Source organism: Shewanella sp. M16, from assembly GCF_018224605.1.
Taxonomy (GTDB): Bacteria; Pseudomonadota; Gammaproteobacteria; order Enterobacterales; family Shewanellaceae; genus Shewanella; species Shewanella oncorhynchi.
Genome location: NZ_JAGTUL010000036.1, coordinates 1 through 41475 on the forward strand (window position 1 = coordinate 1; position 41475 = coordinate 41475).

The 41475-nt window shown below is 44.9% G+C and carries 29 protein-coding genes, 1 rRNA gene and 1 pseudogene; 22 read left to right on the forward strand and 9 right to left on the reverse strand.

Annotated features, from left to right (window positions below):
• Both KFE26_RS18900 and KFE26_RS18905 read right to left on the reverse strand, forming a co-directional pair.
• Window positions 1-120: ribosomal RNA gene (locus KFE26_RS18900) — 16S ribosomal RNA — on the reverse strand; the annotation flags it as partial.
• A gap of 910 nt (window positions 121-1030) precedes the next feature.
• Window positions 1031-5584 (reverse strand): biotin carboxylase N-terminal domain-containing protein, encoded by a 4554-nt coding sequence (locus KFE26_RS18905; protein WP_113941555.1) that lies wholly within the window; start codon window positions 5582-5584, stop codon window positions 1031-1033.
• Window positions 5585-5705: 121 nt separating this feature from the next.
• On the opposite strand from KFE26_RS18905, the gene KFE26_RS18910 reads away from it, so the two are divergent.
• Window positions 5706-6617, forward strand: coding sequence for a LysR family transcriptional regulator (locus tag KFE26_RS18910; protein WP_105251501.1), 912 nt, complete (start codon window positions 5706-5708; stop codon window positions 6615-6617).
• Window positions 6618-6781: 164 nt separating this feature from the next.
• Here KFE26_RS18910 and blaOXA read toward each other — a convergent pair whose 3' ends face one another.
• On the reverse strand, window positions 6782-7606 hold the full coding sequence (gene blaOXA / locus KFE26_RS18915) for a class D beta-lactamase (RefSeq protein ID WP_168826813.1): 825 nt from the start codon (window positions 7604-7606) through the stop codon (window positions 6782-6784).
• Window positions 7607-7935: 329 nt separating this feature from the next.
• On the opposite strand from blaOXA, the gene KFE26_RS18920 reads away from it, so the two are divergent.
• From KFE26_RS18920 to KFE26_RS18965, 10 genes are all read left to right on the forward strand, one after another.
• Window positions 7936-9090, forward strand: coding sequence for a hypothetical protein (locus tag KFE26_RS18920; RefSeq protein ID WP_212601346.1), 1155 nt, complete (start codon window positions 7936-7938; stop codon window positions 9088-9090).
• A 158-nt stretch (window positions 9091-9248) separates the two neighbouring features.
• A complete protein-coding gene (locus KFE26_RS18925) occupies window positions 9249-9908 on the forward strand; it encodes a SprT family zinc-dependent metalloprotease (protein ID WP_212601347.1) in 660 nt (219 codons plus the stop codon).
• A 129-nt stretch (window positions 9909-10037) separates the two neighbouring features.
• Complete coding sequence (gene endA, locus KFE26_RS18930) at window positions 10038-10814, forward strand: endonuclease (protein WP_212601348.1); 777 nt, start codon at window positions 10038-10040, stop codon at window positions 10812-10814.
• 8 nt (window positions 10815-10822) lie between these two features.
• Window positions 10823-11554 (forward strand): 16S rRNA (uracil(1498)-N(3))-methyltransferase, encoded by a 732-nt coding sequence (rsmE, locus tag KFE26_RS18935; RefSeq protein WP_212601349.1) that lies wholly within the window; start codon window positions 10823-10825, stop codon window positions 11552-11554.
• 93 nt (window positions 11555-11647) lie between these two features.
• A complete protein-coding gene (gene gshB / locus KFE26_RS18940) occupies window positions 11648-12601 on the forward strand; it encodes a glutathione synthase (protein WP_168826802.1) in 954 nt (317 codons plus the stop codon).
• Between the two features lie 74 nt (window positions 12602-12675).
• Entirely contained in the window at window positions 12676-13998 is a 1323-nt protein-coding gene (locus tag KFE26_RS18945; RefSeq protein WP_212601350.1) for an alkaline phosphatase, read from the forward strand.
• A gap of 183 nt (window positions 13999-14181) precedes the next feature.
• Window positions 14182-15225 (forward strand): methyltransferase, encoded by a 1044-nt coding sequence (locus KFE26_RS18950; protein WP_212601351.1) that lies wholly within the window; start codon window positions 14182-14184, stop codon window positions 15223-15225.
• A gap of 480 nt (window positions 15226-15705) precedes the next feature.
• The gene (locus KFE26_RS18955; protein WP_198573564.1) at window positions 15706-17394 is read left to right on the forward strand and encodes a DUF342 domain-containing protein; all 1689 of its coding nucleotides are present in this window, start codon (window positions 15706-15708) and stop codon (window positions 17392-17394) included.
• A 247-nt stretch (window positions 17395-17641) separates the two neighbouring features.
• A complete protein-coding gene (locus KFE26_RS18960) occupies window positions 17642-18019 on the forward strand; it encodes a DUF4144 family protein (protein WP_028759298.1) in 378 nt (125 codons plus the stop codon).
• Between the two features lie 230 nt (window positions 18020-18249).
• Window positions 18250-19392, forward strand: a complete 1143-nt coding sequence (locus KFE26_RS18965; RefSeq protein ID WP_168826794.1) for a site-2 protease family protein — start codon at window positions 18250-18252, stop codon at window positions 19390-19392.
• 145 nt (window positions 19393-19537) lie between these two features.
• On the opposite strand, the gene KFE26_RS18970 is transcribed toward KFE26_RS18965, so the two are convergent.
• The 4 genes from KFE26_RS18970 to KFE26_RS18985 form a co-directional block, all read right to left on the reverse strand.
• Window positions 19538-21001, reverse strand: a complete 1464-nt coding sequence (locus KFE26_RS18970; protein ID WP_212601352.1) for an efflux transporter outer membrane subunit — start codon at window positions 20999-21001, stop codon at window positions 19538-19540.
• A 7-nt stretch (window positions 21002-21008) separates the two neighbouring features.
• Window positions 21009-23027, reverse strand: coding sequence for a MacB family efflux pump subunit (locus KFE26_RS18975; RefSeq protein WP_212601353.1), 2019 nt, complete (start codon window positions 23025-23027; stop codon window positions 21009-21011).
• 2 nt (window positions 23028-23029) lie between these two features.
• Window positions 23030-24262, reverse strand: a complete 1233-nt coding sequence (locus KFE26_RS18980; protein ID WP_212601354.1) for an efflux RND transporter periplasmic adaptor subunit — start codon at window positions 24260-24262, stop codon at window positions 23030-23032.
• 470 nt (window positions 24263-24732) lie between these two features.
• A complete protein-coding gene (locus tag KFE26_RS18985) occupies window positions 24733-25512 on the reverse strand; it encodes a TOBE domain-containing protein (RefSeq protein ID WP_212601355.1) in 780 nt (259 codons plus the stop codon).
• 471 nt (window positions 25513-25983) lie between these two features.
• Here KFE26_RS18985 and modA point away from each other — a divergent pair, with 471 nt between their 5' ends.
• From modA to KFE26_RS19040, 11 genes and pseudogenes are all read left to right on the forward strand, one after another.
• Window positions 25984-26775, forward strand: a complete 792-nt coding sequence (gene modA / locus KFE26_RS18990) for a molybdate ABC transporter substrate-binding protein (RefSeq protein WP_212601356.1) — start codon at window positions 25984-25986, stop codon at window positions 26773-26775.
• Between the two features lies 1 nt (window position 26776).
• Complete coding sequence (gene modB, locus KFE26_RS18995) at window positions 26777-27499, forward strand: molybdate ABC transporter permease subunit (RefSeq protein ID WP_212601357.1); 723 nt, start codon at window positions 26777-26779, stop codon at window positions 27497-27499.
• Complete coding sequence (gene modC / locus KFE26_RS19000; protein ID WP_212601358.1) at window positions 27493-28578, forward strand: molybdenum ABC transporter ATP-binding protein ModC; 1086 nt, start codon at window positions 27493-27495, stop codon at window positions 28576-28578. Before modB ends, modC begins: the two co-directional genes overlap by 7 nt.
• A gap of 378 nt (window positions 28579-28956) precedes the next feature.
• Window positions 28957-29855, forward strand: a pseudogene (locus KFE26_RS19005) (IS110 family transposase).
• 93 nt (window positions 29856-29948) lie between these two features.
• A complete protein-coding gene (locus tag KFE26_RS19010; RefSeq protein WP_249195831.1) occupies window positions 29949-30695 on the forward strand; it encodes a hypothetical protein in 747 nt (248 codons plus the stop codon).
• 665 nt (window positions 30696-31360) lie between these two features.
• A complete protein-coding gene (locus tag KFE26_RS19015; RefSeq protein WP_409437992.1) occupies window positions 31361-32287 on the forward strand; it encodes a DmsE family decaheme c-type cytochrome in 927 nt (308 codons plus the stop codon).
• A gap of 14 nt (window positions 32288-32301) precedes the next feature.
• Window positions 32302-34290 carry an MtrB/PioB family decaheme-associated outer membrane protein gene (locus tag KFE26_RS19020; protein WP_212601359.1) on the forward strand — a complete coding sequence of 663 codons (1989 nt, stop codon included), beginning with the start codon at window positions 32302-32304 and terminating at the stop codon, window positions 34288-34290.
• A gap of 19 nt (window positions 34291-34309) precedes the next feature.
• On the forward strand, window positions 34310-36820 hold the full coding sequence (locus KFE26_RS19025; protein ID WP_212601360.1) for a DMSO/selenate family reductase complex A subunit: 2511 nt from the start codon (window positions 34310-34312) through the stop codon (window positions 36818-36820).
• A 13-nt stretch (window positions 36821-36833) separates the two neighbouring features.
• Complete coding sequence (locus KFE26_RS19030) at window positions 36834-37508, forward strand: DMSO/selenate family reductase complex B subunit (RefSeq protein ID WP_212601361.1); 675 nt, start codon at window positions 36834-36836, stop codon at window positions 37506-37508.
• Between the two features lie 61 nt (window positions 37509-37569).
• Window positions 37570-38235, forward strand: a complete 666-nt coding sequence (locus KFE26_RS19035; RefSeq protein WP_212601362.1) for a molecular chaperone — start codon at window positions 37570-37572, stop codon at window positions 38233-38235.
• 10 nt (window positions 38236-38245) lie between these two features.
• Window positions 38246-38716: a hypothetical protein gene (locus KFE26_RS19040; protein WP_212601363.1), complete on the forward strand. Its 471-nt coding sequence runs from the start codon at window positions 38246-38248 to the stop codon at window positions 38714-38716.
• A gap of 595 nt (window positions 38717-39311) precedes the next feature.
• Here the strand turns inward: KFE26_RS19040 and KFE26_RS19045 are convergent.
• Window positions 39312-40193, reverse strand: coding sequence for a LysR substrate-binding domain-containing protein (locus KFE26_RS19045; protein WP_212601364.1), 882 nt, complete (start codon window positions 40191-40193; stop codon window positions 39312-39314).
• Window positions 40194-40447: 254 nt separating this feature from the next.
• Window positions 40448-41395 carry an alpha/beta hydrolase gene (locus KFE26_RS19050; protein ID WP_212601365.1) on the reverse strand — a complete coding sequence of 316 codons (948 nt, stop codon included), beginning with the start codon at window positions 41393-41395 and terminating at the stop codon, window positions 40448-40450.
• Window positions 41396-41475: the final 80 nt, after the last annotated feature.

Genomic DNA, 41475 nt, shown 5'->3' on the forward strand with positions numbered 1-41475 from the left:
TTACTCACCCGTCCGCCGCTCGCCACCTCAGGAGTAAACTCCCTTGTGCTGCCGCTCGACTTGCATGTGTTAGGCCTGCCGCCAGCGTTCAATCTGAGCCATGATCAAACTCTTCAATTAAAGTTTTTTTGCTTCCGTCTTACGACTTCAGCGGCTCAATGAATTCTGATTTTTTGTTTCTAACTAAAGAAACAAACTGTACATATTACTATGAACACTCATTGTTACATTGATTTAAATTTTTGACTGCCAACCCTAAGGTTAAGCAGTTTCGATTAACTCAACACCTGTGAGTGTCCACACAGATTTCTTGTTTTATCTTGTTAAAGAGCAACTCAATATTCGTAAGAGAATTTGAGTACCACACTGAGCGTCTAACGCTTCCAGTTGGCTAGGGCTGCGTATTCTACGCATTTCCCGTTTCGCGTCAAGGAGTTTTGCAAACTTTCTCAACACTCATCAATCAGTAAATTCATCGATGAACTGTCACATCAGGCTGCTTAACACTGTCTGCCGTGTCAGTGGATGCGCATTATAGGCAGCAGGAGATTTTGCGCAACCCCTATTTTCAGGAAATTTGCAGTTAATTCTAATTATCTAATCTAGCCACACCATACCCACCACTTACCCCCAAAGTTATCCACACCCTGCTCGTTTTAGACTCAGTTTCAACTTAAAATGAGATTTGATGAGCCTCTATTACTACGAATAAAGCACGGAGATTCCGTTGATTCTCGAGGCCAGAGGTGGGTTCTTGATGCAGCTTGTTCTAATAAATGGGCGAACGATAGATTAAAGAAACTCTTTGCCGACTTAATCAGAGATACAGGCCGTATTGCACAAAGCTGATATTGGCCACTTGTTAGCGATGAGCTTATCTATTAAAGCTAAGTTGATTTATCAAAGACGTCATGCACATTAAGAGTGGCATGTTCGCTTACCTATATTTAGTGACAGGAAATTTAGAAGCAAAAAAATACCCGCCAATGGCGGGTATTTTCTCATTCAGCTATGGCGTTAAACGCTGAGCTTATTCTTCAACAGGCGAGACCACGAACAGTAAGTCGCCTTGAGACACTTGCTGACCATTGCTGTTCAGGATGCGCTCGATACGATACTTCTTATCTTCAGGGTACAGAATCGCACTCTGACGGTTAAAGCCGGCTAAGGTCACTTGCGAGAACATCTTCATCGCTTCTGTTAGTGCTAGCGTTTGATCGACTGTGACTATGTCACCTTCTTTCACAAAATCCGCTTCACCCGGTGCAGAAGAGGTATAGAAGATACCTGCGCCTTGGGCTAACACTTTCAGTTCGTTACTTTCGCCAACACGCAGTGACTCAGTGTCCACTTCCACAGTTTCAGCGGCAGCTTCCATTTCAGCGATCAACGCAGGAATGTCCAGCTCAGCCATTAAACGTGGCAGATAGTTAGTATCGTAAACACCTTCGTTGAAGGTACCATCTTTCAAGATCAGCTTGAGTAACGGAATGTTAGTCGCGATGCCTTTCAGCACTACACTGTCTAAGTATTCGTACAGTTTGGCAATTACATCCTCACGGTTTTCACCACGCATGATGATTTGCGCAATCAAGCTATCGTAGTATGGCGATACTTCTTTACCTGGCGCAGCAATCGAAATGATTTCCACATCTGGATGATCTGGGAACACACACTCAGTGATCTTGCCAGGATTTGGGATCAGCTGCAGTATGCCATGGCTATCGAGCGCCGCTTTCTCAGCTGTCACACGTACTTCCATCGCATAACCAATTTCTTTAGGTTCTAACGCTGCAATTGAACGACCCGCTGCAATATCAAACTGCGCACTAACGATATCAATACCTGAAGTCGCTTCCGTAACAGGATGTTCAACCTGCAGACGTGTGTTCATCTCCATAAAGTAGACTTCGTTCGCATCTAAGTTATAGATAAACTCTACGGTACCTGCGCCCATGTAATCGGTCGCGTCGCCTAAGGCACGGGTATAGGCCAGCACTTGTCGCTTCAGCTCATCCGGCAGCATAGTTGAGCCAGATTCTTCGACCACTTTTTGGTTGTTACGTTGAACCGAACAGTCACGCAAACCTAATACTTTCGCGTTGCCGAACTTATCTCGCAGTAACTGCACTTCGATGTGACGTAGTGATGTCACATACTTCTCTAAGTACAAATCACCGTTACCAAAGGCAGCGGCCGCTTCAGTTGCGGTTTTTTGGAATAAACCAATCATGTCTTCAGGACGTTTTACAACCTGAATACCTTTACCGCCACCACCTTGTACCGCTTTAAGCAGTACTGGATAGCCGATTTCGCTCGCCACGTTTACGGCTTGCTCAGCATTGGTCAGAATACCGTGCGAACCAGGCACAACAGGTACGTTTTGCGCTTGCGATGTCTTAATTGCGTTCGACTTGTTACCCATAGTCGTCATTGAATGCACGCTAGGACCGACGAAGTTAACACCGTTATTCACACACAATGCAGCAAACTGCGGGCTTTCTGATAGGAAACCGATACCTGGATGCAATGCATCAACCTGTTCATATTCGGCCACTTTCAGCACTGAGTATGCGTTCAAGTAACTTTCGTCCGAGGTGTTACCACCAAGACAAACTAACTTGTCAGTTTCTTTAAGCATATCCGCGGGGACTGACGTCATATCTGGATCAGACGCCACTAATACCACATTGATATTATTGTCATGCGCCTTACGAATAAGTTTTACAGCTGTACAACCACGGGCGTGAACCAATACTTTGTTAATTGGCTTCATTAACTTACGTGGATCGTTCTGCACGATCACTTCTTCTTCAACAGTAGCTTCAACCACTAAGGTCGACAGTGCATTGATGATCACATCGTTAATTTTTGCCGAAGGCATTGGCATCAGAGGATCGATACCTGCTAACTGAGAGTCTAAATTGTCGCTGAATGGGTTATGGACTAAGCCCGCCATTGCGCCAGGTACTTTTGACAAGTAGTTAGAAAGCGTTGCCGTTGATGGTAAGTAAGCTGGCACCACCATTTGACCTGCGAATGGCATGTTAGTACCAGACAGATAGTAAGTTTGCACCAATGGGTGAGTCACAAAACTCGCCTGCGCACCACCGGTACAGTCACCAAAACCAAACATCAGTACTGGCAATTCGTTATCACGAATAAAGCGCGTGATACGATCGTTCACCACAGCCATAGAGAATAGCGCCGCGGCGCCTTCTTTAGTCTGCATACCACCTGAACTGATAAAGCACACAACGGGTAATTTACGCTTAGCACACTCGATCAATAGTGCAGAGAATTTCTCAGCACTAGCCATATCGAATGCACCCGCTTGGAATGCCGTGTTAGACACAGCCACACCCACACGCACTTTTTGACCTTTTTCTTTAAAGTCAGCAATACCTGTGATCAAACCACATGGGCGAATGCCTTTATCTAATGCGTCTTCAATCGATAAACGGAAGCCAGGGAAGTTGAGCAAGTTAGCCGACATCTTGTCGCCGTTGATCTCTTCGAAATGGGTAAAGAACTGCTTCACCACATTTTCCCAAGTCATGTTGCCTTTACGTTTTTCGTCACGCAGCACTTTTTGGATCAATAGATCCTGATAACCCATGGTCAAGCGGTTCCAGAAGTCCTTACGACGACCGATACGCACAGGGTTGATCGCGCCAGTGTACTTGCTGGTATCGCTTTCACTATCAAAATACTCAGGCAGTAAACGCTCGAAGAAGTAAGTCAGTACCACGAATAGACTGTCGTTAAGTTGTGGGAAACCCACACTCTTCCACTGCTCTACTCGCACCAGCAAATCGGCGCGGTTCGATTGACCCATAAAATACTTGAGCCACTTATAGAACTTAGCTTTGTCGTTCGAGGTATCTTGCGTCGACAATGCATGGTCAATTGACTTGTGCAACAGGTTGTTCACTGAGTTACGTGACAAACTCTTCGACATCATGGCTTCTTTCGCGATTGACGCTAAGCTGCCCACAACGTTGTCATACAAGGCATTGAAGATCAGAATGTTATGGCATTGCCAAATAAAGTCTTCACGCAGTTCTTCATTTACCACCACATCCAACACAGTCAGCTGATTCAGCTCAGGCCATTTAGCTTGAGTCACAGACTTTGGCAAATTTTCTAAGTGCTGAATCAGCCCTTTGAAGTTATTAGCCGCATTACTTTTCCAGCGGTGATATAAAGACCAACTGATGTTGAATAACAGCGCCTTACGTGCTTTTTTATAGTTCTCTTTTGGCTCACCCAAAATCAAACGTGTCAGCATGTTACGCTCGGTAGAGACTTCGTCACGTTTAGCGACAAAGTTAGTCCACAATTTATTCAAATCTTCGTCATAAACTAGCTTGTCAGGGTTAGACAACCAAGCTTGGAACACACGGTCTTGTTCCTGTTGAATACGTGCCAACAGATCACCTTCTGGCACGCTAGCACGTGACAGACGGCCATATTGCTCTTGAGAAATAGAATGGATACGGCTACGTAGCGTTAAATAACGCAAATAGCGATAGGCGCTACCGAACAAGTTATGGTGACTGGTAGGGCTCGTTGCCACAGCCAATTCTGCGTTCAGTTCCAAAGCCATCAAGTTTTTAGATGGATTAAGGAAACGAGTTAAACTGCGATCATAATGCTCACGTAAATCTTTAGATTCACGCACAAAATTCATCGCTGCACGCTCAACCGCTTCTACGCTGCTAATAATAGCGCGGCGCAGATTGTGCTGACGCTCGTCGCGATCGCCTGGTGAAAAGTCGATGATACCGTCGATACAACCTGAGGTATAAAGCTCTTCTGGTGATACACCCACAGATTTCGCACATTCTTGCCAAGATAAGTTGTACTTACGGGCAATACTTTGCAGACCTTGTGGCTGGATCGTGTTGAAAATACCGTCACGCAACGACAACAGAATATTCGCCGCCGCTAATGGAATTGCGCCACCAGAATAACCAGCACCAATTACGATGCCGACTGTCGGTACGTCAACGTTGGCACTTTCTGCGATGGCTTTAGAAATTGAATGCGCTTGGTTTTGGCTGTTAGCGATTTCGCCAGCATCCGCCCCAGGGGTATCAATTAAATAGATAATAGGCATAGACAATTCGGCGAAATGACGAATTGCTTTACAAGCGGCGTAATGATGCTCAGGCATCCAAGCACCGTTAGCGGTAGTGCGTTCTTGGGCAATAAAGCCAATACGACGAGTGCGTGAACCAAAGTTCAGCTCGACCTCAGCACTGTAAAAAGAGCCCAAGTGAGTTTCCGTAATCAAACGACCTTTAAGATCGGCAATAATACGTTTTGCACCAGGACGACCTTTATCTTGGGTCGGCTGGATCACTTTAGCAACGTAACCGTCGACATCTAAAGATGCCAAGTCTTTTAAGTTTGCTTGAATAGCATCCTCATTTAAAAGACCTTTAATTTCTTCCGATAAACTCTGTTTACTGTGCTTAGGAAACAGAGAAAAATCTTTTGCCAAATGCTCGGCCTGTAAAAAAAGCGGATCGGGCGTTTGGGCTTGAGTCATGTGTTTGGGCTGATTATTGCTGGTCATCAAAAGATCCTCTGCTTAGCCTCTGAAAATTTTTAGCCAATAAATATAACTTTGTTATCCCGTCAAATGCCATTAAACTGCATAGGACGCTTTGTTCCAAATATGAGACAGTGGGAATAACATGCCAGATTTAAACGGTATGATGCTATTTGCAGCCGTAGTTAGAGCGAAGGGATTCTCCCAAGCTGCACGTGAAACCGGCCACCCAAAATCCACCATAAGTCGCAAAATCGCGCAGCTAGAAGAACAACTTGGCGTGCGATTACTACAGCGCGACACCCGTAATTTGAGTTTGACCCAAATCGGGGCACTCTTTTATCAACACTGTGATTCGATTCGCAATGAGGTAGAAGCGGCCAAGGCAGTTATCGAGAATACTCACGATGATGTGTCAGGATCATTACGCATTGCAATCCCAGTGTCATTTAGCCAAGAACTTATCGCTAACCTCTGTAGCGGATTTATGCGTTTATATCCCAATGTTGAATTGGATGTCCAGTTTACCGACAACGATATTGGTTTAGTCGGTGAAGGATATGACATAGCCATCAAATATGGTCCACTTCAATCGTCGGACTTAGTCGCAAGATTACTGTTTGAACGCCAGCCAATTTTGGTGGCAAGCCCTGCATACTTAAAACTCAAAGGCACACCCGCGACCCCAAAGGAACTCAGCCTGCACAGTGGGATTTTATTGGGGACTTCTCGCTCAGCACCAATTTGGCCATTGGGTAAAGGTTCGCGTAAAACCATGGCGAACTTTCAGCGTAAAGTGAGGGTCAACAGCCCGATAATGGTGAAGCAATTAGCCATAGATGATTTTGGCATCGCCATGTTATCCAATTCAGCCTGTAAAACCGAACTTGCTAATGGACAGCTAGTACCGATTTTACAGGAATGGCCGATTGAACCTTTTAAGGTTTATGGGGTTTATTCGAGCAGACGCCAACTGGCCACCAACATCAGTGTCTTCTTAGATTTCTTTGTAAAACGCTTCAGCAGCCAAGAAAGCCTGCAATCCCTAATGGGTTAACGTTTCCCGTCGCATCAAGGAAACCTGTTTCAAGAAAACCCAATAAAAAAGCCTAGATCTGAGTCTAGGCTTTCAGTATCACGATTGATGTCAGCTAAGTAGGCAGCTTCATACGCAATTCTCGCAAGGTTTAGATACGCTATGCTTACGCGCCCTAGCATAGGCTAAGGAATAACGCGTTCCCGTTTTAAGATTTCCTTAGTAATGGCTTGACGCAATGGTAAACCTGCGGCGTCGGGAATATCCATATTCATCGCAAAAAACCATACATTATCATCGAGTTCAACCCAACCTACCCACCAGCCAATGCTTGGTTCTGCTCTGACTGCATAACCGGTTTTCGCACGAATAATATAGTCAGAATTCGCTTCAGTCAGCATGGCTTGCTTAACAATACGTAAACTGCGCTCAGAAGCGTGTATCTTGTTGTGATAAAGCTTACGTAGGAAATCGATTTGCTCCGTAGCCGAAATTCGTATGCCACCATCTAACCAAAAGCTATCCAAATTTCCCGAAATATCCTCATTACCATAATCAAACGAGGCGATCATCTTCGACATACGCGCCTCACCAATTTGGCGAGCAAACTCTTGGTAGACAGGCACAACCGAATACTTCATTGCAGTAATAAGGTTATGATCACGATTCCAAGTTGCGATATCTCGACTTTTACCATCCCAATTAAAGACTTGATGCTCATCCTTCACCACGCCAAGCTCTAGCGCGATCAAACTGTTAGGAATCTTAAACGTCGATGCAGGTAAAAAACCTTGATTGGCACGTTTAAGATTATTAGTGAATCCCTGTTGCTTGTTTTCATTCCATAACACCACTACGCCTTTAGTTTGGTGCTGAGTAAAACTAGCATCCCAACTGCGGGTTTCTTGCCACTCCTTAGCTGTAGTAGATGCAAAAGTCGGCGCCACTAAGCTTGACGACACTAAAATAGACGACATCACCAGCACAGCCGATATGGTGAACAAACGCATAAAGTCTCCTTGTAGAAAAACAAACAATCCAATGAACTAAAAAAGTGATTAAGGCTATCACTTAGGGTTTTGGCAAGCCCTAGCAAACTGCTGACCAATTGTGGCAAAAAAGAGGCAAACTAGACCCTATTGCACTGTTGCAGATGGGTTAATGCCAGCGCCACATGATTTGTGATAGAAGATATTGGCATAAGATGACAAAGATCACTGAGCTTAACTTTATTACCCTCAGCTTGTAATGCATACTTTTTGGCATAAGAGCCTATCCGCACGAAAAAATAATCATTATTTCCAATGAATAACGTCTAATCACTACAGGGAAGCCAAACATGTTGAAGCCAGTGTTAACACTCATCCTCACCACCAGCTTAATTACTACTGCCAGTGCCGTGCAGTTATTTGGTGACGTTGAAGTTTCCCGCCTACCAGCAGCCGAAAAAACCATAGGCGACGTAGTCACTCGCTATCAAGCACTTGACGATGGTCTGGCTCAACTGAGCTCAAAGAAAAACGAAGTTGACGCCACCCAATTAGCGGCGCGCCAAGGACACAGATTATGGCAACAAGCTGTCCGCGATGTACAGTCAGGGCATTTTGACGACCGACCTTTATACTGGGCTCGCCTTGCCATGCTTAATAGTCTAAAAACCACCAGCGCCAACTTTAAAATGGCCGATTGGCAACAAGACATATTAATGAGTGCGGTTGAAAAAGCCTCACGGGGTTTTAGCGATATTCAATATGGTGATGATGTCCAAATCAAAATATTCCTCACGGGTTTCGATCCTTTCTTCCTCGACAAAGATATCACCCAGAGTAATCCTTCAGGTTTAGTCGCCCTCGCCTTGGATGGTTTTCGCTTTGAAATTAATGGTAAAACGGCGCAAATAGAAACCGCTATGGTGCCAGTACGTTTTGCAGATTTTGATCAAGGACTTATCGAGTCGCTATTGAGCCCGATTTATCGCGATCTTAAAACACAATTTGTGTTCACCGTTAGCATGGGCCGAACTGATTTTGATATTGAACGTTTCCCTGGGCGAAATCGCAGCGCAGCGGCGCCCGATAACCAAAACGTACTCACTGGCGGCACTAAAACCGCACCCGTTGCCCCAAAACTTAATGGTAAAGATTTTATCGGCCCCGAATTTGTGGAATTTTCACTGCCTGTTTCGGCTATGCAAGTCAAAGATGGTCAATGGAAAGTCAATAACAACCATACTGTCACTACCCTTGCCCGCGGCGAATTTAGCGCGACGTCATTAAACGAACTGCAAAACGAAACCTCAGTCGAAGGCTCTGGCGGCGGTTATCTTTCTAATGAAATCTCCTATCGTGCCATAGTCTTGCAGCAAAAGTTTAATAGCCATGCCAAGGTCGGCCACATTCACACACCAAGAGTCAAAGGCTATGACGCAGATACTGAGCAAGCTATAGTCGAACAAGTACGCACTATGGTGATGCAGGCGGCAGCGAGTTTATAGCCAAGTCACATTTCCTGAAACTGGCTGAAACTGGCATTGTCAGATAGCGTTCGCTATGATGCGAACGCTTCTGATGTGAACGCTTAGGCAGGCTTAATCACCGATAAGTTTTAAGCACTCAATTTTATCTTTAACCGACGAGATCCAATGCTAACGCTATGCTGAAACCCGCTGACTTACTCAATGCCTTACGCCGTCGCAGCAGTGAAGCACTTGCCCCGCTGACAAAATCGACGTACGCAGCCTTAGGCCAAAGCCAAGATGAGTCGCAGGTGATAATGAGTCCACCAGCACCCAATCCGACTCAGGCACATATTTTCACTGGTTCATCACGCCCACTCTCGTCACTACAAATTCAAGTACTAGAGCGAATTGAAGCCTGTTATCAAGAGGCCGAGATATCGCTTAAGCGCACTTTTCCACGCCCAGTCACTCAATTTAGTCTAAGGGGTAAGAGTGCGGGTACGGCTCATCTGCAACAGAATCGCTTGCGATTCAATCCTGTATTGCTACGCGAAAACAGCGAGGCATTTCTGACTGAGGTCGTCCCCCACGAAATTTGTCATTTGCTGTGTTTTCAGCTTTTTGGCAAAACCAAGCCCCACGGTAAAGAATGGCAATCTTTGATGTTAACGGTATTTAAGGTCAATCCGAGTACCACACATAGCTTTAATACCACTTCAGTTACAAGTCGCGATGTTGAGTATCGCTGCGCCTGTGGACCTATTCGACTGAGTATTCGCCGCCATAACAAGGTGCTGCGTGGTGAAAGTCGTTATATCTGTAAACGCTGTAAGACCCATTTAACTGCGATCTAGCGACTTTCAGCAAACAAAACCCCCACCTAAGTACGACTCAATTTGCATAAACAGCGATATTTCCCTTACCATCACGCCATAAAAGATGAGCCAAAGGCTCGCGTAGTGTTTGTTATTTTGGGATAAATTTTGAACATAGCTTCTTTAACCGTTAATTCACGGCGACTTTTGTTGTGCCTAATCACTTGGGCGGCGACCTTATCTGTGCCCGCAAGTGCCTCAGTGTCACATCCCAGCAGTTTCAGCCAAGCGAAAACCAAGTCACAGGCGCTCTACGTAGGCAGTCGCCAAGGCACGTTACCCGCCACCAGTTTCTACTGTGGTTGCGATATTCAAATCAAAGGCAAATCCTGGAAACCCGATCTCGCCAGCTGTGGTTATCAAGTCCGTAAACAGGAAACCCGCGCCAACCGTATCGAGTGGGAACACATAGTCCCCGCCTGGGAATTTGGCCATCAACTCCAATGCTGGCAAAAGGGCGGCCGTAAAAACTGTACCGATAACAGTAATGAATTTAATAAGATGGAATCAGACATGCATAATTTGGTGCCCGCAATTGGTGAGGTCAATGGCGATCGCAGCAACTTCCGATTTAGCCAATGGAACGGTAAGGCTGACCAATATGGCCAATGTGCTATGGTAGTCGACTTTAAGAATCGTCAAGCACAACCTCCCGCGAATACCCGCGGTAAGATAGCCAGAACCTACCTCTATATGCAGCAGACCTATGGTCTTAAAATCGCCTCAAGCCAATTAAAATTGTTTAAGGCATGGGATAAAACCTATCCAGTTGATACTATTGAGTGCAAACGTGATAACGCCATAGCGCAAACCCAAGGTAACCATAACCCCTTTGTGCAGAATGCCTGTAATGCGCCACCACAGCGTCAACAATTAGCCGAATAAGGTCGACAATGAGAGTCCCAAGAATTTATCAACCTCAGCCATTAGCCATCAATCAACAGTTGAACTTAGACGAAGATGGCGCGGCCCATATCGGCAAGGTGCTACGCATGGGCAACGGCGAACATATCAGTCTATTTAATGGCGATGGCAATGATTATCTTGCTGAAATTGTCGATGCAGGTAAGAAGCATGTCACAGTAAAACTGCTCTCCTGTGAGGCCAATTTATCTGAGTCGCCACTCAACTTGCACTTAGGCCAAGTGATTTCCCGTGGCGATAGAATGGAGTTCACCATTCAAAAATCAGTCGAGCTTGGCGTCAATACGATTACGCCGCTGTTTTCAGATCGCTGCGGTGTGAAACTCAACGGCGAACGCCTAGAGAAAAAAATTCAGCAATGGCAGAAGATCGTCGTGAGCGCCTGTGAGCAATCGGGACGCAGTCAAGTGCCCGTGGTTCGCCCAGCGATGGACTTACACGATTGGTGCAGTGAGCCGACCTCAGCGCTTAAACTCAATTTGCATCCACGTGCCGCACACGGTATCAATGGCTTAGATTTGGCGCATACCCGCGTGCGACTATTAATTGGCCCAGAAGGCGGTTTGTCGACGGAAGAAATCGCCATGACAGAAACCTATCAGTTTACCGATGTGTTGCTTGGCCCCAGAGTGCTACGCACCGAAACCGCCTCGCTCACCGCCATTACAGCACTGCAACTCAGATTTGGTGATTTAGGCTAGACCGTTCACAACCGCACACAGCGGTGGTATGGCACCCCATTATCCAATAAATGCTTTTTTGCCTGCAAACGGCGACAAATAAGGAACAGATTAATGATAAAACTCGGCATAGTGATGGACCCCATCAGTGAGATCAACATTAAGAAAGACTCCAGTTTTGCCATGTTAATGGCCGCGCAGGAAAGAGGTTATCAGCTGTTTTATATGGAAATGGCCGATCTTGCCATGGTCAACGGTGTGGCTATGGCCAATATGCGTCCGTTAACTGTTTTCAATGATGCGAGTAAATGGTTTGAACTCGGCGAAGCTACAGACACGCCGATGAGCGAACTCGACGTGATCTTAATGCGTAAGGACCCGCCATTCGATACTGAGTTTATCTACGCAACTTACATGCTTGAACGCGCCGAAGAACAAGGCGTGTTGATCGTTAATAAGCCACAAAGCTTACGTGATGCTAACGAGAAACTGTTTACCGCATGGTTTAGCGAATTCACGCCAGAAACGATCGTGACCCGTGATGCCAAACGTATCCGCGCTTTCCACCAAGCGAAGGGCGATATTATTCTTAAGCCACTTGATGGTATGGGCGGCACCTCGATTTTCCGCGTGAAGCAGGACGACCCAAACCTTGGGGTCATCATAGAAACCTTGACCAGCTATGGCCAACAATATGCCATGGCGCAAGCCTTTATCCCTGAGATAACCAAAGGTGATAAACGCATTTTAGTGGTCGATGGTGAGCCTGTGCCCTACGCCTTGGCGCGTATCCCAATGAAAGGCGAAACCCGTGGTAACTTAGCGGCAGGCGGAAGCGGTGTGGCTCAACCTTTATCCGACAGCGATTGGGCAATTGCCCGCGCCATTGGTCCAGAACTTAAAAAGCGTGGACTGATTTTTGTCGGCCTCGATGTCATTGGTGACAAGCTGACTGAGATCAACGTAACCAGTCCAACTTGTATCCGTGAGATCCAAGCAGCATTTGATGTCGACATCACAGGCATGTTAATGGATGCTATTGAAGCACGCATTAACACCAAAGCATAAAAATTTACCAACGAGTTTGTTGATTTAAGGCGCTTTGACATCACAAGCGCCTAGCCACTTTCTAGGGATGTGATATGAGTTTCACCAAAGCGCCATTCTTGTTACTCGGCATAGGTTTATTACTATCGACTCCGACTTGGGCCAACATAGAAACAGGTCCAACGAAAGCACCGTCGCGTCCCAAAAACATTGTCATCATGATAGGTGATGGTATGGGACCGTCTTACACTAGCGCTTACCGTTACTACAAAGATAATCCTGACACAGAGGAAGTCGAACAAACCGTATTCGACCGTTTACTTGTAGGTATGGCGAGCACTTATCCCGCCAGTGTCAGTGGTTATGTTACCGACTCAGCCGCGGCAGCAACTGCGCTCGCCACTGGCGTTAAATCTTACAATGGGGCGATTTCGGTCGATACCCAAAAGCAACCGCTGCCGACCATACTCGAAAAAGCCAAATCCCTTGGCCTCAGCACAGGTGTGGCTGTCACATCCCAGATAAACCACGCCACGCCTGCAGCCTTTTTAGCCCACAACGAGAGCCGTAAAAACTACGACGCTTTAGCACTCAGCTATCTAGAAACCAACGCCGATGTATTCTTAGGCGGTGGTCAAAAATACTTTACCCCTGAACTATTAGCACAATTTAAAGCCAAGGGTTATCAACATATTACTCGTTTTGAAGATCTCGCCAGCATCACCCAACCTAAAGTGCTGGGACTGTTTGCCGAAGTCCAATTACCTTGGGCAATTGATGAAAAAGATGCGAAAAAACTCAGCACTTTAACCCAAAAAGCGCTCAGTTTACTGTCGCAGAATGACCAAGGTTTTGTACTGTTAGTCGAAGGAAGCCTCATCGACTGGGCGGGTCACAATAACGACATAGCTACAGCCATGGGTGAAATGGATGAATTCTCCAATGCCATTGAAGTGGTTGAGCAATTCGTGCGTGAACATCCTGATACCCTGATGGTGATCACCGCCGACCATAATACCGGCGGCCTATCGATTGGTGTCGATGGAAAGTACAACTGGAACCCTGAAATCCTACGCAACGTTTCAGCCAGTACCGACACATTAGCCTTAGCCGCCATCAGCGGTGAACAATGGCAGGCCGATCTCACCCGCGGTTTAGGTTTTGAGCTCAACGAAGAAGAAATCGCAACATTAACGGTCGCCAGAATGCAGGGATTAGAAACCATCGCGGTTGCGATTCGCCATGTTATTGATAAGCGAACTGATACGGGTTGGACAACCGACGGTCACACAGGCACAGACGTACAAGTGTTTGCCGCAGGTCCCGCATCTGAGCTGTTTAACGGCCATCAAGACAATACTGATATCGCCAATAAGATTTTCAGCTTATTGCCAAAACCGAAGAAACCTAAGAGCTAAGCGTTAATCGATTCCTTTCATTAAAGGCAATCACATAAGGCAACCGCATAATGCAGTTGCCTTTTTTATTGTTTTTTTTATTAGGGATTTTATTAGGTCTTAGTGCAGTGATTCCATGCAAACTGGCTCGGGCGTGAATAACGGGTATAATGCCCACACTTAAGTTTATAGGTGCCTGTAACTGTGTTAACTAATCCATCGCAAGTCATTATTCGTAATCAAGACAGCCTAAGCCAACATAAGGTGTTAGTGCTCAATCATGAAGCCGATCTACTGCCAAAAGCCCTGCTCGATGTCGCGGCCTCGGTCGATGCCCTCGCCTTGGATTATCACCATTATTTACACTTAGCGCCGCACGCGAATTCAAAACTGCGTTGCTACTTCGGCCACGAACTGCCACATCAAGACCCAATTAAACCAGAAAAGTACGATACGGTTATCATTTATTTCCCCAAGGCTAAACCCCTCGCACCTTATCTGTTTAACCTCGCCGCCAGCCATCTTGTGCCTAACGGCCAGCTATTAGTCGTTGGGGAAAACAAAGGCGGGATTAAGTCTTTAGTTAAACTCTTGCCTGAGTATTTTGCGACGGGTATGAAACTCGATAACGCCCGCCACTGCCTGCTGTTTGGTAGCAATTTAGAGGGCAGCGCCCCGGCAATGAAACTTAGCGACTGGGTCAGTCAGTATCAACTCATAACGCCGCAAGGCGAGATCAGTATCTGTAATTTAGTCGGGGTATTTAGCGAAAAACGGTTAGATCTCGGCACTGAATTATTATTGTCACACCTACCAACACTCTCGGGTCGAGTGCTCGATTTTGGTTGCGGCGCAGGCGTGATCACCGCAGCCCTACTAAAAGCACAACCAAGCCTATCCCTTGAATGCGTTGATATTAATGCCATGGCGTTAGCTTCTTGTGAACTCACCCTGGCGGCCAATGGCATGACAGCCAAAGTGTATCCGTCCGATGGGCTCACGCAAACCACAGGAAAATTTAACGGCATTATCTCTAATCCGCCGTTTCATGATGGCCTCGCCAGCACCACCAGCATAGCGCAGAACTTTGTCACCGATAGTGCTAAGCAATTACAACATAATGGTATTTGGCAAATAGTCGCCAATCGCCACCTGCCCTATTCCGATATTATCGCCGCCGAATTTGGCCAATTGAAAGTGGTTGCCGACAACAACAAGTACAAGTTGTATTACTTCCAGCACAAATAGATGTTTGATTAATAACGCGCAGATGCTTTCGCTGAAGCGCGTTATTGGCAACACCAGCCACTCACTCTTATCCCAATCCCTGTTTGTTTGCAGATAAAACCTCACTTTCATCGTGTTACAAAATTCAATATTGTGATCTGCCGCATGCCAGCGATTCTGACAATCCCCCACTTATAGTCACTCAACAGCCGTTCCTAACATAGGGATTCGATTTAAAACATCAAAATAATGGTTAAACCCAAAATCAATATAAGTTGTGGTTTATTCAGTGATTTTTGCTATAAAACCAGAGATAACACTGATTATAAGACTCAATTTTTTATAAAAAACTATTTTAAAATTCACTCATAGACCATTAACAACAAAATGACAACATTTGCTGATTTTGCAGCCAAAAAGGCTTCTTTACCCTAAGTTTCTACTGTTATACTCAAAACAGCTTCTTAACAAGAATAAAACGCAATTACTAGGAATGCCCCTATGCTGGACCCTGAACTCATAGAGCTAAACAGCGATAAGACAAAAGCTGAATTGCGCCTGATCCCTAATGTCCATGGTCCAGTCACCCATGAAGACATAATGCGCCTGTTGTCTTTACCTGAATTCGCCGCCCTGTTTCCGCTAGAGCCAGCCATTACTAAAACCGTCGCTAAAATCAACTCTCTTTGTAATCAAGACGATGGAAAATTTGAGCTCTATACTACTTTGGCCGAACGTCGCGATGGCAGCATAGCTATCGAGATTAGTCCCGATAAAATGCAAGCCAGCCTTAAACTTACCGCAGCATGGGGTGGTAAACAGATAGATTTGCCAGAGATCCTCACTCATCTCAAAAAAAACAACGTCTGCATGGGGCTAAGCAAACTCAAAATTCAAGCTCTACTAAAGCAACTCAGCACACTCAAGCCAGGGGAAATCTGCCAAAGTGAAATAGCCCAAGGCAAAGCCCCTGTTAATGGACTCAATGCGGTACTAGAACGCAAAGTATTCCTTGCGCGGGAGCGCTTGCTTCAGCCACAAGAGCGCGAAGATGGCAGTGTCGATATGCGCAATTTAGGCGCAATGATCGTTGTTAAAGCCAATGATCTCTTGATGGTTAAACATTTAGCCACCGAAGGCACTCCGGGCTACAACATCAAGGGCGAAGTCCTTAAACAAAAACCAGGTAAGGATGCCGTGCTTCAAGCGGGTACAGGCACAGCTTTTCATCCCAAAGATCCCAATAAGCTGATCGCCACAGTGCCGGGGCAACCCGTCGAAACCCGTACAGGTATGAATGTCGATGATGTACTGCAACTTAAAGATGTCGACATCAGCACAGGCCATGTCACCTTCAAGGGCAGTATTTTAATTACAGGTGATGTCCACGAGGGCATGATAGTTAAAAGCTCAGGCGATATTACCGTGATGGGGTTTGTGGACTCCGCCACCCTTGAAGCAGAAGGCGATGTCACTGTGAGTAAAGGCATCATTGGCCGCCAGATTAAAGCCAATGAATACTCTACCAATATCTATTCTCAAGGGCAGATCAGCGCCCAATTTGTGCAATATTCTCAATTAGTTGCCAAAGGTAATATCTTAGTCACTAAACAGTTGCTGCACAGTAATACCAAAACCGCCGGCAGTTTAACGGTCAGCGATCCTAGCGGTCGTCGTGGTGATCTGGTTGGCGGAGTCGCACACGCTGAAAAAGGCATCACGGCGGTTGTCATAGGTGCAACGGCAGGGACTAAAACTGACGTTTACTGCGCAATGGGACAGGCTGAACTCAAGCAAGATCTCAAGCTACTCGATGAGAGCGTTAAAGCTATGGTCGTCGCCAGTTTAGATATCGAGGCTCGCCTCAATAAACTGCCCCCCAAGTCAGAATGGCAAGCTGACGCGGTTATGATTGAGCAAATAAAGATGATGCTTGATGAAAAGAATCGCATCATGGACGAACGTACCCGTGAAGAGCTTGAATTCGATACCTTTAAACAAGAAGTCGAAGGCTACTACGAAAAATACCGCATCGAAGTGCTTAAACACGTATTCCTTAACGTTGAGCTGCATATAGGTCCAGCAAATCACCGTACGGCACGTGAACACGGCACTTGTTGTATTGCCAATGTTAATCAAGAGATTAACTTTGACTATAACGCCAAGGCCAAAGCTGCACCGAGCACATAAGGTTCACTAGGGTTCTTAACTTATTGGTCGCTCAGCCAGTGCTGAGGCGGCTTTCGCTCGGTAGCCAAACCTCTGAACTCGTTCTGGCCTCTATCTATCTTCTCCAAGCGTGGCATACTGCTCACAGATAAACGCACGCAGCAGTATGCCAAGTCACCTTCTTGCTAAATCCTAATCCTTGTCTACTGCCGCCGATTGATCTCAGAGAATACCTCAGAGCCCATTTTAAACTTCCTAAGGATCTGAAATGACTAGCGTTAAGATGTCGAGTATTGAATGGCCAGCGATTGTAAAACTGACTCAAAATGACGAATTACTTTACCTAGAACATCAAAGAGATTGGCTCGAACTGGCCTGTCTCTATCAGCATCACTTCATCGAAACCGATCAATTATTAGACTCCAAAGGGCAGCGATACCTTATCAGTGCCTGTCCACAAAAAATCCATGAAGATCCTGTTGGCGAATTACCTCGATTACTGCGCCAAAAACAGGATTTGCCACTCAATGAATTTATCAAATGGGTTCAAAATCATGCCCAAGCACTAGGACAATGTTGTGTTGCTAAACTGGCTTTCACGACAATTGCCCAAGGCATCGAAATTGTTCGTACCCTCGATGAATAAACAGCAAACACATGATAAGCCATAATAAATGGCTATCAATGACTCAGTTAATCAATAAAAACAACATGACCTTAAAAGCTAATATCCTCATAATCAATTCACAGGCATAATTTGCCACGGTGTAACAGCGCTAAGCCAGACGGTAAAGCGCTTAAGATGCACTCCAAAATAACCGTTTTCTGCGTCGACTCAAGGGATGACGTTTAAGTTGGCACTAAATATACAAACAGATGGAACCGAAATTGGAACTACTTAAGATTGACTGCTTAGGCAAACAACTGCGCTTAGAAGGCTCGCTCGCGGGCTGGCAACAACTCTACTGGGACAACACCTTAGTCTCACAAAAAGAAGCTTCCGTCGATAATGGCGGCCTTAAAGTCCATGTCTTTGAGCTCACCCACCACAGCAGCCCATTGGTGACAGAAAGTGGTGAGCAAGCCATCGCCATAACAGAAGCTAAAATCCAAGTTCGCCTCGAAACCGATCTCGTTTGGCAGCCTTTCCGCCTCGATTACTGCTTGCTGATGGATGACAAGATTATCGACCAAGGGCGACGGACAGAGAAAGATATCGAACGCCAAACACCAGAAACGCCCATCGTTAAACAGCAAAAAATCAGCATGATAGGACTCGCCTCCCTCGGCTTTAAGCTGTTAAAAAGCGCTAAAGTCATAAAGGTAGTGTTAGCGGGCGCCAGTGTTGCCGCTTACTCTTGGCTATTCTCCTTCCAATTCGCCCTCGCACTTATCGCCTGTTTGGTATTTCACGAATATGGCCATATTCGCGCAATGAAATATTTTGGGATGAAGACCAAAGGGATTTACCTTATTCCCTTTATGGGCGGACTCGCGCTCTCCGATGAGAAAATTAATACGCGTTGGCAAGATGTGGTGATTTCTATCATGGGACCGACCTTTGGGCTCTTGATGTCCATCGCTTCCTTGATTGCTTACCACGCAACGGGCAATGTGTTTTTTGCTGGCCTTGCCGCCTTTAATGCGCTGCTTAACCTATTTAATTTATTGCCTATTCTGCCACTCGATGGCGGCCATATTTTAAAGAGCATCAGCTTTTCGATGAACAGCATTATGGGCTTGGTCGCCTGCGCCGCTGGTGCCGCTTTTGGTGTGTATATCAGCTACACCTTAGGCTTAGCGCTATTGGGCTTCTTGCTGTTGATCGGTAGCTTAGAAATCATCTTCGAGTGGCGCACTCGCCATCAAAGCCACCTGCTGCCATTAGACAGATACGGGCAAATCTTCTCGGTTATTTGGTACTTGCTCACGGTTGGTGCCTTAGTCGGCATCATCTGGCACTTAGCCGGAACCGGCGATGATATGCTCAGTCTGCCGCTGCAAATATTACGCAGCTAATTCTGCTTAACGGCTAAACGCGGCGCAAAGGCACTAGCACGAGTGCTTACACTTGCACTTGTCCAGAGTGATGCAATACAAAAAAACGCTATTAATAGCGGTTTTTTATTTTTCTGTCGCGCTGTGATGCTTTTACAAAAATGCGCTATTCCTTTGCCAAAGGCGGGGCAATATCACTGCCACCAAGGGCTTGATAAAGTGTCGCTTGGGCGGTGAGTTGGTTATAGCGATTCTCGAGTAAAGCCGCCTCGGCGCTGCGACGGTTCTCTTGGGCATCAATCCAATTCTGAATACCGATAGCGCCATTGCGGTACTGGCTCTCATAAATGGCTTCAACGGCCGCCGCTGCGCTAAATTGCTGTGCCAACTTCTCCCCTTGATAACGATATTGCTGCTTAGCCGAAATCGCGTTATCGACATCTTCAAAGGCGGAATAAAGCGTCTTGCGATAATTCACCACTGCAGTTTGATAATTGATATCGGCAATGTCGTTATTGATTTGCATTTGATTCCACTGCAAAAAGGGCAAGACTAGCCCTGCGCCTAAACTGCCAACGGGATTACGTAACAACTCTTTTAACTCAGAGGTCGACTCCCCAACACCGCCGGTTAAACTCAGGCTTGGGAAATAACTCGCATAGGTCGCATCTTTACTCGCCAAGGCGGAGCGCAGTTGATACAAGGAGGCCTTCACATCTGGCCGTCTCACTAATAAATCTGCGGGTACACCCACGCTAACATCAGGTACTGCTACGTCGGGGAGTTGCTTAATCTCAACCCAAGTTTCGCCTGAGGCTAAACTCTGCGCAGGAACAGCTGCAGGAGTCTGATTGAGTAATATCGCGAGGGCATTTTTAGCCACAGTTAATTGCTGAATAAGCTGGCTATGGGCAGCCTCTTGTCCCGCCATACTGCGCTGAGCTTCAAGCACATTCACTTGCGTCACGGCCCCAGAATCATACTGCCTTTGGGTTAATGCCAGCGTTTGCTGACTGTACTCGATACTCTTTTGGCTTAAATCAATCCGTTGATTTAAATAACCTATCTGCCAATACAAGGATGCAGTGGTCGCCACTAGGCTTTGGGTGGTACTTTCTCTATCTTCGGCGCTCGCCAGCGCCGCCCATTGAGCTTGGTCGATATTGGCCGACACTTTGCCCCACAAATCCACCTCATAACTCACGGACAATTTTGCTTGATAACTCTTAGTCGCATCGCCACCCTCAAGTGGCTGATTACGGGAAGCGTCAAGGTTTGCCGATAACTGTGGGTATAGATCATCCCGCGTTAGTCCTGCCTGCAAGCGTGCCTTACGCAGCGTTAAGGTCGCTAGGGTTAAGTCATTGTTAGTGCTCAACACTTGACTGACCAGCTTATCGAGCTCGGGCTGATGAAACTGCTGCCACCAAGGGTCGACTTTTACTTGCTCATTCACTGTGGTGTTTTGCCACTGTTCGGGAATAGCCAGTGCAGGTGGTTCAAAGTCTGAACGCATAACACTGCCACAACCACTCAACAGGGCTATGCACAGAGCTGGTCCCAAAGCCGTGCAAACAGCAATAGTACTGCTACGAAGCGAAAATGGCTGATTAAAAAGTTTAGTATTCATGGTGTTATTACTCTCTGGCTAGTGCATCAACGGGATCTAACTGCGCCGCATTGCGGGCGGGTAAGAAACCAAATAGCACACCAATTAAGGTCGAGCAGGCAAAGGCAGCAACGATGGAGGTGGTGGAATAAATCATTTGGAAACTGCCCCCCGTTTGAGCAAACACCACGCCAATTAAGTAGGACAAGGCGATGCCTAAGGTGCCCCCACACAAACACACTAAAATGGCTTCGATAAGGAACTGGCGCAAAATATCACTCTGGCGCGCACCCACCGCCATACGAACACCGATTTCACGGGTCCGCTCAGTCACAGACACTAACATAATGTTCATCACCCCAATTCCGCCAACGACAAGGGAAATCACCGCGATAGCCGAGATCAGTAAGGTCATGGTTGCTGTGGTTTTTTCGATGTTCTGCCTAATGGTATCGGTATTGATGGTGAAGAAATCTTGCGTGCCGTGGCGCATTTTAAGCAGCGCGATAATGCCCTGCTCCGCCGCGTTACTCGGCACAGTTTCATCGAGTCGAACGGTAATGCCATCCAAATAATTTTTACCCACCATACGGCCAGAAACTGTGGTGTAAGGCACCCACACATTAAGCGCATCGCTGTTACCAAAAGCACTTTCTTTGGGTTGAGTCACACCTATGATACGTACGGGTAAATCTCCGAGGAAAATCACTTGCCCTATCGCCGAGTTATTGTCGGCAGCACTGTTAGGGAAAAGCTCCTTACGGGTGTTGTCATCAATCACCGCATCTTGGGCGAGCGATGCGACACTGGCATCATCCCAAAATTGGCCCTGCGCTAACTCGTACCCTCTTACACGGAAAAACTCAGGTCCCACACCATTCACCGATGCCGATACCGCTTTATTACCAAAACGAACCGTTGCAGTAGAGCCAATGCTTGGCGTCACGCTATCAACATAGGGCAGATTTTTAAGGGCATTGGCGTCCGTTGCGGTTAAGGTGCGCACCCGCGCCGAGCGTCTATCGCCAAAACCTGAACCAGGGCGAATATCAATCGTGTTAGTTCCCATCGAACTGATACTTTTGAGAATGGCCTGCTGCGAGCCTTCACCTAAGGCCACCACAGAAACCACAGAGGCGATACCGATAATAATCCCGAGCATAGTCAAGAAAGTACGTAACCTGTGGGTCGACATTGCCACCAGCGCCATTTTAAGCGCTTCGACATATCTGTCCCACGAAGCCACCCGCGCACGCGAGCCATCTTTTGCTGCCACTGCACCGTTAGGCTTTTGTGACGCCGTATTTTGTAATGTTGAGCTTTGCGACGTCGAGCTTTGTGGCTTAGCCGTTTGTTTATCCTGACTGCGCTCATCGCTGATGATCACGCCGTCTTTGATTTCGATAATGCGGTCGGCATATTGGGCCACATGCATATCGTGGGTCACGATAATGATGGTATGACCGTCGCTGTGAAGCTCCTGCAACAACTGCATCATTTCTTCGCCGCTGTGACTATCCAATGCACCAGTCGGCTCATCGGCAAGGATCACATCACCGCCATTCATCAAAGCGCGCGCCACACTGACCCGCTGCTGCTGTCCGCCACTGAGCTGATTGGGTTTATGGTCAAACCTGTCGCCAAGGCCTAAACGCGTTAACAAATGCTCGGCCCTGTCTTTACGAACCGTGCGTTCTTTACCCGCATACACAGCAGGTACTTCGACGTTGCCTATGGCGGTCAAATCGCCCAGTAAATGATAACGCTGAAAGATAAAACCAAAGTGCTCGCGGCGCAGCTGCGCTAACTCATCAACGTCCATAGTCGAGGTATCTTGGCCGTTGATAAAATACGCGCCCTTTGACGGCTTATCTAAACAACCAAGAATGTTCATTAGGGTCGATTTACCCGAGCCAGAAGCACCTACTATCGCCACCATCTCGCCACGGCCAATCGACAAGTTCACATCTTTCAGCACAGTGAGTTGCTGCTCACCCGCCTGAAAAGTGCGATAACAACCTGAAATTTCAAGTAATGCCGTTGTCACTGTTAAAACCTCACGCTAGGTGGGCGACGTAATTTACTGCTGCCATCATCGGAAGACGGCATGCCAAGCACAACCTGATCGCCTTCCTTCAAACCCGCGGTGATTTCAGCATTGATTTTGTTGTTAATCCCCACAGTGACATCCACATATTGCACTTGGTTATCAACTAACACAGGCACTTGATATTGCGGGCCGCTGCGGGCTTTACGCTCGACAGACTTAGCCTCTGGCACCGCGGATTTCTCCCTCGGCTTTATACGCAATATCTGCGCAGGCACTAATAGCGCATCATCGGCCTTAGCTAACACTATGGACACCTGCGCCGTCATGCCGATACGCAAGGTGCGGTCAGGGTTTTCTACATCAAACAGACCATGGTAATAAATGGCGTCTGAGTCGCTAGAGCTCATATTGCTATCGTCGCCATCCATCGAAATCGGCCCAGGCTCAATCGCCCTCAAAACGCCACGGTAGGGATGATTCGGTTTTCCAAGGACAGTGAAATACACGGCTTGACCCGGATGGACATTGACAACATCGGCTTCGGAAATCTGCGCTTTAACTGTCATGGTATCCAGCTGCGCCATTTCAACTATGGTCGGTGTTGTTTGATTAGCGTTAACGGTTTGCCCCACTTCTACCGCGGAATACACCACAGTGCCATCCATCGGCGCGGTAATTTTGGTATAACCTAAATCGATTCTGGCACTGTCGACGTTAATCTCAGCCTGTTGTTTTTGCGCTTCTAATTGCTCAAGCTCGGCTTGATAAACCGTTAGATTAGCATCGGCCACTTCATAATCGGCACGAGAACTGGCCTTATCGGCAAGCATTTGCTGCTGGCGGCTAAATTCCAATTTAGCTTGGCGGATCTGCGCCTGTTTAGCACGGAACTGAGCATTGATACTCTTGAGTGATGCGAGGGCATCCTTCAAATTATTCTGCTGCGCTAGGCTATCAATCTGAGCAATCAAATCGCCTTTCTTTACTTCATCACCCAGTGCCAGCGGCAAACTTAAGATTTGCCCCGATACCTGTGCGCCCACACTCACCAGTTTGGATGCCTGCAACATGCCATTGGCAAGTACTGAGTTTTCGATATCGCCACGGCGCACAGCTTCAGTCACATAGGTAGGTGCCATTTCAGGCTTATGCCACATAAAATAAGCACCGCCACTCAGGAGGATTAAGCCGCTTAACGCGAGCAGCAATTTACGCTTTGAGGATTTTTTCATCGGTATTGTCGTGTCCATCAATGCTAAAGACAGCAAGCATTCATCTTGCTAAGGAACTGAAATTGTTCCAACAGTATATAGAGTTAGCCAAAGACAGTAGACGAAGGAAGTGTCGTTAACAGGTAAAGATTTGCAAATATCTGTGTAGAAATTGACAAGGAAAGCATGATTGAGTGGTGCTTAGACTGCCATGCCAATTTAGTGCGTTATCAAATCGTCAGGTGATAAATTGTTGGGGTCTACATTCTATGACTGTGCCACTTGTGGTAGTTCAGACATTCAAACGAATCTAGATGCAGACTTCATTTGATTCTTTTTCAAGAAAAAATCAACGTCGTGGGGTGAAGCCTTATGACTTTGATGTCGATTTAAATACAAAAACGACCAACCCGCTACGAAACATTCACGCCAAGTACTGGCCATTCTCAGTGAATAACCCAATGATTAATCGAATCAATCACTCAATTCGACTAATTCATGCTGGCGAGGATCACCTGCGTGGCATCAAAACAGGCAAAACATGGCTCGCCGACAGCCAAACTCTGCATTTGGGTGAGTGGCATCACTGAATAGATGATGTCTTTACCATTAATATCTATGGCTAATTCGGCCTTATCGCCAAGCTCAGTCACACTCAGCAAACGGCCGCTGAGGCAATTTTGCCCATCCAGTTCACAGGCATGTGTCGTCGCCCGTACCGCGGGGGCTTTAAACAGTAACAATACGGATTTATCTAAGGCTAACTGTAAGCGCTCGCGGCTCGAATGGGTCACTGAAATCTGAATCTGTTGTCCGCCCGCTAAAGTCACGCTGATGTTGTCATTTAATCCAAATGAATCAATGCTATTGATACGCCCCGTTAACTGATTGCGGGCGCTGGTGTTGAGAGAGAAATGCGCCATCACATCCAATAAACTGTGCATATCGACGGACTCATCGAGCAAGGCAGCCAAAGCCATTTCTTGTACTTGGGAGGTGATGGAATACACCTTAAGCAACCGTTCGCCAAATTCGGTGAGTTTAGCGCCGCCACCGCCTTTGCCGCCCTTTTCGCTACACACTACGGGTTCGGGCATGGCGGTGTTCATCTCATTGATCGCGTCCCACGCCGCTTTATAACTGATCCCCGCAAGCTTGGCGCCTTGGCTGATCGAGCCTGTGTTGGCGACCTGCTCAAGCAGGCTTATCCGCCTAGGATTGGCGAAGGGCTTATCCCCGAGGGAAAGCGTAAGTAATGCATGTAAATCCATCGTTTATCCAGCACCCAAGTCTGACTTGAGTCCTATTGTCCTTCATCGTCTTGAGGATACCAATAAGATTGCCGAGATATTTCAGCGGATTAATACCAATCACATTAAATATCTAATCAGTTCAGAGCCTCACAGGTATTTCAATCCGAGGCGCATTGACGCAGAAATGGTTATTCCCTTTTAAGTCAATGCAACACGGGAGTGGGATGCCTGTGAGGCTCCCGAAGGGCGGGTTTCAACGCGCTTTATACTGCGTTCAAGGCTTTCGACAGAGCACCACTATGCCTTCAAGCCTTCGCCTTGTCTAAAGCGCGTTGAATTCCCGCTGAATGAACAGATATTTAATACAATTGGTATAATGCCATTAATCCGCAAGAAACCGCACACAGATCACTAATTGATTGCTTAGGGCTTGAATGATCGATATATAGATTGGTATATAACGATCTCTTTTTATCACGGAGGAACACAATGAAATCCATTTACCTTAAGCAATTACTGCGTTTTACCACGGCTTCATTATTCACAATGGTACTGACATCTAGCCCAATTTTTGCGGCAGACAATGAGCAAGTGACTGTTTTTGCAGCAGCATCGCTCACCAATGCCCTTAACGAAATCGGCCAGCAATATGAAAAAGAACACAATACTAAGGTGATATTCTCCTTCGCCTCTTCCTCAACACTGGCAAAACAAGTGGCCAATGGTGCACCCGCCGATCTGTTTGTCTCGGCGAATCAAAAGTGGATGGATTATCTGGTCGATGCTAAAGCGGTCGATGTTAACAGCCGAAAAACCTTGTTAAAAAATACCTTAGTCTTGATTGCCGAGAAAAATAGTCCCATCACAGAAGTCGTGCTCAATGGCGATTGGGATATTAAAGCCGCATTAAAAGGCAGTCGTATGGCTGTTGGCGACCCTGATCATGTACCCGCTGGACAATATGCCAAGCAAGCCCTCGAAAACCTCAAGCTGTGGCAAGCCGCTGAGCCCTTACTCGCCCGTGCTAACAATGTCCGTGCCGCCCTCGCTTTGGTTGAACAGGGTGAAGCGACGCTTGGCATAGTGTATTCAACCGATGCGAAAGTCGCCCAAAAGATCAAAATCGTTGGCACCTTCCCAGAAACGAGTTACAGCCCAATTGAATACCCTATCGCCTTAGTCAAACAAGAATCGACCACAAGCGCCAAAGCGTTCAATGAGTATCTGCAGGGCCCAAGCGCAAAAAATGTGTTTGAGAAATATGGCTTTGGAGTGAATTAGGGTGCTGAGTGGTTCTTTGTTAAGCGGCTCATTTTTAAGCGACTATGAAATTGCCGCACTACTACTCAGTTTAAAGGTGTCATCCGTTGCCGTTATCGCCAGTTTACCCTTGGGCATTTTATGCGCTTGGGTGCTGGCCAGAGTCGAGTTTCCTGGCAAGGCTCTATTTGACAGTGTGCTCCATCTACCACTGGTGTTACCGCCCGTGGTAGTGGGTTATCTCTTGCTAATCAGCATGGGCCGCCAAGGTTTTATCGGCCAGTGGTTATTTAATTGGTTTGGCATCAGTTTTAGCTTTAGTTGGCGCGGTGCGGCCCTCGCGGCGGCGATAGTGTCATTCCCGCTGATGGTCAGAGCCATACGCCAATCCTTTGAAACCGTTGATATTCGACTCGAGCAGGCCGCACGCACTTTAGGTAGCAGTCGATGGCGAGTATTTCTCACCATCACACTGCCGCTCACCTCTCCAGGGATAGTGTCAGGCATGATTATCGCCTTTGCCCGCAGCCTAGGGGAATTTGGCTCGACTATTACCTTCGTTTCTAATATCCCAGGTGAAACCCGTACGATTCCGCTCGCCATGTACTCTTTTATTGAAACCCCAGGGGCAGAATATCAGGCCATGCGTCTGTGCATTATCTCGATCGTTATCGCACTCGCGTCTTTACTTGCCTCCCAATGGCTGAGTAAAAAAGCCCTGCAGAGGACGGCAAGCGTATGTTAACAATCAATATTGAAAAACGACTCGGACAACTGCAACTGAAAGTCGATACCCAATTGCCATTGCAAGGCGTGACAGCCGTTTTTGGCCGATCGGGTGCGGGTAAGACCTCACTAGTGAACCTACTCGGTGGGCTTTCAACCCCAGATTGTGGTGAAATCCGCCTCGGCGACAAACTGCTTTATCAACAAGGCAAAGTGAACCTTCCCCCAGAAAAGCGCCATATTGGCTATGTATTTCAAGAGGCACGGCTGTTCCCGCACTATAGCGTGAAGGGCAATCTCAACTATGGTGTGCGTAAAGCCAACCCAGTCTTGTTCGATAGAATTGTGCAACTATTAGGGATTGAAAAACTCCTCAGTCGCTATCCCAGCACGCTATCGGGCGGTGAAAAACAACGGGTTGCCATTGGCCGTGCCCTGCTGACATCACCTGACATGCTGCTGATGGATGAGCCGCTGGCATCACTCGATTTACCCCGTAAACGCGAGTTACTGCCCTACTTGCAAACCTTATCGCAGGAACTAAAACTGCCAATAGTGTATGTGAGCCACAGCCTAGATGAGATCTTACAACTGGCGGATTATATGCTGGTGCTGCATCAGGGAAAATTGATTGCCCAAGGCGCCTTAAGTGAAGTGTGGAATAGCGAGCAGATGCGCCCTTGGGTGCCATTGCAGGAACTCAGCTCACTCCTCAGTGCAAAGGTCGCCGACAGACATCCCGACTACCCCATGACTCGACTCGTGATGGATGATGGAAACTATTTGTGGGTAAGTGGCTATCTGGCTGAAACGGCAAAGAAACTCAAAGTGCGTATTCAGGCAAATCATGTCTCGGTTTGCACTGAGATCCCCAAAGGATCGAGTATCCGCAACCTGCTAAAGGGAGAAATTAAAGAGTTATACCCCAGTGATAACGGCGAGCAAATCCAATTAAAAATCGCCCTTGGCCACGATGAACTTTGGGCCAACATCACCCCTTGGGCCTGCGACGAACTGCAACTCACTCATGGAAAAGCGATTTATGCACAAATCAAAGGCGTGACTATGACGCAAATGGATATCGCCGAATCCCACTAGCTCAACCTAGAGCACCGTTCGAAAACCAAATTTCAGGTACAAAAAAACCGACGCTATGTCGGTTTAGTTCCTTCATTAGAAGGATTTGGTACCAGTGGCCAGACTCGAACTGGCACGCTTTTAAGGGCGGGGGATTTTGAATAGAACGCTTGCATGGATAATAACCCCACCTGATTACAAATAATTTCCAGTTTCGGGTAATGTGAGACCCAGGCTTTAGCTGCAACTAAAGCTTTCCTTGTCGTAGTTCGATTGAACGCTGGCTCCTCTATTGAGAGACCGATAACAAGAAAGAACGCGGCAAAGGACTCCAAGCAAAAATACTCGAATAGTCTACTGGGTCTCGAACCCGCATTTGCAAGCAAGAGTTAGCTTATTATGAAAACAACTTCTAATCAAAACATTAACGTAGGTGTTGATACTGGCAAGTTTCAACTTGACATTTATATCCGCCCTCTCAATATCTATTTCACTGTATCGAAGCGACAGGTCGTCTTGAAATGCCCTTCATTATGGCCTGCGCTGAGGTAAACTTACCTTTTGTCATCGCCAACCCTGTCCACATAAAACGCTTTGCAGGTGCCATTGTTCAACGGGCAAAAACTGACAAGCTCGATGCGCAACTTATAGCGCATTACAGCGAAGCGATGAAGCCGACCTTATCAACCTTAAAACCTGATTTAATGCGTGCTATGAGTGATTTAGTCGCAAGACGAAATCAACTATTGATGATGCAGACGATGGAAAAAAACCGCCTTCAAATATTGCCAAAAGAACTTGAAATGACAATTAAACCTATTTTAACGGCGTTCAAAAATCAGATTAAAAATCAGATTAAAAAGATTGAAATAAAAATCGTTAAACTCATTGAGTCAAACCCTGATTATCAAGCGAAAAATACTCTCCTTCAGAGTATGAAAAGCATAGGTAAAATCGCCGCAGCTTCCATCATCAGTAACTTACCAGAATTGGGTTATATCAGTAACAAGGAAGCAAGCGCATTGGTCGATGTGACACCGATGAATAAAGAAAGCGGGCGCTTTAAAGGCATGCGAAAAATACAAGGAGGAAGGCATCAAGTGAGAACGGTTTTATATATGGCAATGATGTCAGCCATACAATCTAACCCCGTTTTTAAAAGCACCTATCAGCGATTAGTTGCCGCAGGGAAACCTAAAAAAGTGGCGATCATTGCCTGTATTAGGAAGATGGTGGTGACGTTAAATTCGATGTTGAGAGACGGTGTCCTATGGGAAGCGCCAAAAGCGAGAAATTAGCTATTGACGCAATAGTCTCTTGTAATATCACTATTACTTTTCATATAGTTACGACACAAGTACAAACTTTGCAAATAGTATCAGAATCAAACCATGAGCAAACAAGTCGAACGGCATGACATTTCAGACGAATTATACGTCTATAAACAAGATAACAGCGAGCGTTGGAATGCCCGCATCAAAGTGGCTGGTAAGTGGCACTCTAAAGCCTCCAAGCAGAAAGGAAAAGAGAAAGCCATTGGTATGGCCTATCGGCTTCAAATCGAATACCAATTTATGGCAGACCGTAATCAGCTGGTGAGTTCCAAGCGCTTTCGTGATGTGGCTGAAAAAGCCATTAGAACTATGGAAGATATTATCAAAAAGGAAAAAAATAAAGACAAAGACCAAGATAAAAAGCACAAGTTCACGACCTATATTCAGGTATTACGTAAGTACCATATCCCCTTCTTCGACCGCACTTATATAACCTCTATAGATAGCGCTAAGCTGCGAGAGTTTGATAAATGGCGAGTAGAGCGACTCGGGCGTGAACCCGCAAAATCAACGCTACTGAACCACAACGCAGCCCTGCAACTAGTGTTTAAGGAAGCCGTAGACTGTAAGTGGATGCTGGCAGCACAAGTCCCCTCACTATCTACCAAAGGTGCTGAGTCACAACGGCGAGCGCATTTCTCACCAGAGGAATACGACAAAGCATTCGATGCTGTTGTAAAGCTTGAGCAAAACAGCCGTAAAGAGAAAGCCCGCCAAATTAGTGCGTTACTGATGGATTATATGGAGTTTGCGGTGAACACTGGTATTCGACCAGAACAATCTCTTACTCTACAAAAGATTTGAATATCCACATTACAACGAATAAGTAGCAGAATCATCAAGCTCGGTATGTTCGCCAGCAAGTAGTGTTATCAGCCAACAACTTTTGAAGCTATTGTGTTTCGTAAAATAATTTAATTAACAACGCTATGCTACTTTACCCTCTAGTCTCAACCTTTATCATTTTAAATTTAATATTATTAGCTTTACATGTTTAACATGTGTCGAATTCACTTTATTAAGCGAACAATATGACTTAACAGTATATAAACGTACGGAACACACCAAATTTATTAAAAATCAAATAACAGACCAATTTTAAATATGAATTTTTTAATTGTTAAATATGAGACCAAAATCAAATTAGAAAACAATAAATTAGAATCACAATTAAAACACTTGAAAAACATTTCAGTAACAACCCAGGTGACATGAACCCAGCAAAAAATAAAACTATTTATTTTCAATCACATTAAAATAATAGAAATAGTTCTCACTTATAATTTTATGCCAATAAAAGCACATCAAAACGATTTACCAGATACTCGTCACATTTATCTCCAGTGTAATTATTAACAAACATTAACACTCATACTTTAATGCTATTCTTTGGCGATAATATTTTCGTTGCAAAGTCATTTTAACAATAAGGCACAAATATGAGATGGCATGAAATGATAAAATTGATGATGGTAATTAATATTATTCTTATATTATCTCCAGCTGCAATAGCACAAAACATTTCTTCGAATCATCAAACAGGAGAACAATTAGAAAAAATACTGATAGATAAATTTTCTGAAGGAAAATATTCAACTAAAGGCGCAGACTCATGCCTTATATGTCACCGAAAAAATACGACAGTAATGGCTATTTTTGATGGAGTACATGGTGATATCAACAATGCAAAGTCACCAATGGCGGGCTTGCAATGTGAAGCGTGTCATGGACCAATAGGTGAGCATAATAAAGGCGGCAAAGAGCCGATGATTACTTTTGGACACGATAGCCAATTACCGGCACCAAGCCAAAATACTGTGTGTTTAGGTTGTCACCAAAATACTGAGAAAAGTGGTTGGCACAGCAGCTTACATAATATGGAAGAAATCGCCTGTGCAGACTGCCATCAAGTTCATGCAGCAAAAGATCCCGTGTTGCAAAAGCTGCAAGTAAATCAGGTTTGTACAGCTTGTCATACCAAGGAAAAATCGGATATGAATAAGCGCTCATCTCACCCATTAAAATGGAATGAAATGACCTGCATCGATTGTCATAATCCCCATGGTTCATTCAATGAAAGTGCATTAAAAAAGACCTCTGTCAATGACACTTGTTATAGCTGTCATGCTGAAAAACGTGGTCCTTTCCTATGGGAACATGCTCCGGTTACCGAAAACTGTTCTACTTGCCACAACCCCCATGGCAGTGTGAATGAAGCATTAGTTAAACAACGCGTTCCTCAGCTATGCCAACAGTGTCATGCCGACGATGGCCATGCAAGCAGAGTTGTGACTCAGCCTGGAACAGATGCTTTTGGTGGTGGAATGGGTTGTCTTAACTGCCATAGCCAAATCCATGGCTCCAACCACCCTGCCGGCAGCAATTTTGCCCGTTGAACAAGGAGTCTGACATGCCTTTTAAACTTAATATAATTACCCTTGGATTACTTGCCGCAACTACAGGTGTTAATGCTGCAGATTTTTCGGTACAAAAAGCGAATGTTCAAGGAATAAAGCTTGATGCCTATCAATGCAAAGGTTGTATCAGTAAGCATGGTTATCAAGGTGAAGTGCAACTGAGTGCTGGCTGGGCAGATAGTGACGATGTTCACTCAGGTAATGCTCTGGGTGAAGCTGGTGATGGAATTCGCACCGGAGTAGGTACAGATTTACGCTATCGTCATGCAGGTTATCAAGCCAATGTTCAAGCACATCAATTAGGGTTAGATAATAGCTATGCGCATATCGATGTGGGTCAATCGGGGCTTTATGGCGTCAGCCTTGATTATAACCTCCTTACTCAATATGACAGTCGTGCTCAGACTCAATTGTGGCATAACAATGGAATGCTCTTACCTAGTGATGCAACTCGACTGCTAGATCTGCAACTTGAGCGTGAAAAAATCGGATTGGGATTTGAGGCGCAATATAGTGTGCTACAGGCTTTTATCAATTATGACCATGAGCAAAAAACAGGAAACCGTCGCAGTAGTTTAGTAGCACCTCGCCCAGTTAACTTCGCCTTACCTGTTGATGCTAATACAGAGAATCTCAATGCAGGTTTGAGTATGGAGGGGGATAGTTGGTTGGGAGAGCTACTCTATAACGGCAGTTTCTATCGTAACAATATTAATAATTTGAGCCTACCTCATTTACCTGATGTCTATGCTGCAACGCCAGATAATGATGCTCATCAAGTATCACTATCGGGTCAATATTTAATGGAACAAAGTTCCATCAATGGCCGAGTAGCAGCAGGACGAATGATTCAAGACGGTGAACTCATCCAAATGAACGGTAATCCATTGCAGAGTTGGGATGGCCAGGTTGATACTTTAGATGCTCGAGTGGGTTTTAGTAGTATGTTGACACCGCGTTGGCGTATGAATGGCCAGGTAGATTATAGCGACCGAGATAACAAAAGCTCAGTATGGGATTTTGCCCAGCTAGAGTTTGACAGTTTAAGTGGGGCATTTAAGCAAAATGTTCCGATGGATATTGAAAGACTAAATTACAAACTACACACCAGTTATCGTATTAATAGCCAATATCGATTAATGGGTGGATATGATCGTAAAGAGGTTGAACGTAGTTATCTTGAACGAGAGCAAACCCATGACGATGCACTTTGGGCAAAGCTCAATATGCGAGCATTACCTAACACTGTAATTGATTTTGGGGCTCGCTATGAAAAACGTACCGGTTCGATCTATGACACAGTAGAAGCAACATCAATTGAAGAAAATCCACTGTTACGTAAATTTTACCTTGCCGACCGTGAACGTAATGCGCTTGAGCTGAAAGTTAATTATGCCCCATTAGATTGGATGACAGTCGATTTTAGCGGGCGTTATGCAAAAGATGATTACGCTAAAACTCTCATTGGTCTTACTGAATCAACGGATTATGGCTATGACATTCAGTTAGGTTTACAGCTATCCAAGCAATTGCAGTTTTATGCAATGGCAGGACAACAATGGATAGATTCATCTATCGCTGGCAGCCAGCAGTTTTCTTCCCCAGATTGGCATAGCGATATTGCCGATGAATTCATCAATTTGGGCGCTGGGTTTACCTATAGTGGATTGCTAGATGATCGGCTGACAGTCGGTGGAAATTATCTATTTGCTAACTCCGCTAGCGACACTCTGCTCACCACCACCGAAATGCACCCTTACGGAGATTATTACGCCTATAACCACAGTGTTGAGTTATATGGGCGTTATGCCTTGAGTGGGAGTGTAGGTCTCAAATTGAGTTACCAGTACGAACGTTATTACGACACGGACTATGCCCAATCAGGCGTCAATAGCATACCAGGGGTAATTACTCTGGGAGAACTTAACCATAACTACAATGCGCATTTGCTGATGTTTACCTTCAGCTACCTGCTGCCTTGATTCTGAAGAGGTAAAGATAATGGAACGCAGAAGTTTTCTTAAAATAAGTGCAGCTATGGGCTGTGCAGCAACAGTCACTGGCTGTAATTCTGGCTCAAGTGATGTAGATGTTGTACCACCAAAGCCACCGATAGGTGATGAAATACAAACTTGGTCATCCTGCCTTGTTAACTGTGGTTCAAATTGCCCTATTAAAGTTTTTAGTCGTGATGGCGTTATTACGCGTATTGAAGCTGACCATGAAACTAATGATGAATATGGCAATCATCAAATTCGAGCTTGTGCCCGTGGACGTTCACTTCGTAGTCGTACTTATGCTCCAGATCGTTTACGTACACCAATGAAGCGTGTTGGTAAGCGAGGAGAGGCTAAATTTGTTCCAATTACTTGGGATGAAGCAGCTTCAACCATTGCAAGCGAAATTCAGCGAATTGCCAGTAGTTATGGCAATAAGTCTATCCTTAAGCATTATGGAACAGGAGCCTATTATGGTTTTGCTAGTTCAGCTTGTTTTGACCGTGTACTAAATCTTAATGGTGGATTCCTTAAGATTTATGGCAACTATTCTTGGGCACAACAAAATGAAGCGGCTGCAGCAACAGGTTTTGGCAGTACATCAGGTTCTTCTTTAACTGCTTTATACGATAGCGATCTATTTCTTGGTATAGGCTATAACCCGAGTGAAATGCGTCAAAGCGGCTCAGGTGAGGGATATGATTTCTTAAAGGCGTTAGAGGCGAACTCGAACCTTGAAGTCATTATGGTTGATCCACGCTATACCGATTCAATGGCGGGTAAAGAGAATCAGTGGCTACCGATTAGACCTGGAACCGATGCGGCATTTGCAGAAGCTATTGCCTATGAAATGATTAGCTCTGGATGGGTAGATACTCATTCCAAGGCATTTTTAGATAAGTACTGCGTTGGATTTGACAAGGCCTCTCTTGAAAAGCTTGTTGCTGAATTTACCGCAAGTGGCGATCCTAAAAAGACTCAATATTTGCCTTATATCGACGTTGAAGACAACTATCGCAACTACATTCTTGGTGAAGGTAAGTTCGTCGATAATGGCCCAAGAACCCCCGCCTGGGCAGCTAAAATTTGTGGAATATCAGAAGCAAATATTAAATCCATCGCCAGCAAGATTATGAATGCTAGAGCACCATTTATTGTCACTGGTGCAGGTGTAAACCGTCACGCCAATGGTGAACAAGCTATGCGTGCCTGTTATATGCTTTCTTTTTTAACAGGAAAAGTGGGGCAACCAGGCGTCAGCAATGGAGCTTTACCATACCAAGGCAGCTTAAATCGTGCGGGTATGAGCGGTGGTAGCAATCCTGTTAAAGAATCTATTTCCTTCTTCACTTGGGCTGAAGCAATTGAACGTGGTCATGAAATGACTGCGCGCAAAGATGGGATCCGTGGCACAACTGATTTGGACACCCCACTCGGTGCAGATATTAAAGCGGTATTTGCTATTAACAGTAATGCGCTGATTAACCAACATTCAGATTGTAATGGTACTGCTAAAATCCTGGAAGATGATACTAAATGTGAGCTAATAGTCGTGTGTGATTGTTGGATGACAGCCAGTGCTCGTTATGCGGACATTTTACTACCTGACACCACTTGGCTAGAGTCAAATGATCTGGTTAATGACAGTTATGCCTCTGGGATTATGGGCTATTTAGTCGCAATGAAAGCCGCAGTAAAACCTATGTGGGAAAGCATTTCAATGTTTGAAATGGGCCGATTAATTGCAGCCAAAATAGGTAAAGAGGCCGAATATACAGAGGGTAAAGATGAAGCTGCTTGGCTTGAGGCTCTCTACCAAAAAACTCGAACTGATAGTAGTAATGTTAATGCCCAGCCAACATTCCCTTCGACTTATACCGAAGCTCAGCAAATTGGAGTATTCCGCGCATTTAGCAAAACACCAGTGCTTGCTCTAGATAGCTATATTAACAATGGTAAAGCGGTGAGTACGCCCTCAGGTAAGATTGAGATCTATTCATTATCCATGGCTCAAAAGGGTAAAGACTGGGTATTTAATCCCAATGTTAAAGGCGATTATATTAGTGCAATACCAATGTACCAAGCAACGTGGGAGGGTTATGACGATGAAGACACCAAGGATGACTACCCACTTCAATTAATGGGCTATCACACAAAGGGACGTACACATTCAAGTTATCATAACGTTCCATGGTTGCGTGAAGCCGCAGAAGATGCAGTGTGGATGAACCCTGCAGATGCATACAGTCGCGGCTTAAGAAACGGTGATAAGGTTCAAATGTGGAATGATCGTGGCACCGTTGAATTACCTATACGTGTTACCCCAAGGGTGGCTCCTGGTGTCGTTGCTCTAGGACAGGGAGCTTGGTATCAGCCGGATATAGCGCGCATTGGACGAAGTGGTCATCCAATTGATGTTGGGGGTTGTATTAATACGCTAACACGCTATCAACCAAGTCCTTTTGCAAAGGGTAACCCACAACACACTAACCGTGTGCAGATCGTCAAGGCGTAAGGGGTAAATTAAAATGACACAACAAACACAATATGGTTTCTATTTTGATAGCAGCAAATGTACTGGCTGCAAGACTTGTCATATCGCCTGCAAAGACAGAATGACAGGGCTAGTCCGCGTAAAAGACGATGTACTCAACAACGGTGTAGCAAATTTACCAGGTATCATATGGCGCCGTGTTTATGAATATGGTGGTGGTAGTTGGTCGCTAAATGGTGATGGTAGTTTTGAGCAAAATGTCTTTGCTTATTATATGTCTATTGGCTGTAATCATTGCAATGAACCTGTCTGCGTAAAAGCTTGTCCAACAGGAGCTATGCACAAACGTCGTGAAGATGGATTGGTGCAAATCGCAACGGAACTGTGTATTGGTTGTGAAAGCTGTGCTAGAGCTTGCCCATATGATGCACCACAGCTTGATATAGAACGTAAAGTGATGACCAAATGTGATGGTTGCAGCGATCGGCTTGCTCAAGGTAAAAAGCCTATCTGTGTTGACTCTTGTCCATTACGTGCATTGGATTTTGACACTATGGAGAACTTGAAGGCTAAGTATGGAGAAGGTGATGGACATATTGCACCATTACCATCGGCATCAATCACTTCGCCTAACTTGATCATCAAAGCTAACCGAAATGGTCAACCAATTGGTGGCAGTGGCCAAGTATTAAATCACGCAGAAGTTTAATATTGAAAACGAGGGTGCCTAGGGCCCCTCGTTTTATCTATAAATTGTAATAAGGTGCACTATGTCAACAATAAACGCGAGTGATTACCAAATATGGAGTGCGGTAGCAAAAGTACTTCATAATATATTGTACTCGTATCCCAGTATGACATTAATTAGCAGTTTTAAGCGGGATAAATTAGCAAGTCAATGGCCTGAACTAGAGCTCACAGAACGTGAACAGTTAGGTAGACAAGCTCTTGCGAGATATCTAGCGCAATGGGATGATTGTGAAGCGCAGTTGATTGAGCTTAAGTTAGACTATGGGCAACTATATTTCGGTCCAGGCGATCCTAAAGCTGTACCTTGGGGGTCGGTTTACACAAGTGAAGGACAACTACTCAATGAATCTTCAACCCAGAACCTCATAAGCTTTTATAAAACCCATAGAATTGAACTATCGTTGCCAGGAAATGAACCTGTAGATCATATCGGTCTAATATTATTAGTACTACAACATTTACTGAATGAATTGGTCGCAAACCCTGATGATATAGACAAGGTTAGAGTATGCACATTACTGTTGCAGCAACACTTATTACCATGGGCAGATCGCTGTTTAGAACTGGCAGAGCTTCATGCTAAAACTGACTTTTATCGTGGGACAGCTGTACTAGCTCGGGTCTTTCTAGGCCACCTTGGTCAGAAATTAGATGTTATTCCCCAAACAGTAAAACTCTATCGCTAAAGGTTAAACAATGACGCTTGTAAGAGCAGTTGGCAATCAATGGCTAAAAGCACAACTAGCGAATAGACTAGAATTGAGTCTCGCACCTTTTGAGAGTTTACAAAGCCTATGTTGCGGTAGCACTAGCTTAGGATCTGTTACAAACTTCATGTCAACTCTCATATTTATTGAGGGAAAACCTGAATGGTTAGAGCTCGATGCAACGATGAATGAAAAGGTGCTACCGGATATTGTAGTGCTTCATTGTTTCTTTGAATGCTGTAGGCTTCTTTTTATAAAAGAATTATCCCAACAGTCCGTAGGACAAGTTGAGCAACTTGTATTTACATTAGCGGAGGTATGGCGAAAACAATATATCAGTTATAAAGAAAAAGACTCAGCATCAGAGTCTATTTGTTCAATGCTTGAAAGATTATCAAATCAGCTAATGATGCTTCGCTTAGAGCGTCGACAATTCACTCGTAATATGGGCATTAATTAGCCATTATTACTTCACACGCTAACCACATGAAGAAAAAGTATTTTATCAAATATACGGTTTTAATTAGCCATTATATAGAGGTTTAAAGTTAACGAAGTGGACGCATTGATAATAAGAGTCCTGATTCAATAAATACAGTATTAAAACATTTTTCCTTAAACAGCAACTTGCTTCAACGCGTAGATATGGTCAGCAAAATTTGGCCAGTTTTATAGAAACTATGTGAATAACGCTGCACATTTCTCATTAGAAACAACAATGCACTTTAATTATCATTAAAGTGCAGTTTTCACGAGTTATAGCGCTTAAACGATGTGTTTTGCGCATTATCGTGACAAACTTATACAAAACTCAACTTATGCAACACAATGTGCATAAACAGTCACTTATCTATCTGTTTTTAATGTTTCACTCTTAAAATCAACTCAGACTGAACTCAGACTGAACTCAGACTGAACTCAGAACAAAGTATCACTTAAAAACTTTGTATTTTGTAGAGTCCCTTAATTTTCATGAATAAAGTCTACACTTCTTACTAGATGGTAAAATTCACTAAGCCAGTACAACCAAAGCTATTACTTTAATTTTTAACTAACTAAGATGAAAACTCTTTGATAATCCAGTCAACAATTCTGACTATTCTTAAGTCTCTTTTTCTTGATGACTTATAGGAAATATTATAGTTATATCCAGAGTAACAATAAGGTAAATCCAATTTAATCAAATTACCTGAATCTAACTCAACCTGTAAAGTTTGTTCCAATCCTAATACAATACCATGGCCAAAGATGGCAGCCTGCACGGCGAGCATATTATGATTAAATATAATCACATTTTTTAACAAACCAACATTTATTTCATTATGTCGAAACCACGATTCCCAATCAACGCCGTAGTCTTTATGCTTGGAGTATAACAACGTCTGTTGAAAAAGATTATCGATGCTGATATTAGGGTTTTTATCAAAATATGAAGGACTGCAAAATGCCACTAGCTTTTCCTTTACTAACGGAATAATCGTATAACCATCCTGACTCTCTCTAGTCACAATAAAAATATCTGCGATCATATCACTCATTTCAATATCGTCTTGGAACATCCCAACATTAATATTGAGCTCCGGATACTCTCGTCGTAATTTCGCCATCTTTGGCACTAGCCATCTCGCAGCTAAAGATGTATATGAATGAACTCTAACTTCATTGCCCATATCGGGCACTAAACTAGCACAAACACTATTTAGATCATAAAAAACAGGTGCTAATCGTTGCCTTAGCTCAAGGCCAGATTCGGTTAAGGTGATCTTTCCTGCATTACGATGAAATAGTCGTTCTAGAAAGTAGTCTTCAAGTAATTTGATTTGTTGCGATACAGCACTCTGAGTAATGCATAACTCATTTGCCGCAAGTGAACAACTTTCCAGCCTTGCACAAGACTCAAAAATCTGTAATGCCCTTAATGGGATATTATTATTCACTCTTACCCTCCCCTTTGAGAACTTAACTGTAGAGTAGCATTACAATTAAGTTAAAAGTGTAAGGCTAAGCACAAATCTAAATTAACAATAAAATAAAACTTATGAACAACATCACATTTAGCTGCCTATTAAAATTTAACAGTCATAAATACAGTTGAACATTACAGACCTCCACAGCACGTAATTATCAATGCACAGCTAATAAATGTTTGATTAACAACCAACATTTTAAAAAATATTTAATCATAAGAAAATTAAAATTTAATCGCGAGTAAATCATGATTTAATTGGTTTAAAAAATCATCCGCTCGCTCAAATTTCCCTAACATTTTAATAAATCCATGGATCATGCCATCAAAGCATTGATATTTTACCGCAACATTACAGTTCTTCAGCTTACAAGCATACAAATAGCCATCATCGCGTAGTGGGTCAAACTCTGCGGTATATATCAACGCAGGCGGTAAATCTTGATGGGATTTGGCGTTCAAGGGGGAAAAATAGGGATTGTTAATATTCGTTTCGCTACTGAGATAGTGATGCCAATAATACCGCATACTAGATTGCTGCAAGAGGTAACCCTCTGCATTCGCTATCGCAGAAGGTGTTTCCCAGCCATATTGCACCGCAGGATAAACAAGGACTTGATACGCTAATTTGGGGCCATTATCATCGCGTAATTTTAAGGTCACTGCCGCCGCTAAATTACCACCAGCACTATCCCCAAGAATACCAATACGCTTAGCATCCAAACCAAGTAACGTGGCATGTTCAAATATCCATAATGTTGATGCATAACAGTCTTCCATTGGAATGGGAAACCGGTGTTCAGGGGCTTTTTGGTAATTAATGGCAATTACCACTAAACCCGTTCGATTGGCTAATGCACGGCTAAAATGGTCATTGGTTTCAATATTAGACACAATCCAACCGCTGCCATGAATAAAAATCAGGGCTGGCTGTAATTGGCTAACATCCGCTCCTTTCGGCCGGTAAATCCGTACAGGAAGATCGGCGGTTGGCCCTGGAATAAAGCTATGCTCAATCGTAGCAACAGGCTCAAGCTGGCGGCTAGCTTTGTTTTTAAGCAATTCGTGCATTTCTATCCGGCGCGACTGCACTGGCGTCATATCTTCATAGGCTGGCTCGTCTGCATCGCGCAATTGTGCTAAAAATTCGGCCACTTGTGGATCTAACGGCATAATCATTTTCCTCTCGAGCACTTCGGCTAAGTGCTATATGAGTTAAATACGGCTTTATTGTATGATATTAAATATTATTT

Bases quoted from the DNA above. Each gene is read 5' to 3' on its own strand.
- KFE26_RS18985 (WP_212601355.1), bottom strand. From the start codon at position 25,512: ATGGATTTACATGCATTACTTACGCTTTCCCTCGGGGATAAGCCCTTC.
- KFE26_RS18970 (WP_212601352.1), bottom strand. From the start codon at position 21,001: ATGAATACTAAACTTTTTAATCAGCCATTTTCGCTTCGTAGCAGTACT.
- rsmE (WP_212601349.1), top strand. From the start codon at position 10,823: ATGAGAGTCCCAAGAATTTATCAACCTCAGCCATTAGCCATCAATCAA.
- KFE26_RS19040 (WP_212601363.1), top strand. From the start codon at position 38,246: ATGACGCTTGTAAGAGCAGTTGGCAATCAATGGCTAAAAGCACAACTA.
- KFE26_RS19020 (WP_212601359.1), top strand. From the start codon at position 32,302: ATGCCTTTTAAACTTAATATAATTACCCTTGGATTACTTGCCGCAACT.
- KFE26_RS19010 (WP_249195831.1), top strand. From the start codon at position 29,949: ATGAGCAAACAAGTCGAACGGCATGACATTTCAGACGAATTATACGTC.
- KFE26_RS18945 (WP_212601350.1), top strand. From the start codon at position 12,676: ATGAGTTTCACCAAAGCGCCATTCTTGTTACTCGGCATAGGTTTATTA.
- KFE26_RS18960 (WP_028759298.1), top strand. From the start codon at position 17,642: ATGACTAGCGTTAAGATGTCGAGTATTGAATGGCCAGCGATTGTAAAA.
- KFE26_RS18955 (WP_198573564.1), top strand. From the start codon at position 15,706: ATGCTGGACCCTGAACTCATAGAGCTAAACAGCGATAAGACAAAAGCT.
- modC (WP_212601358.1), top strand. From the start codon at position 27,493: ATGTTAACAATCAATATTGAAAAACGACTCGGACAACTGCAACTGAAA.
- KFE26_RS19050 (WP_212601365.1), bottom strand. From the start codon at position 41,395: ATGCCGTTAGATCCACAAGTGGCCGAATTTTTAGCACAATTGCGCGAT.
- modA (WP_212601356.1), top strand. From the start codon at position 25,984: ATGAAATCCATTTACCTTAAGCAATTACTGCGTTTTACCACGGCTTCA.
- KFE26_RS18965 (WP_168826794.1), top strand. From the start codon at position 18,250: ATGGAACCGAAATTGGAACTACTTAAGATTGACTGCTTAGGCAAACAA.
- KFE26_RS18920 (WP_212601346.1), top strand. From the start codon at position 7,936: ATGTTGAAGCCAGTGTTAACACTCATCCTCACCACCAGCTTAATTACT.
- blaOXA (WP_168826813.1), bottom strand. From the start codon at position 7,606: ATGCGTTTGTTCACCATATCGGCTGTGCTGGTGATGTCGTCTATTTTA.
- KFE26_RS18925 (WP_212601347.1), top strand. From the start codon at position 9,249: ATGCTGAAACCCGCTGACTTACTCAATGCCTTACGCCGTCGCAGCAGT.
- KFE26_RS18980 (WP_212601354.1), bottom strand. From the start codon at position 24,262: ATGAAAAAATCCTCAAAGCGTAAATTGCTGCTCGCGTTAAGCGGCTTA.
- gshB (WP_168826802.1), top strand. From the start codon at position 11,648: ATGATAAAACTCGGCATAGTGATGGACCCCATCAGTGAGATCAACATT.
- KFE26_RS18910 (WP_105251501.1), top strand. From the start codon at position 5,706: ATGCCAGATTTAAACGGTATGATGCTATTTGCAGCCGTAGTTAGAGCG.
- KFE26_RS19025 (WP_212601360.1), top strand. From the start codon at position 34,310: ATGGAACGCAGAAGTTTTCTTAAAATAAGTGCAGCTATGGGCTGTGCA.
- KFE26_RS19035 (WP_212601362.1), top strand. From the start codon at position 37,570: ATGTCAACAATAAACGCGAGTGATTACCAAATATGGAGTGCGGTAGCA.
- KFE26_RS19030 (WP_212601361.1), top strand. From the start codon at position 36,834: ATGACACAACAAACACAATATGGTTTCTATTTTGATAGCAGCAAATGT.
- KFE26_RS18905 (WP_113941555.1), bottom strand. From the start codon at position 5,584: ATGACCAGCAATAATCAGCCCAAACACATGACTCAAGCCCAAACGCCC.
- KFE26_RS19015 (WP_409437992.1), top strand. From the start codon at position 31,361: ATGGTAATTAATATTATTCTTATATTATCTCCAGCTGCAATAGCACAA.